At 66.1% G+C, this 57671-nt stretch carries 47 protein-coding genes (1 of these 47 running past the window's edge); 21 read left to right on the top strand and 26 right to left on the bottom strand.

Going from position 1 to position 57671, the window contains the following annotated elements:
• Nucleotides 1-122 precede the first annotated feature (122 nt).
• Nucleotides 123-1088, top strand: coding sequence for a transporter substrate-binding domain-containing protein (locus CH339_RS11410; RefSeq protein WP_184443425.1), 966 nt, complete (start codon nucleotides 123-125; stop codon nucleotides 1086-1088).
• Here the strand turns inward: CH339_RS11410 and CH339_RS11415 are convergent.
• Nucleotides 1075-1848, bottom strand: a complete 774-nt coding sequence (locus tag CH339_RS11415) for a sterol desaturase family protein (RefSeq protein ID WP_244669136.1) — start codon at nucleotides 1846-1848, stop codon at nucleotides 1075-1077. The genes CH339_RS11410 and CH339_RS11415 overlap by 14 nt on opposite strands.
• 187 nt (nucleotides 1849-2035) lie before the next feature.
• Here CH339_RS11415 and CH339_RS11420 point away from each other — a divergent pair, with 187 nt between their 5' ends.
• Entirely contained in the window at nucleotides 2036-2683 is a 648-nt protein-coding gene (locus CH339_RS11420; RefSeq protein ID WP_111434490.1) for an alpha/beta fold hydrolase, read from the top strand.
• A 162-nt stretch (nucleotides 2684-2845) separates the two neighbouring features.
• Here the strand turns inward: CH339_RS11420 and CH339_RS11425 are convergent, their stop codons facing one another.
• The 5 genes from CH339_RS11425 to CH339_RS11445 all read right to left on the bottom strand — a co-directional run bounded on the left by CH339_RS11425 (nucleotide 2846) and on the right by CH339_RS11445 (nucleotide 10946).
• Nucleotides 2846-6376, bottom strand: a complete 3531-nt coding sequence (locus CH339_RS11425; protein ID WP_111434491.1) for an efflux RND transporter permease subunit — start codon at nucleotides 6374-6376, stop codon at nucleotides 2846-2848.
• Nucleotides 6373-7710: an efflux RND transporter periplasmic adaptor subunit gene (locus tag CH339_RS11430; RefSeq protein WP_111434492.1), complete on the bottom strand. Its 1338-nt coding sequence runs from the start codon at nucleotides 7708-7710 to the stop codon at nucleotides 6373-6375. The genes CH339_RS11425 and CH339_RS11430 overlap by 4 nt, the downstream gene beginning before the upstream one ends.
• Nucleotides 7711-7822: 112 nt before the next feature.
• Complete coding sequence (locus CH339_RS11435; RefSeq protein ID WP_111434493.1) at nucleotides 7823-8818, bottom strand: Hsp33 family molecular chaperone; 996 nt, start codon at nucleotides 8816-8818, stop codon at nucleotides 7823-7825.
• Nucleotides 8815-9735 carry an ornithine carbamoyltransferase gene (gene argF, locus CH339_RS11440; RefSeq protein ID WP_111434494.1) on the bottom strand — a complete coding sequence of 307 codons (921 nt, stop codon included), beginning with the start codon at nucleotides 9733-9735 and terminating at the stop codon, nucleotides 8815-8817. The genes CH339_RS11435 and argF overlap by 4 nt, the downstream gene beginning before the upstream one ends.
• 2 nt (nucleotides 9736-9737) lie before the next feature.
• A complete protein-coding gene (locus CH339_RS11445; RefSeq protein WP_111434495.1) occupies nucleotides 9738-10946 on the bottom strand; it encodes an aspartate aminotransferase family protein in 1209 nt (402 codons plus the stop codon).
• A gap of 468 nt (nucleotides 10947-11414) precedes the next feature.
• Between CH339_RS11445 and CH339_RS11450 the strand changes: the two genes are divergently transcribed.
• On the top strand, nucleotides 11415-11933 hold the full coding sequence (locus CH339_RS11450) for a GcrA family cell cycle regulator (protein ID WP_111434496.1): 519 nt from the start codon (nucleotides 11415-11417) through the stop codon (nucleotides 11931-11933).
• Nucleotides 11934-12065: 132 nt separating this feature from the next.
• Here the strand turns inward: CH339_RS11450 and phoB are convergent, their stop codons facing one another.
• From phoB to CH339_RS11485, 7 genes are all read right to left on the bottom strand, one after another.
• Nucleotides 12066-12764, bottom strand: coding sequence for a phosphate regulon transcriptional regulator PhoB (gene phoB / locus CH339_RS11455; RefSeq protein ID WP_111434497.1), 699 nt, complete (start codon nucleotides 12762-12764; stop codon nucleotides 12066-12068).
• Nucleotides 12765-12790: 26 nt separating this feature from the next.
• Entirely contained in the window at nucleotides 12791-13516 is a 726-nt protein-coding gene (phoU, locus tag CH339_RS11460) for a phosphate signaling complex protein PhoU (RefSeq protein ID WP_111434498.1), read from the bottom strand.
• Nucleotides 13517-13541: 25 nt separating this feature from the next.
• Nucleotides 13542-14363: a phosphate ABC transporter ATP-binding protein PstB gene (pstB, locus tag CH339_RS11465; protein ID WP_111434499.1), complete on the bottom strand. Its 822-nt coding sequence runs from the start codon at nucleotides 14361-14363 to the stop codon at nucleotides 13542-13544.
• 18 nt (nucleotides 14364-14381) lie between these two features.
• On the bottom strand, nucleotides 14382-15722 hold the full coding sequence (gene pstA, locus CH339_RS11470; RefSeq protein ID WP_111434500.1) for a phosphate ABC transporter permease PstA: 1341 nt from the start codon (nucleotides 15720-15722) through the stop codon (nucleotides 14382-14384).
• A complete protein-coding gene (gene pstC / locus CH339_RS11475) occupies nucleotides 15719-17188 on the bottom strand; it encodes a phosphate ABC transporter permease subunit PstC (RefSeq protein WP_111434501.1) in 1470 nt (489 codons plus the stop codon). The genes pstA and pstC overlap by 4 nt, the downstream gene beginning before the upstream one ends.
• Nucleotides 17189-17265: 77 nt before the next feature.
• Nucleotides 17266-18306, bottom strand: coding sequence for a substrate-binding domain-containing protein (locus tag CH339_RS11480; RefSeq protein ID WP_245408139.1), 1041 nt, complete (start codon nucleotides 18304-18306; stop codon nucleotides 17266-17268).
• Nucleotides 18307-18470: 164 nt separating this feature from the next.
• Nucleotides 18471-19817, bottom strand: a complete 1347-nt coding sequence (locus CH339_RS11485) for an ATP-binding protein (RefSeq protein WP_201241015.1) — start codon at nucleotides 19815-19817, stop codon at nucleotides 18471-18473.
• Nucleotides 19818-20053: 236 nt separating this feature from the next.
• On the opposite strand from CH339_RS11485, the gene ppk2 reads away from it, so the two are divergent.
• Nucleotides 20054-20929, top strand: coding sequence for a polyphosphate kinase 2 (gene ppk2, locus CH339_RS11490; RefSeq protein ID WP_170138496.1), 876 nt, complete (start codon nucleotides 20054-20056; stop codon nucleotides 20927-20929).
• 148 nt (nucleotides 20930-21077) lie between these two features.
• Nucleotides 21078-21902, top strand: a complete 825-nt coding sequence (locus CH339_RS11495) for a lytic murein transglycosylase (protein WP_111434503.1) — start codon at nucleotides 21078-21080, stop codon at nucleotides 21900-21902.
• Nucleotides 21903-22327: 425 nt separating this feature from the next.
• Here CH339_RS11495 and CH339_RS11500 read toward each other — a convergent pair whose 3' ends face one another.
• The 7 genes from CH339_RS11500 to CH339_RS11530 all read right to left on the bottom strand — a co-directional run bounded on the left by CH339_RS11500 (nucleotide 22328) and on the right by CH339_RS11530 (nucleotide 31508).
• Nucleotides 22328-23965: an NAD(P)-binding protein gene (locus CH339_RS11500; RefSeq protein WP_111434504.1), complete on the bottom strand. Its 1638-nt coding sequence runs from the start codon at nucleotides 23963-23965 to the stop codon at nucleotides 22328-22330.
• Complete coding sequence (locus tag CH339_RS11505) at nucleotides 23965-25020, bottom strand: thiamine pyrophosphate-dependent enzyme (protein WP_111434505.1); 1056 nt, start codon at nucleotides 25018-25020, stop codon at nucleotides 23965-23967. Before CH339_RS11505 ends, CH339_RS11500 begins: the two co-directional genes overlap by 1 nt.
• Nucleotides 25017-26291 (bottom strand): pyruvate ferredoxin oxidoreductase, encoded by a 1275-nt coding sequence (gene porA / locus CH339_RS11510; RefSeq protein WP_111434506.1) that lies wholly within the window; start codon nucleotides 26289-26291, stop codon nucleotides 25017-25019. Before porA ends, CH339_RS11505 begins: the two co-directional genes overlap by 4 nt.
• The gene (locus tag CH339_RS11515; RefSeq protein ID WP_111434507.1) at nucleotides 26284-26865 is read right to left on the bottom strand and encodes a 2-oxoacid:acceptor oxidoreductase family protein; all 582 of its coding nucleotides are present in this window, start codon (nucleotides 26863-26865) and stop codon (nucleotides 26284-26286) included. The genes porA and CH339_RS11515 overlap by 8 nt, the downstream gene beginning before the upstream one ends.
• A 282-nt stretch (nucleotides 26866-27147) precedes the next feature.
• Nucleotides 27148-29460, bottom strand: a complete 2313-nt coding sequence (hypF, locus tag CH339_RS11520) for a carbamoyltransferase HypF (RefSeq protein ID WP_201241016.1) — start codon at nucleotides 29458-29460, stop codon at nucleotides 27148-27150.
• 222 nt (nucleotides 29461-29682) lie between these two features.
• Nucleotides 29683-29877: a DUF2783 domain-containing protein gene (locus tag CH339_RS11525; RefSeq protein ID WP_111434509.1), complete on the bottom strand. Its 195-nt coding sequence runs from the start codon at nucleotides 29875-29877 to the stop codon at nucleotides 29683-29685.
• A gap of 14 nt (nucleotides 29878-29891) precedes the next feature.
• Nucleotides 29892-31508 (bottom strand): FAD-dependent oxidoreductase, encoded by a 1617-nt coding sequence (locus CH339_RS11530; RefSeq protein WP_111434510.1) that lies wholly within the window; start codon nucleotides 31506-31508, stop codon nucleotides 29892-29894.
• A gap of 104 nt (nucleotides 31509-31612) precedes the next feature.
• On the opposite strand from CH339_RS11530, the gene CH339_RS11535 reads away from it, so the two are divergent.
• The 8 genes from CH339_RS11535 to CH339_RS11570 all read left to right on the top strand — a co-directional run bounded on the left by CH339_RS11535 (nucleotide 31613) and on the right by CH339_RS11570 (nucleotide 42433).
• On the top strand, nucleotides 31613-32224 hold the full coding sequence (locus CH339_RS11535; RefSeq protein WP_244669134.1) for a MarR family winged helix-turn-helix transcriptional regulator: 612 nt from the start codon (nucleotides 31613-31615) through the stop codon (nucleotides 32222-32224).
• A gap of 70 nt (nucleotides 32225-32294) precedes the next feature.
• Nucleotides 32295-33497: a lytic murein transglycosylase gene (locus CH339_RS11540; RefSeq protein ID WP_111434512.1), complete on the top strand. Its 1203-nt coding sequence runs from the start codon at nucleotides 32295-32297 to the stop codon at nucleotides 33495-33497.
• Nucleotides 33498-33578: 81 nt separating this feature from the next.
• A complete protein-coding gene (locus CH339_RS11545; RefSeq protein WP_111434513.1) occupies nucleotides 33579-34436 on the top strand; it encodes an alpha/beta hydrolase in 858 nt (285 codons plus the stop codon).
• Between the two features lie 361 nt (nucleotides 34437-34797).
• Nucleotides 34798-35241, top strand: a complete 444-nt coding sequence (locus CH339_RS11550) for a DsrE family protein (protein WP_201241017.1) — start codon at nucleotides 34798-34800, stop codon at nucleotides 35239-35241.
• 91 nt (nucleotides 35242-35332) lie between these two features.
• Nucleotides 35333-37513 carry a caspase family protein gene (locus CH339_RS11555; RefSeq protein WP_170138495.1) on the top strand — a complete coding sequence of 727 codons (2181 nt, stop codon included), beginning with the start codon at nucleotides 35333-35335 and terminating at the stop codon, nucleotides 37511-37513.
• 24 nt (nucleotides 37514-37537) lie between these two features.
• Nucleotides 37538-39490 carry an adenylate/guanylate cyclase domain-containing protein gene (locus CH339_RS11560; protein WP_111434515.1) on the top strand — a complete coding sequence of 651 codons (1953 nt, stop codon included), beginning with the start codon at nucleotides 37538-37540 and terminating at the stop codon, nucleotides 39488-39490.
• Between the two features lie 46 nt (nucleotides 39491-39536).
• A complete protein-coding gene (locus tag CH339_RS11565; RefSeq protein ID WP_111434516.1) occupies nucleotides 39537-40268 on the top strand; it encodes a hypothetical protein in 732 nt (243 codons plus the stop codon).
• Between the two features lie 215 nt (nucleotides 40269-40483).
• Nucleotides 40484-42433 carry a methyl-accepting chemotaxis protein gene (locus tag CH339_RS11570; RefSeq protein WP_306461175.1) on the top strand — a complete coding sequence of 650 codons (1950 nt, stop codon included), beginning with the start codon at nucleotides 40484-40486 and terminating at the stop codon, nucleotides 42431-42433.
• A 64-nt stretch (nucleotides 42434-42497) separates the two neighbouring features.
• Here CH339_RS11570 and CH339_RS11575 read toward each other — a convergent pair whose 3' ends face one another.
• From CH339_RS11575 to CH339_RS11585, 3 genes are read right to left on the bottom strand one after another with little or no spacing between them, the layout of a single operon-like run.
• Nucleotides 42498-42905, bottom strand: coding sequence for a Fur family transcriptional regulator (locus CH339_RS11575; RefSeq protein ID WP_111434518.1), 408 nt, complete (start codon nucleotides 42903-42905; stop codon nucleotides 42498-42500).
• Nucleotides 42902-43726, bottom strand: a complete 825-nt coding sequence (locus CH339_RS11580) for a metal ABC transporter permease (RefSeq protein WP_111434519.1) — start codon at nucleotides 43724-43726, stop codon at nucleotides 42902-42904. The genes CH339_RS11575 and CH339_RS11580 overlap by 4 nt, the downstream gene beginning before the upstream one ends.
• Nucleotides 43719-44564, bottom strand: a complete 846-nt coding sequence (locus CH339_RS11585) for an ATP-binding cassette domain-containing protein (protein ID WP_111434520.1) — start codon at nucleotides 44562-44564, stop codon at nucleotides 43719-43721. The genes CH339_RS11580 and CH339_RS11585 overlap by 8 nt, the downstream gene beginning before the upstream one ends.
• 243 nt (nucleotides 44565-44807) lie before the next feature.
• Between CH339_RS11585 and CH339_RS11590 the strand changes: the two genes are divergently transcribed.
• The 3 genes from CH339_RS11590 to CH339_RS11600 all read left to right on the top strand — a co-directional run bounded on the left by CH339_RS11590 (nucleotide 44808) and on the right by CH339_RS11600 (nucleotide 48721).
• Complete coding sequence (locus CH339_RS11590) at nucleotides 44808-45887, top strand: zinc ABC transporter substrate-binding protein (RefSeq protein WP_111434521.1); 1080 nt, start codon at nucleotides 44808-44810, stop codon at nucleotides 45885-45887.
• Between the two features lie 509 nt (nucleotides 45888-46396).
• Nucleotides 46397-47014: a hypothetical protein gene (locus tag CH339_RS11595; RefSeq protein ID WP_201241018.1), complete on the top strand. Its 618-nt coding sequence runs from the start codon at nucleotides 46397-46399 to the stop codon at nucleotides 47012-47014.
• 21 nt (nucleotides 47015-47035) lie between these two features.
• Nucleotides 47036-48721, top strand: a complete 1686-nt coding sequence (locus tag CH339_RS11600) for a methyl-accepting chemotaxis protein (protein WP_111434522.1) — start codon at nucleotides 47036-47038, stop codon at nucleotides 48719-48721.
• A 74-nt stretch (nucleotides 48722-48795) separates the two neighbouring features.
• On the opposite strand, the gene CH339_RS11605 is transcribed toward CH339_RS11600, so the two are convergent.
• Entirely contained in the window at nucleotides 48796-49557 is a 762-nt protein-coding gene (locus CH339_RS11605; RefSeq protein WP_111434523.1) for an IclR family transcriptional regulator domain-containing protein, read from the bottom strand.
• Between the two features lie 255 nt (nucleotides 49558-49812).
• On the opposite strand from CH339_RS11605, the gene CH339_RS11610 reads away from it, so the two are divergent.
• The 5 genes from CH339_RS11610 (at nucleotide 49813) to CH339_RS11630 (ending at nucleotide 55600) form a co-directional block, all read left to right on the top strand.
• Nucleotides 49813-50826 carry a TRAP transporter substrate-binding protein gene (locus CH339_RS11610; RefSeq protein WP_111434524.1) on the top strand — a complete coding sequence of 338 codons (1014 nt, stop codon included), beginning with the start codon at nucleotides 49813-49815 and terminating at the stop codon, nucleotides 50824-50826.
• 75 nt (nucleotides 50827-50901) lie between these two features.
• Nucleotides 50902-51432 (top strand): TRAP transporter small permease, encoded by a 531-nt coding sequence (locus CH339_RS11615; RefSeq protein WP_111434525.1) that lies wholly within the window; start codon nucleotides 50902-50904, stop codon nucleotides 51430-51432.
• A complete protein-coding gene (locus tag CH339_RS11620) occupies nucleotides 51432-52730 on the top strand; it encodes a TRAP transporter large permease (protein WP_111434526.1) in 1299 nt (432 codons plus the stop codon). The genes CH339_RS11615 and CH339_RS11620 overlap by 1 nt, the downstream gene beginning before the upstream one ends.
• A gap of 58 nt (nucleotides 52731-52788) precedes the next feature.
• On the top strand, nucleotides 52789-54105 hold the full coding sequence (locus tag CH339_RS11625; RefSeq protein ID WP_111434527.1) for a Rieske 2Fe-2S domain-containing protein: 1317 nt from the start codon (nucleotides 52789-52791) through the stop codon (nucleotides 54103-54105).
• Nucleotides 54106-54139: 34 nt separating this feature from the next.
• Complete coding sequence (locus CH339_RS11630) at nucleotides 54140-55600, top strand: glutamine synthetase family protein (protein ID WP_201241019.1); 1461 nt, start codon at nucleotides 54140-54142, stop codon at nucleotides 55598-55600.
• Nucleotides 55601-55807: 207 nt separating this feature from the next.
• Here the strand turns inward: CH339_RS11630 and CH339_RS11635 are convergent, their stop codons facing one another.
• Nucleotides 55808-56686 (bottom strand): transglutaminase family protein, encoded by an 879-nt coding sequence (locus tag CH339_RS11635; RefSeq protein WP_111434529.1) that lies wholly within the window; start codon nucleotides 56684-56686, stop codon nucleotides 55808-55810.
• Between the two features lie 10 nt (nucleotides 56687-56696).
• Nucleotides 56697-57671: the end of a circularly permuted type 2 ATP-grasp protein gene (locus CH339_RS11640; RefSeq protein ID WP_244669135.1), read on the bottom strand. 1431 nt of this gene lie beyond the right edge of the window; 975 of the gene's 2406 nt are visible here — the last part of the coding sequence; its start codon lies beyond the right edge, outside the window; it ends in the stop codon at nucleotides 56697-56699.

Below are 57671 nucleotides of genomic sequence, written 5' to 3' on the forward strand. Positions count from 1 at the left end.
GCCCCTTCCCCCCGACACGGCGCTCCCGTAAAGTCGCGGCAAGGAACACCGATACTGGACAGAAGTAACGGTACCAGAATGCTACAACCCCTGCGACCGGATTTCGTGCATTGCGTGTAAAAATGCGACCCCTGTTCCTGTTTGCCGCGGCGTTTCTTGCGCTCGTTCCGGCCGTTGCGGGCGCCCCGGCCCGGGCGCAAACGCCGGCGGCGGAGACGCCGGCCGCGACCGAGGCGCCGGGGGCGGCGGACGGCGCGACGACGCCCGACGGGCAAAAGCCCGAGGAGCCGAAGCCGCTGGAGCCGCGCCCGCCCTTCGAAGCGACCGGTCCGGTCACGATCCCCAACTACTGGGACCCGCACAGCCGGCCGGAAAAGCCGGACGTGGCGATCCGCACCATCCGGTTCCTCACCAGCGACGGCTTTCCGCCGTTCAATTTCGTCTCCTCGGACGGCCGGCTCTCCGGCTTCAACGTGGAACTGGCCCGCGCCATCTGCGAGGTGCTGGAGGCCGAATGCACGATCCAGATGCGGCCCTTCGAGGAGCTGGAGACGGCGCTTGAGGAAGACCGGGGCGATGCCATCGTCGCCGGGCTCGCGATGACCGCGGAGAACCGCAAGGCGCTCGGCTTTTCCGATGTCTATCTGAGGCTTCCGGCGCGCTTCGTCGCGCGCCGCGACAGCGACCTCGAAGCGACGCCGGAAGGCCTTGCCGACAAGTGGGTGGCGACCGTCGCCAATACCGCCCACGAGGCGTTCCTGCATGCCTTCTTCAGCAACTCCCGGATCATCACCTATCCGGAACCGCAGGTCGCGCGCGATGCCTTGAAGGCCGGGGAGGTCGACGCGTTTTTCGGCAGCGCCCTGTCGCTCTCCTTCTGGCTCGCCGGCGATGCCGCCGACGGCTGCTGCGACTTCCTCGGCGGGGCCTATCTCGACCCGACCTATTTCGGCAGCGGGCTTTCCATCGCCGTTGCCCGCGACAACACGGCCTTGCGGGCCGCGCTCGACTACGCCCTCCACCGGGTGCACGAGGAAGGCCGCTACGGCGAACTCTACCTGCGCTATTTTCCCGTCAGCTTTTATTGAGGTCCGAAGGGTCCTTGCCGTTCGTCCGTCCGGTGTCGAAGGGCAGCATCAGGCACCACCAGAGGCCGCTCGCCGCCTTCGACTGATACTCGGCAAGGCCGATGGTCATGCCGAGATGGCCGGCTTCCGGCTGGGCGCGGTAGGTGCGGAACAGGCGGTCCCAGACGGAGAGATTGAAGCCGTAATTGGAATCCGTCTCGCGATGGATCACCGAATGGTGGACGCGGTGGAAGTCCGGCGTGACGACGATGCGCCTCAGGACCGCATCGACGGGGGCAGGAACGCGGACATTGCCGTGGTTGAACATCGCCATGGCGTTGAGCACCACCTCGAACAGGACGACGGCGCCGACCGGCGCGCCGATCGCCAGCACCACGACCATCTTCCAGAGCATGGACAACAGGATCTCCACGGGGTGGAAGCGCAGGGCCGTGGAGACGTCGATGTCGATGTCGGCGTGGTGCATGCGGTGCATGCGCCAGAGGATCGGGATCTTGTGGGCGGCGACGTGCTGCAGCCAGATGGCGAAGTCGAGGACGACGAAGGCAAGGACGAACTCGACGACGGTCGGCAGGGCGATCCGGTTGAGGAGGCCGTAGCCGTTCTCAGCCGCGTAGGCCGCCGTGCCGACGGCAAGCAGCGGCACGAGCAGGCGCAGCGTGAGGCTATCGATGACGACGACGGCGAGATTGGTGAGCCAGCGGTGCCGGCGGGTGTCGCGGCGCGGCCGGCGCGGCGCGGCGATCTCCCAGAGCGCCATCGCCGCAAAAACGGAGACGAAGGCGCCGATGCGCACGGTCGCCTCGCCGCCCGGGATCTGTTCCAGCACCGATGTCTCCCCTGTTGTCCGCGAGAAAGTATTTTCGAATTTGATGATATACCCTCGGTCGGGCAAAAGGCGACATTCAAAGGCTTTGACATCCATGTGAACAGGAAGGCTGCAAGCCATGCTCTTCGACGCGCCCGAGGGACCCGCAAAGGGCACGCTCGTTCTCGCCCATGGCGCCGGCGCCAATATGGAAACGCCGTTCATGGCGCGGATCGCGGCCGGCTGCGTGGCGCGCGGCATTGCCGTTGTCCGCTTCGAGTTCGGCTACATGGCGCAGCGCCGCGACGGCGGCAAGAAGCGACCGCCGCCGCGGGCCGACAAGTTGATCGGCGAGTTTTCCGACGCCCTTGCCGAAGTGCTCGCCCGCCTCGACCTGCCGGACGGGCCGGTCCTTATCGGCGGCAAATCGATGGGCGGCAGGGTCGCGGCGATGCTTGCCGGCACCGACGACCTGTCGCCACGGGTCAAGGGCGTTGCCTGCCTCGGCTATCCGTTCCATCCGCCCGGCAAGCCGGAGGCGTGGCGGCTGGCGCCCCTTGAGGAAGCGCGGCTGCCGGTGCTGGTCGCCCAGGGCGAGCGCGACACCTTCGGCACAAAGGCCGAGATCGAGGCCCTCGACCTTCCCGCCCATTGCCGGATCGTCTGGCTGTCGGACGGCAACCACGACCTCGCCCCGCGCGGCAAGGCCGAGGCGACGTGGACGGGCAATCTGGGTGAGACGGCCGAAGCGATTTCGGGGTTTGTGGAGGGTCTCGGCGGGGGCTGAGGGGTATTTGCGTTCAAGCGGCGTCGCGCATAACCCTCCGCCGTCATTGCGAGCGAGCGTAGCGAGTGCGGCAATCCAGGGGCGGCACGCTCCGAGCAAATTGCTCTGGATCGCCGCGTCGCCTACGGCTCCTCGCGATGACGACCGTTTGACTTGGGGAACCTACTCGGCCGGCAGGAAGCCGCGGCCGTCGCGGCGGCCGTAGAGGCCGCGGAGGCCCGTGCGCACGTCGCCGCCGATGCCGATCAGCGCCGGTACCAGGAACAGCACAAGCAGCGTCGCAACGGCAAGGCCGAAGACGATGGTGATGGCCATCGGCAAGAGGAACTGGGCCTGGATGTTCTGCTCGGTCATCAGCGGGGCAAGGCCGCCGATGGTGGTCAGCGAGGTCAACAGCACGGCGCGCAGGCGGTCGCGGCTGGCGCCGATGGCGGCGTGTTCCAGGTCGTCGCCGTCGCGGGCGCGCTCGTCGATGCGGCTGACCAGGATGATGGAGTCGTTGACCAAAATGCCGGCAAGGCCGAGCAGGCTGATCAGGCTCATCACCGTCAGCTTGAAGCCCATCAAATAGTGGCCGACGACGGCGCCGACGAGGCCGAACGGAATGATCAGCATGACCGCCAGGGGTCGCCAGTAGCTGGCGAAGATCCAGGCGAGGATGATGTAGATGACGCCGAGGGCGAGCAGGATGCCGATCTTGAGGTCCTCGAAGGCCTTCATGCGCTCCTCGGCGCGGCCGGAGAAGCGGTAGTTGATGCCGTAGCGATTGGTCAGCTCCGGCAGCGGCCCGGCATTCAGCTTGTCGATGATCTCCTGGTTGGAGGTGACGTCGAAATCGACGTCGGCCGTGACCGAGACGCTGGAGCGGCCGTCCTCGCGCTGGATGACCGAAAAGCCCTGGCGCTCGGTCATGTTCACGGCTTCCATCAGGGGCACGAAATCGCCGGCCGGCGTCCTCAGCTCCAGCGAGCGGAGCTGGGCATCGCCCTGTTCGCGCATCTTCTTGACGACGCGGATGATCACCTCCTCGTCGCCGATGCCGATGCGCCGGGCGATGGCGCCCTCAAAGGAATTGCGGATCTGGCGGCCGATATCCTCGATGGTGAAGCCGAGCGCCGCGCCGCGCGGGGTCAGCGTCATCACCAGTTCCGGCTTGCCGTAGGGCAGGTCGTCGGCGACGCCGGAGACGCCCGGGAAGCCGGACAGAAGGGTGATCGCCTCGTGCGCTGCCGCCTTCAGGGTCTCGGGCGGCCCGTCGACGAGCTGGATGTCGATGTCGCGGCCGGGCGGGCCGCCGCGGCGGGCATAGATGGCGAGCCGCTTGACGCCGACGATATCGGGCGCTCCCTCGCGCCAGGCCTTGATGATCTCAGGCGTTCGGATCGAACGGGCCTCGGACGGGGTGAGCTGGACGTCGACCTCGGCGACGTTGTCGCCGCGGGCGCGCCCGGCCTTGCCGAGGGTAACGAAGGAGGCGACGATCAGGTCTTCCTTGCCGCCGGTGAGCTGCTTTTCGGTCTTCAGCAGCGCCGCTTCCAGGTCGCGGATGCCGGCGATAGCCCGGTCCTCGGAGATGCCGGCGTTGAACTCGATGGTGCCGCGGATCACCTCCGCTTCCGGCGAGGGGAAAAAGACGAAGCCGACCCGGCCGCCGAAGACGAAGCCGTAGCCGAAGACGATCAACAGCGAGGCGGCGACGGCGATGGTCATGTAGCGCCAGTGATAGGCGGCCGTGACCATCTTGTTGAACGGGCCGTCGCGGAAGCGGCCGAACCCGGCATCGAAGGCCCGGCGGAAGCCGCGGCTGCCCTGCCCTTCGCGGCGGCGGCGGCGCCGGCCCATGGCCTGGAAGAAGGCCTCGATCAGCCCGGCGATGCCGAAGGCGCCGACGGCGACGAGCGCGGTCACGGCCCAGACCGGCACGGCGGCGCGCAACGCCGCCATGCCATGGCCGATGGCAACAGCAAGCGTGAGGGCGCCGTAGGCGAGCCACAGCAGGGCGAGGCTGACGGCGGAAAAGAACAGCCGGACGGCCTCGCCCATCATCGTCGCAATGCCGCCGGCGCCGTCGGTCAGGGCGGCCACGGCCTCGGCGAAATCCTTGTCGCTGGGACCGCCCGGCAGGGCAAGATCGGCGGGCAGCACGGTGATCGTGACGGCGATGATGAGCGCGATCAGGAACTGGCGCCAGAACGACCAGCGGCTCGACCTGCGGCGACCGAGGGAATGGGCGAGGTGTCCCGGCAGGACGAAGAAGCACTCGATGATGGACGCGATGATGACCGCGATCACCACCAGCGGCAGGGCGCCCATGATCTGGCCGACGGTGTCGCGGACGAGCAGGATCGGGGCGAAGGCGGCGATCGTCGTCAGGCTGGCGCCCATCACCGGCGTGATCATGTGGCCGGCGCCGAGTTCGGCCGCGGTCACCGGATCGTCGCCGAGGCTGGAGCGCGTCGCGGTGTGCTCGCCGACGACGATGGCGTCGTCGACGATGATGCCGAGCGTCATGATCAGCGCGAACAGCGAGATCATGTTGATGGTCTGGCCGCTGACATACATGAAGCCGATGGTCGCCATCATGGCGACGGGAATGCCGGCGGCGACCCAGAAGGCGATGCGGGCGTTGAGGAAGACGAAGAGGATGGCGACGACGACGATGAGGCCCTGGACGCCGTTGCGGAACAACAGTTCGATGCGGCCCTTCAGGCTGGTCGAGCGGTCGTCATAGACGGCGACCTTGAGGGTGCTCGGAAGGGTCGGACGCACCTCCTGAAGGTAGTCGTTGAGGATCCGGGCGGCGGTCAGCGTGTCGGTGGCGATGGAGCGCGACACGGTCAACTCGATCGCCGGCTCGCCGAAGGCAAAGCCGCGCAGGGCATCCTTGTCGAAGCTCTTCTCCACCTTGGCGATATCGCGCAGCAGAACCCGCTCGCCGGTCGGGAAGGTCTTGACGTTGATGCCGCTGAGGCCCTCCACGGTCTCGCCGCCGGTCTCGGCGCGGAGCTGCTTTTCGACGTCGCCCTCGACCTGGCCCGACGGCAGGTCGCGGGTGTTGCCGGAGAGCTTGGTCGCGACGTCGGAGACCGTCAGGCCGAGGCGGCGCAATTCGCGCTCCGGCACCTCGATGCGGAATTCCTCGTCGCGCATGCCGTTGAAGGTCACCTGGTCGACGCCGCGCTCGATGAGGTCGTCGCGCATGCGCTTGGCGAACGCCTTCATCGCCGCCTCGGAAAACGGCCCGGAGATCGACACCCGGGCGACCCGGTCGAACCATCGTCGGAAGCTGACCTTCGGGGTCTCGGAGTCCTCCGGCAGTGTGGTGACCTGGGCGATCGCCGATTCCACGTCCGACAGGGCCTTTTGCATGTCGGTGTGCTGGTCGAATTCCAGGATGATCGATCCCGATCCCTCGCGGGCCGAGGATTCGACATCCGTGACGCCGTCGAGGAAGCGCACCTCGGGCTCGATGGCGCCGAGGACGTTGGCCTCCACGTCCTCGGCGCTGGCGCCCGGCCAGGCAACGGTGATGGTGATGTTCTTGACCTCAAGGGTCGGGAAGAACTGGATCGGGATGCGGCCGAGCGCGAAGACGCCGGCCATCAGCATCAGGACCATCAGGAGGTTGGCGGCGTTGGGGTGCCGCACGAACAGCGACACCACGCCGGAGCGGTCATCGCGCGGCCAGTTCATCGCGCCGCAACGTCTTCATCGGCCGGTTTCGCCGTTCCCGGCTCGCGCACCCTCAGACCCTCGCCGACCTCGGCGATGCGGGTCGTCAGCACCCGTTCGCCGTCCTTGAGGTCGCCGGAGACGATCACCGAGCCGTTGTCATAGGCCTCGACCTTGACGGCGCGCTCGGCGAGACGGCCGTCGACGACGGCAAAGACGTGGTCGTTGCCGTAGACCGTGGTCTCCGGCAGGCGCGCCGTCGCCGGGAAGACGCGGCCGGGGACGGTGATCTCGACAAAGGCGCCGGGGCGCAGGTCGACCCGGGTCGCCTGTTGCGGGATGCGGGCAAAGACCTCGACGCCGCCGCGCTCCGGCGCGATCTCGGCGCCGACGCGGTCGATCACCGCGGTGAAGCGGACCGGCTCGCCGCCGACCTGCCAGACGACGTCGATCTCGCGCCCGACGACGGGCTCCCTGTCGAGGGCGATCTCGCCATATTGCCGGTCGGACAGCACGAAGCGCGCCTCGAGCCGGTCGTCCTCAAACATCGCAACGGCGAGGTCGTTGACGTTCAGGAGCCGGCCGGCCTCGACGTTCTCCGATGTCACGATGCCGTCGAACGGCGCCACCAGCTTCGTGTTGGCGAGGTTGCGCCGGGCCTGGGACAGCTTCCATTCCAGCCGCTTCAGGCTGACGGCCTGCTGCTCGACCTTGGCCTTTTCGATGTCGATGGTGTTGCGGCGCTGGTCGAGGGCCTGACGGCGCTGGGAGACGACCAGTTCGCGCTCGTCGAGGCCGCGCTGGGTGATGTTGCCGGACTTCAACAGGCTGCGGGCGCGCTCCAGATCCTTCTCGGCGAAGTCGAGCTGCTCGGCGTAGCGGGCGATGCTGCTTTCCTCCAGCGCCAGCCGAGCCCGGTTTTCGGCGAGCCGGGCCTTGGCCTCGGCAAGGTTGATGTCCGCTTCCGTGACGGCGCCTTCATATTCGAAACGGTCGATCTCGACGAGGGTCTCGCCCTTCTTGACGGACGCGCCGACGACCAAATTCGGCATCACGGAGACCACTTCGCCGGCGACAAGCGCCCGCAACTCGACGGTGCGGGCGGCGGCGAGCGTGCCGAACACCTGCAGCATCGGCCGGTTGGCGGCAAGCGCGACCGGCTCGGTATCGACGATATAGACCTGCTCGCGGGGCGGGCGCTGCGGCACGTCCGGCTTGGTGGCGACCAGCATGCCGGACAGCAAAATCGAGGCAGCGACGATGAGAACCGGCAGGAGGATCTGCGGGATCAGCCAGAGGCGACTGCGCTTTTTCAGCTCAGCCGTCTGGTGGACGTTGAGGTCTATCGGCTTCAACGTTCGGTCCTCGCCCGATCAAACATGGTTCCCGTCATATAGTGCATCAGCACAGCGACAAGTTAAATTCACGTAATATTAATTTACGCATATGGCCGCAGGGCGGCAAAAATCATGCGTCGCCGCCGACACCTTCAGGGTCGAAATGGTAGCGGGTCGAGCAGAATTCGCAGGTCACGACGATTTCGCCGTCGACCGTCATCTCGTCCCGCTCTTTAGCCGAAAAACCGCGCAGCACGGCCGCGACCTTTTCGCGCGAGCAGCCGCAGCGGTCGTTCAGCGCCAGCGGTTCGAAAACCCGCACGCCGCGTTCGTGGAACAGGCGGAAAAGGAGTTTTTCGGCGCCGATTTCCGGGTCCGTGAGCTCGTGATCCTCGACGGTTGCGACCAGCGACTGGGCCTCGACCCAGGCATCGTCCTCCGCCTCGCCATGCGGCTCGGTGCCCTCCGGCGCATCGCCGGGATCGAGGTCGCGGGCGCGGATGCGGTCTTCCGATTCCGGCAGGAACTGGACCATGACGCCGCCGGCACGCCAGCGGTGGCGGCGGGCGCCGTCCGGATCGCGGTCGACCATTTCGGCAACGGCAAGCCGGATGCGGGTCGGGATCTGTTCGGACTGGGCGAAATAGTCGTGGGCGGCGTCTTCCAGCGAGTTGCCGGCGAGCGCGACGATGCCCTGGTAGCGGTTCTGACCGGCGCCGGGGTCGATGGTCAGCGCCAGGTGCCCGGTGCCGAGAAGATCGGGGGGCGCCGCATGGCCTTCCGTCTCCGCCGCGGCGACGGCGTCGGCATCGAAGCGGGCATAGGCGCGCATGTCGGACGGCGTGGTGAAATCGACGACCAGAAGGCTGACCGGCCCGTCGCTCGACGTCTGCAGGATGAAGCGGCCGCGGAATTTTAGGGCACTGCCGAGCAGCGCCGTCAGCGCGATCGCCTCGCCGAGCAGGCGCGACACGGACGGCGGATAGTCATGGCGGCCGAGGACGGCATCGAGCAACGGCCCGAGCCGCACCACCCGGCCCCGCGCATCGAGCGGCTCGACGGCGTAGGGCAGGACGGTGTCGTCTCCGGCGAGCTGGAAGCCCGGGCCGGGAGCGGGATCGATCATTTTCCGAAGCACCAGGCAAGGACGCCCTTCTGGGCGTGCAGCCGGTTCTCCGCCTCGTCGAACACCACCGACTGGGGGCCGTCGATGACGTCGTCGGTGACCTCCTCGCCGCGGTGGGCCGGCAGGCAGTGCATGAAGATGGCGTTCGGATTGGCCGCATCCATCAGGCGCTGGTTGACCTGATAGGGCTTCAGGAGATTGTGGCGGCGCTCGCCCTCCTCGTCGCCCATCGAAACCCAGGTGTCGGTGACGACGCAATCGACGCCGTCGGCGGCCGTGAAGGGATCGCTGAGGACGTCGATGGAGGCGCCGGCGGCGCGCGTCTTTTCGACCAGCGCCGGGTCGGGTGCCAGCTCTTCCGGCACCGCAATGCGCAGTTCGAAGGCAAAGCGCTCGGCGGCGTGGATCCAGGAATTCAGAACGTTGTTGGCATCGCCCGACCACAGCACCTTCTTGCCGGTGATCGGCCCCAGATGCTCCTCGAAGGTCATGATGTCGGCCATGATCTGGCAGGGATGGGAATTGCGGGTGAGTCCGTTGATGACCGGCACGGTGGCGTATTGCGCGAGCTCGGTGAGGGCCTCGGTCTCCAGCACCCGGATCATGATGGCATCGACATAGCGCGACAGCACGCGGGCCGTATCGGCGATGGTCTCGCCGCGGCCGAGCTGCATCTCCTTGCCGGTCAGCATGATCGTTTCGCCGCCGAGCTGGCGCATGGCAACATCGAAGGAGACTCTGGTGCGGGTGGACTCCCGTTCGAACACCATGGCGAGGAATTTTCCGGCCAGCGGGCGATCGCCGGCGTCGCCGGCCTTCAGGCGATCCTTCATCGCCCTGCAGTCGTCGAGGATGCGGCGCAGCTCGGTCGCCGAAACGGCGTCGAGGTCGAGAAAGTGGCGGGCGTCTCCGTTCATGCTCATTCGGCGGCCCCCTTACGGTTTTCCGCGATCCGGGTCTCGATTTCGGTGGCCGCGGCATCGAGCCGGCCAATCGCTTCGTCGATCTCTTGTTCGGTGACGATGAGCGGCGGCAGCAGGCGCAGCACGTTGTCGCCGGCGCCGACGGTGAGAAGCTGGTGGTCGCGCGCGGCGGCAACGACGTCGGCCGGGGCGACGCGGCACTTGATGCCGAGCATCAGGCCCTCGCCGCGGATCGTCTCGAAGACCTCCGGGTGGCTGTCGACGAGACCGGCCAGTTTCTGTTTCAGGGTCAGACCGAGGCGGCTGACGCGCTCGATAAAGCCCGGCTCCAGGACGACGTCGAGGACGGCGTTGGCGACCGCCATGGCGAGCGGGTTGCCGCCATAGGTGGAGCCGTGGGTGCCGGTGGTCATGCCCTTTGCGGCCTCCTCCGTAGCCATGCAGGCGCCGACCGGAAAGCCGCCGCCGATGCCCTTGGCGGCGGCGAGGATGTCCGGCTCGATGCCGGCCCATTCATGGGCGAACAGGCGGCCGGTACGGCCGATGCCGCACTGGACCTCGTCGAGCACCAGGAGGATGCCGTTGTCGTCGCAGATCTCGCGGATGCGCTTCAGGTCGCCATGGGGAAGCGGGCGGATGCCGCCCTCGCCCTGGATCGGCTCGATGAGGACGCCGGCGGTCTCCGGGCCGATCGCGGCCTTCAGCGCCTCGATGTCGCCGAACGGCACCTGGTCGAAGCCCTCGACGCGCGGGCCGAAGCCTTCCAGATATTTCGCCTGGCCGCCGGCGGCAATCGCGCCGAGCGTGCGGCCGTGGAAGGCGCCCTCGAAGGTGATCAGCCGGTAGCGTTCCGGATTGCCGGTGACGAAGTGATAGCGGCGCGCGGTCTTGATCGCGCCCTCGATCGCCTCGCTGCCGGAATTGGTGAAGAAGACGCGGTCGGCGAAGCTCGCCGCACACAGGCGCTCGGCCAGGCGCTCCTGGTCCGGGATGCGGAAGACGTTGGAGACGTGCCAGAGCTTTTCCGCCTGGCCGGTCAGGGTGGCGACCAGATGCGGATGGGCGTGGCCGAGGCCGTTGACGGCGATGCCGGCGGCAAAATCCAGATAGCGGGTGCCGTCGGAACTTTCCAGCCAGACGCCCTCGCCTCTCTCGAATGTGAGATCGGCCCGCGCATAGGTGGGGTAAAGCGACGTATTCGACATGGGTCCCGTCCCGTGTGCCGAAAGCCTCGGCACCAACGTTTTAGGGCGCCGCGTTTCCGGTTGTCCGGTCGGCGCCCTTCGCGTTTCGGTAGGCGCGCGTATTGTCGCGGGCCGACCGGCTCCTAAAACAAAGAGTGCCGCCCAAATCGGCGGCACGGATTCAGAGTCTTTTAGAGCCGAATTCCGGTGTTGTGTCAATTGTCCGGCGTGTATACGCAATCAGCCGGAGTTGTTGAGCCGGGTTCGAATGATGGGGAAAACTCCTCGAAGGGCGGCGGCCATGGCAGCCGCAGACTTGCCAGAAATACACGCGATATAGTAGCTTTCGGTGAAATCGATACGATATCTCGTGCGGCGGACTTAAGTCTTTGGTTGTAGGGCGTTTCCCTTTCGCAGGCCTTGGGCCAGCGTGAGGCCGGGGAAGGAGTCCAACCGATCCGCCGCCGAAAATGAGACAGGAGAAGGCGGATGTCCTGGACTGACGAACGGGTTGAGTTGCTGAAAAAATTGTGGGCCGAGGGGTTGAGCGCCAGCCAGATCGCCTCGGAACTCGGCGGCATCACCCGAAATGCGGTAATCGGCAAGGTGCATCGCCTCGGGCTGTCCGGGCGCGGCAAGACCACGGCGCAGCAGCCGAAGGCACGCAAGCCCCGCACCACGAACACCGCGACGCCGGCGCGGCCACGGCCGACGCGCAGCGTCGGCAATACCGCGCTGAAGGCCGACTACGAGCCGGCTCCGAGCCCGGTAGTGGTCGCGCGTCCGTCACCGGTGCACGAGCTTGAGATTCCGCCGGAGGAGCGCGCGACGATCCTCAGCCTCAACGAACACCGCTGCAAGTGGCCGATCGGCGATCCGACCCGCGAGGATTTCTATTTCTGCGGCCGGCACAAGGAAGCCGGAAAGCCCTATTGCGACCACCATGCCAGCGTTGCCTACCAGCCGGTCGGCGACCGGCGGCGCGACAGGCGCCCGAACAAGGACTAGGCACCGGGCCCCGTCCTTCGGGTCCAGACCCGATACGAAAAACGCCGCCGGAGATTTCGGCGGCGTTTTTCGTGCGTGTCGTCTGTCCGGTCATGGTCGATTGGCTCAGCGGCCCCGTTCCGCGCGCTTTATTCAGCGGACGGGGGCGAACTGGTCGTTGAAGGCGTAGCCGGCGCCGCGCACGGTGCGGATCGGATCGCGCACCTTGCCGCGGTTGATCGCCTTGCGCAGGCGGCCGACATGGACGTCGACCGTGCGCTCGTCGACATAGACGTCGTGGCCCCAGACCCCGTCGAGGAGCTGTTCGCGGCTGAACACGCGCCCGGGCGACTGCATGAGGAATTCCAGCAGCCGGAATTCCGTCGGCCCGAGATGGATCTCGCGGCCCGACCGGCGCACCCGGTGGGTTTCCCGGTCGAGCTCCAGGTCGCCGGCCTGCAGGATCGTCGACATGATCTCCGGCTTGGTGCGGCGCAGGATCGCCCGCACGCGGGCCATCAGTTCGGGGATCGAGAACGGCTTGACCACATAGTCGTCGGCGCCGGTGGCAAGGCCACGGATGCGCTCGGCCTCCTCGCCGCGCGCCGTCAGCATGATGATCGGCAGTTGCCTTGTGTTTTCGCGGTTGCGCAGGCGCCGGCACAGCTCGATGCCGGAGATGCCCGGCAGCATCCAGTCGAGCAGCAGCAGGTCGGGCTGCGCCTCGCGCAGGCGGATTTCCGCCTCATCTCCGCGCGCACAGGTCTCGACCGAATATCCTTCCGATTCCAGATTGTACCGCAGCAGAAGGTTGAGCGCTTCCTCGTCTTCGACGATCAGAACCTTGGGCATGGCATGTCAGGCGTGTTGCATCTCGCTCAATCGTTGGCTGCCGGACCGAAGTCCATCGACGTCGTGCTCGTCAGGTCGTCCTTGACGCGTTCGTCGGAAAGCTGCTCTCCGGTGACGAGGTAGTGGATCGTCTCGGCGATGTTGGTGGCGTGGTCGCCGATGCGCTCGATGTTCTTGGCGCAGAACAGGAGGTGGGTGCACTGGGAGATGTTGCGCGGATCCTCCATCATGTAGGTGAGGAGTTCGCGGAACAGCGAGGTGTAGAGCGCGTCGACCTCCTGGTCGCGGGCGCGGATCTGCGCCGAGGCGGCGATGTCGCGCGCCGCATAGGCGTCGAGGACGGCCTTGAGCTGGGTCATGGCAAGCTCGGCGATGTGCTCCACGCCATGGGTCAGCGACTTGGAATTGAACTGGCCGTCGATGGCGAGCGCCCGCTTGGCGATGTTCTTGGCGAGATCGCCGACGCGTTCCAGGTCGCCGGAAATGCGAAGGACGGCGACCGCCTGGCGCAGGTCGAGCGCCATCGGCTGGCGGCGGGCGAGCATGATGATCGCCTTTTCCTCCAGGTCGCGCTGCATCTGGTCGAGCCGGATGTCGGTGCGGATGACCTCCTGGGCGAGTTCGCCGTTGTTGCGCGCCAGCGCGGTGACAGAGTCGTCGACCAGGCTCTCGGCAAGGCCGCCCATCTCGGCGATGCCGGCGGCAAGCTCCTGGAGTTCCTCGTCGAACGATTTGACGATGTGTTCGGACATGAGAGTGCTTCCCCTTGGGCGTTGCCTAGCCGAACCGGCCGGTGATGTAATCCTGGGTCCGCTTGTCGTGCGGATTGGTGAAGATATTGTCGGTCGGGCCTTCCTCGACAAGCAGGCCGAGATGGAAGAACGCCGTGCGCTGGGAGACGCGGGCGGCCTGCTGCATGGAGTGGGTGACGATGACGATGGTGTAGTTCTCGCGCAATTCGTCGATCAGCTCCTCGACCTTGGCGGTGGCGATCGGGTCGAGCGCGGAACACGGCTCGTCCATCAGGATCACCTCCGGGCTGACGGCGATCGCGCGGGCGATGCACAGGCGCTGCTGCTGGCCGCCGGAAAGACCGGTGCCCGGTGCGTCGAGGCGATCCTTGACCTCGGCAAAGAGGCCCGCCTTCTGCAGGGCGGTGACGACGATCTCTTCCATGTCGGTCTTGTTGCGGGCAAGGCCGTGGATGCGGGGGCCGTAGGCGACGTTCTCGAAGATCGACTTCGGGAACGGGTTCGGCTTCTGGAACACCATGCCGACCTTGGCGCGGAGCTGCACCGGATCGACCTTGGGATCGTAGATGTCCTCGTGGTCGAGCTCGATCTTGCCCTCGACGCGGCACACGTCGATGGTGTCGTTCATGCGGTTGAGGCACCTGAGGAAGGTCGACTTGCCGCAACCGGACGGGCCGATGAAGGACATCACCGAGTTGGCCGGAATGTCGACGTCGACATCCTTGATCGCGTGGTTGTCGCCGTAGAACACCTGCACCTTGCGGGCGACGATCTTCGGCTCGACGGCGGGCGCGATCTTCGGCTGGCCCGAAACGGCAGCCTCGTCGACATGTGTCAGTTCGTTCATCGGTCTGCCCTTTCGTTACTACCAGCGACGCTCGAACCGGCGACGCAGCACAATGGCGAGAATGTTCATGGCCATGAGGAACACCAACAGGATGATGATGCCGCCCCAGGCGCGTTCGTAAAACGCCGGATCGGCGCGCTTGGCCCATTCGTAGATCTGCGCCGGCATGGCGGAATTGGGCGCCAGGAAGCCGTCGCCGACACCTTCGGGGAAGTTGGAGGCGATGAAGCCGACCATGCCGATGAGCAGGAGCGGCGCGGTCTCGCCGAGCGCCTGGGCAAGGCCGATGATCGTGCCGGTGAGGATGCCGGGCATGGCCAGCGGCAGCACGTGGTGGAAGATCGACTGCATCTTGGAGGCGCCGACCCCGAGCGCGGCATCGCGGATCGACGGCGGCACCGCCTTCAGCGAGGCGCGGGTCGAGATGATGATCGTCGGCAGCGTCATCAGCGTCAGCACCAGGCCGCCGACCAGCGGCGCCGATTGCGGCAGGTGCGCGAACTGGATGAAGACGGCGAGGCCGAGAATGCCGAAGACGATGGAGGGGACGGCGGCGAGGTTGGAGATGTTCACCTCGATGAGATCGGTCAGCCAGTTCTGCGGCGCGAATTCCTCAAGATAGATCGAGGCGGCGACGCCGATCGGCAACGACAGCATGAGAACGACCAGCATCATGAAGAAGGAGCCGACCATGGAGGCGCCCATGCCGGCCTGCTCGGGCCGGGAGTCCGAGGCGTCGGTGCCGAGGACGAACTGCCAGTTGAAGGTCTTGGTGACGATGTCGGCCTTGCGCATCGCATCGATGAGGTCGAGATGGGCGGCGTCGAGGTTCTTGTCGTTGATGAGGTCCTCGCGCTTCACCCGCCCCTTCAGATAGCCGTCGACGCGCGACGAGGCGACGAACTCGAAGGTGACGGTGCGGCCGATCTGGTCGGGGTTGGCGAGGACGAATTCGCGCAAGGTCGCCGCCGCGCCCGAGGACATCATCTTCTGCAGGCCGCGGTCGTCCATGCCGGTGTCAATGCCGGCCCGGCCCAGTTCGGCGCGGAAGCCGGTGTTGATGATCGCACGGTATTTCGAGGTCTTGACGATCGATTTCTCGGCCGCCTCGATCGCGCCCTTGTCGAGCTTCACCGGCACCTGGATGAAGGTCTGGGAAAAGGCGCCGAGGCCGTTGGACAGGATCGCCCAGAGCAGCGCGACCAGGAACAGGAGGCCGATGACGACCGCGGAAACACCATAGGCCTTGAAGCGCGCCTCGGAGGCATTGCGCTTCTTGGTCAGGGCATCGACGGCCAGCAGCGAGGATTTCTTCCTTGCCGGTCCGGCAAGCGGGGAGCCAAGGGTCGCATCGGTCATTCGTACTGCTCCCGGTATTTGCGCACGATGTACAGCGCAGCGATGTTCAGCAAGAGGGTGACGACGAAGAGCGTCATGCCGAGGGCGAAGGCGACGAGCGCCTCCGGCGAGGCGAAGTCCGCGTCGCCGGTGAGCTGACTGACGATCTTGGCGGTGACGGTGGTCATCGCCTCCAGCGGGTTGAGGCTGAGGCGGGCGGCGGCACCGGCGCCGAGCACCACGATCATGGTCTCGCCGATGGCCCGCGAGGCGGCGAGCAGGATGGCGCCGACGATGCCGGGCAGCGCCGCCGGCAGGATCACCTGCTTGACGGTCTCCGAATGGGTGGCGCCGAGGCCGAGCGAGCCGTCGCGCATGGCCTGGGGCACCGCATTGATGATGTCGTCGGAGAGCGATGAGACGAACGGGATCAGCATGATGCCCATGACGAAGCCGGCGGTCAGCACCGAGGACGCGCCCTGCATCCAGTCGACGCCGAACAGGCCTCCGCCGCCGAAGGCATCGACCAGCAGCGGGCCGACGGTCAGGAGCGCAAAGAGGCCGTAGACGATGGTCGGGATGCCGGCGAGCACTTCAAGCATCGGCTTGGCGAAGGAGCGCACATGGGGGCCGGCATATTCGGAGAGATAGATCGCGGCGAACAGGCCGACCGGGACGGCGACGCTGAGCGCGATGAAGGAAATGTAGAGGGTCGCCCAGATCAGCGGCACGATGCCGAGTTCCGATCCGCCGCCGAAGCTCGGGCTCCAGGTCAGGCCGAAGAAGAAGTCGGCGGCCGGATAGACGCGGAAGAACTCGATGGTGTTGAAGATCAGCGACAGCACGATGCCGAGCGTCGTCAGGATGGCGATGGAGGCGGCCGAGAGCAGGATCCAGCGCACCACCCGCTCGACCACGTTGCGGGCGCGGAAGTCGCGGTGGCTGCGCATATAGGCAAAGGCGAGCCCGGCGAGGCCGAAGCCGACGACGACGATGAGGCGCAGCAGCGCGCCGGTCGAGGCGATCTCCCGGTAGCGCTGGGCCGCGCGCAGGGTCTCGGAATTGACGTCGGAGCCGAGCGCGACGCCAACGTCGCCGAGGCGGTCGCGGACGTCGGTGAATTCGGTGCGGATCGAACTCGCCTGATCGGCGGTCATGGCGCCGGCCTCGACGGCCGCGTCGAGCCCGTCGGCGACGCGCTTCACGTCGCTCATGACAAGGTCGAGCGAGCTCTTCTCGATCGAGGCCTCGGAGATCATCGAGGCGACCTGGTTGTGGATCACGATCGGCTGGACGATGAGCCAGACGACGAGGACCAGAAGGGACGGAATCAGCACCATCAGCGCCGCGTTCCATCCGTAATAGCTCGGCAGGGAATGCAGTTTCTGCATGTCGCCGCCGGCGGAGCCGAGAGCCCGGCTTCGGCCGAGGACATAGCCGACCACGGCCAGTGCCAGAAGCACCAAAAGGATAACGGAAAGGGACATGGGGAGGACCACCCTCGGCGGGGAAAGGAACAGGGGAAGGGCGGCGGAAGCCGCCGCCCTTCAAGCCGTGGGCGGGATCAGTTGCCCATGGTGGTTTCGGCGGTCACGGCTTCCTGAGTCTGGGCGAGCTCGGGATCGGCGACCAGGCCGTACTGGGCAAGCGGGCCACTCGGGCCGGCGATCTCGTCGGAGACGAAGAACTCGGCATATTCCTTGAGGCCCGGGATGACGCCGATATGCGCCTTCTTGATGTAGAAGAACAGCGGCCGGGAGACCGGATACTCGCCCGAGGCGATGGTCTCGGTCGACGGCTGGATGCCGGACATGGTGGCAACCTGCAGCTTGTCGGTGTTGTTCTCGTAGAACGCCAGACCGAACACGCCGATGCCGTCCTTGTTGGAGTCGATGCGGGCCAGCGTCTCGGTGTAGTCGCCGTCGATGTCGACCGACAGGCCGTCGGTGCGCAGCGCGATGCAGGCCTTCTCGGCGGCCTTCTTGTCGTCGCCGTTGGCGGCCTTGAAGGCCTCGAAGTCACCGGTCGCCTCGCAGCCGGCGAGGATCACCTTTTCCTCGAAGACTTCGCGGGTGCCGTGCTTGGTGCCCGGAACGAAGGCCATGATCGGCTGGGCCGGGAAGTCGCCGTTGACGTCCTTCCAGGTCTTGTTCGGGTTGTCGACGATCTTGCCGTCGACAACGACCTTGTCGGACAGGGCCTTGTACCAGTCGGTCGGGGTGAAGGCGAAGGAATTGCCGTTGATGTCCGAAGCGAAGACGATGCCGTCATAGCCGATGCGGACTTCGATGATGTCGGACACGCCGTTCTCGGCGCAGGTCTTGACTTCCTTGTCCTTGATCTTGCGCGAGGCGTTGGCGATGTCGATGGTGTTCTCGCCGACGCCGGTGCAGAACTTCTTCAGACCGGCCGACGAACCGCCGGACTCAACAACCGGGGTCGGGAAGTCGGTGTTCTCGCCGAAGGCCTCGGCAACGATGGAGGCGTAGGGCAGAACGGTGGACGAGCCGGCGATCTGGATCTGATCGCGGGCCTCAGCGGCACCGGTGGCGAGCACGCCAGCGATGGCGAACGCGGCGACACTTGCATAAGTGTTGAATTTCACGTGACCTCTCCCTGTGATGTGTAGGTCGTCTGAAGGGGATATTTGATGAATGACAGCGGCCATGGCCGCGTCATCGACCGGCACGCTAAAGGCGCCACGCGAACGTTCTATGACTCTTGAATGACTGTTTGATGACAGTTTAGTCAATTGAATTTCATTGTTATTTATTCGGCTTTGGAGTTTGCGTCCGGGATTTTGGCCCGCGCCATGCGAACCGTAAAGACGGCGCCCTTCCCGGGGGCGTTGTCGACCGTCATATGGGCCCTGTGGCGGTTGAGAATGTGCTTGACGATGGCAAGGCCGAGACCGGTGCCCTTCTTCTCCCGGCTCGAGGCAACGTCGATCCGGTAGAACCGTTCGGTCAGCCGCGGCAGGTGCTCGCGGGCGATGCCGGGCCCCCAGTCGCGCACCGAGACGGTGACGAAGCCGTCGCCGCCGGCGATGTCCTCCGACAGGGCGGAGATACGCACCCGCTCGCCGTCGCTGCCGTATTTGATGGCGTTCTCCACCAGGTTCTCGAACACCTGCACCAGTTCGTCGTGGTCGCCGCGCACGACCAGCGCCGTGCCGGGCAGGTCGGTCTCGATGGCGACCCCGAACTCGTTCGCCGACGGCGTCAGCGCATCGACGACGTGGTCGACGACGTCGGCAAGGTCGATCAGCGTGTCGGGGCGGACATGGGCCCGCATCTCGATCCGCGACAGCGACAACAAGTCGTCGATCAGCCGCGACATGCGCGCGGCCTGGTCGTTCATAATCTGCAGGAAGCGCTCCTGGGCGCCGGGGTCGTCGCGGGCAGCGCCCTGCAGGGTCTCGATGAAGCCGCTGAGCGAAGCGAGCGGCGTGCGCAGTTCGTGGCTGGCATTGGCGACGAAATCGGCGCGCATGCGCTCCAGGCGCCGCTGCTCGGTGAGGTCGCTGACGACGACGAGGATGAAGCCGTCGCGCAGGGAGGACCGGGACGTTTCGGCGGGCGCAAGGCCGACCCGCGTCACGAAGGCTTCCAGCCAGCGCTCGGTCGGCACCTTTTCCGACCAGCGGATGCGCTCAGGCGGCTCACCGGCCGAGACCCGGTCGATGGCCTCCAGCACGGAGGGAATGCGCAGGCGGAAGGACAGCGGGTCGCCGGGCCGCACCGGGCCGAACATCTGCTGCGCCTCCTCGTTGACATAGCGCACGATGCCGCGGCGGTCGACCAGGAAGCCGGCCTGGGGCAGCGCCTCCACGATCACCTTCATGCCGGTGTCGGGCCACAGGCCGCGGGCCCGCTCGCCGCGCATCGCCAGCCGGTTGACCGCCCGCTGGCGCGGCATCACCGTGGCGGCAAAGAGGACGGCGGTGAAGGCGCCGAGCGCATAGACCACCGGCACCTCGTGCAGGAAGACGAGCCAGGCGAGGATGGCAGCGACGACGGCGAGCACCCAGCGATCCTCGACCAGGCGCTGGCGCGCGGCATGGGCCACCGGCATGCTGACCGGCGCCGGCGCGTCGATGCGGTCGCGGTCGCTCATGCCTCGTTCCCGTTGTCGTTACTTAAATTCCGGCGCACTGCCGTTTCCTCCGATGCCGCCGCGCCATGGCATGGCCGCGGCCGATCTGCCTCACGCGCCACGCTTTGGCCGGCTGCTTTTTGCGGGGCCGTCACGGCACCCGTGCTCGCGGTTTCGCCCGGCGCGCCGGGTTGCTACACTTTTCCGACTCACCGCGCCTTTGCGATCGCAGCATGAAGCCAGCGCACGACGACAACATGAAGAACGACAGTCAAAAATCTACGGCATTGTATATGGATTTCGACCTCGACGATCCTGAGCTACCTAAAAAAATCCGCAAGGAGGCGTTCTCGTCCGGCGGCTATCCGCACGACAAGAAGCTCGACAGCGACAGCTACGACGACGCGCTTGAGGCGCTGCAGATCGAGCTGGTGAAGGCACAGGCCCATGCGCGCGAGACCGGCGCCCGCGTGGTGATGCTGTTCGAGGGCCGCGACGCGGCCGGCAAGGGCGGCACCATCAAGCGCTTCGTGGAGAACATGAACCCGCGTTCCGCGCGCGTCGTGGCGCTGCCCAAGCCCACCGAAAAGGAACTGGGCCAGTGGTATTTCCAGCGCTATGCCAACCACTTGCCAACGAGCGGGGAGTTCGTGCTGTTCGACCGGTCCTGGTACAATCGGGCCGTTGTCGAACGGGTGATGGGATTCTGTACCGAGGCCGAGAGCGAATCCTTCCTGCGCGAGGTGCCGCGGTTCGAGGACATGCTGGTGGAGGCCGGCATCCTGTTCATCAAATACTGGCTCAATATCGGCCGGGAGATGCAGCTCGTCCGGTTCCACGAGCGCCGGCACGACCCGCTGAAGATCTGGAAACTGTCGCCGGTCGACCGCAAGTCGCTCGGCATGTGGGACGAATATACCGAGGCGCGCGACCGCATGATCGAAATGTCGCACACCGACCACGCGCCCTGGACCATCATCCGCGCCAACGACAAGCGCCGGGCGCGGATCAACGCCATCCGCCACATGCTGATGCTGTTCGACTATGAGGGCAAGGATCGCAACGCGATCGGAGCCATCGACGAGGAGATCGTCGGTAGCGGCCCGGGTTTTCTTCATCGCGGGTCCGAGTAAACCGACGCTTCCGTCCGGTTAGCATCCGTTTTTGGACGATGTTTACTGCTGGCGATGTTGTGTCGTGACAGCGCCGCGTCGTTTGGGCAAAATCCGGTTCCGCACCGCCGGTTCCCCGGACGGGCCAGCATGATACGGAGGATTTTTCATGCATTGGATGGTTCGCCCCATTGCCGGCGTTATCGCCGCTTTGGCCTTTCTCGCCGCACCCGCCGTGCCGGCACTCGCCGCCAAATGCGGCAACACCTCGGCCGGTTTCCAGCGCTGGGTCGACGACTTCAAGAAGGAGGCGGCGGCCAACGGCATCCGCCAGAGCACCATCCGCGCCACGCTCGACGACGTCACCTATGCCAGGAAGACGATCCGGCTCGACCGCAACCAGCACTCCTTCAAGATGTCGCTCGAGACCTTCATGCAGAGGCGCGGGGCGAACGCCATCGTCGCCAAGGGCAAGCGGATCAAGCGCCAGCAGGCGCGGCTGTTCGACAGCATCGAGCGGCGCTACGGTGTGCCGCCCGGCGTGCTGCTCGCCATCTGGGGCATGGAGACCGGCTTCGGCGGCTATCTCGGAAACCAGGACGCCATCTCGGCGCTGACCACCCTCGCCTATGACTGCCGGCGCTCGGCCTTCTTCAAGAACGAGCTCTATGCGGCGCTGAAGATCGTCCAGAAGGGACACCTGAGCCGGCGCGAGATGCGCGGCGCCGGCCACGGCGAACTCGGCCAGACCCAGTTCCTGCCGTCCAACTACTGGAAATACGCCGTCGATTTCGACGGCAACGGCCGCGCCGACCTGATCCGCTCGCGGCCCGACGCGCTCGCCTCCACGGCGAATTTCCTCAAGGGCCACGGCTGGCGCCCCGGCGCCGGCTACCAGCCGGGCCAGCCGAATTTTCAGGCAATCCAGGGCTGGAACGCGGCCGGGGTGTACCAGAAGGCGATTGCTATTATTGCCGCGCGGATCGACGGGTAGTCGGGGCGGGCGGCAACTGTCGCCGTGGGGACGTTCGGAACCGCCCCATTGCTCAGCCATTCGTAGCTAGCGCACTGCGCCATCCCAACATTCTGCGCCACCACCGGGCTCGACCCGGTGGTCCATGATGCCTTACCACACGACGCACCATAAGCGATTGATCGCAAAGGCCTCATGGATTGCCGGGTCAAGCCCGGCAATGACGCGGAGTGAGGTGGCAAGTGCGAACAAGGACCGCCACGCCCTCGTCATCGCGAGGGTCCGAAGGACGGGGAGCGACGAGTGGCGCGAGCCCGGGAAGGCGACGCGGCGATCCAGGGGCGGCCAGCTCCGAGCGTGCCGCCCTGGATTGCCGCACTCGCTTCGCTCGTTCGCAATGACGACGGAACGAAGATTGCTATCCGCCCGCCGTCACACCTTCCCCGTCACACCTCCTCCGGCACCATCTTGATGGCGCCGCAGGGGCATTCGGTGGCGCACATGCCGCAGCCCTTGCAGTAGTCGTAGTTGAACCGGAAGCGGTTGCCGGGGCCGAGTTTGATGACGGCGTTGTCCGGGCAGATGCCGTAGCAGTTATCGCACTCAAAGCAGTTGCCGCAGGACAGGCAGCGCCGCGCCTCGAACAGCGCCGTTTCCTCGTTGAAGCCCTTCAGGACCTCGTCGAAGCTGGTCTGGCGGCGGACGATGTCGAGCTGACCCTGCACCCGCTGGGGCGCGTCGTCATAGTACCAGGTGTTGATCTTGGAAAAGTCCGCCAGTTCGTGCGGTTCCGGGTGGACATAGCGCTCGCCCTTCAGGAACGCATCGATGTTGCGGGCGGCGTGCTTGCCGTGGCCGATGGCGACGGTCACCGTGCGCTCCGCCGGCACCATGTCGCCGCCGGCAAAGAGGCCCTTTCGCCCGGTCATCATCTGGTCGTCGACCTCGACGATGCCGTCGCTGGCGACATTTACCCCCGGCACCTTGGTGAGGAAGCCGGTGTCGACGTCCTGGCCGAGGGCGAGCACAAGGGTGTCGGCTTCCAGCGTTTCGAACTCGCCGGTCGGAACCGGGCGGCCGTCCGCGTCGATCGTCATCTTCTCCACCTTGAAGGTGGTCTCGTCGATCTCCTTGATGGTGCGCAGCCAGTGGATGAGGACGCCTTCCTCCTCGGCCTCGCGGGCCTCGAACTCATGCGCCGGCATCTGCTCGCGGGTGCGGCGGTAGACGATCATCGCCTCGTTGGCGCCGAGGCGCTTGGCGGTGCGGGCGACGTCCATCGCCGTGTTACCGCCGCCATAGACGATGACGCGGCGGCCGAGCTGCGGCGGCTCGCCGCCGACCTCCATGTCGCGCAGCACCGAGACGGCATCGAGGATCTTGCCGGCGCTGTGGGCCGGAATGTCGATGCGCTTGGCGAGGTGCGCGCCGACGGCGACGAAGACCGCGTCGAACCCTTCCTCGGTGAAGGCGCCCTCGATGTCCTCGACCTTGGTGTTGAGCTCAAGCTCGACGCCGAGGCCGAGGATGCGCTCGATTTCCGCATCGAGGATCTCGCGCGGCAGGCGGTATTTCGGAATGCCGAAGCGCATCATGCCGCCGGCCATCGGGCCGGCCTCGCGGATCGTCACCTTGTGGCCAGCGCGGGTCAGGTGATAGGCGGCGGAAAGCCCGCTCGGGCCGGCGCCGACGACCAGCACCTTCTTGCCGGTGGGTTTCGCCTCGACGCGGGGCACCAGCTTGTTCTTGATCGCGTAGTCGCCGAGAAAGCGTTCCACGCCATGGATGCTGACGGCCTCGTCGAGGTGGCCGCGATTGCAGACGCCTTCGCAGGGGTGGTAGCAGACGCGGCCCATGACGGCCGGCAGCGGGTTGTTGGCGACGAGGCTCTGCCAGGCCTCGGCATAGTCGCCGCTTTCGGCGTGGAACAGCCAGCCCTGGATGTCCTCGCCGGCCGGGCAGGCGTTGTTGCAGGGCGGCAGCCGGTCGATATAGATCGGCCGTTCGGTGCGCCAGGAGCCGGTGTGGTTGGCAAGGCTGGTGCCGGGGTCGAGCGTGATCGCAAAGGGCAGCTTGCCGGACATTACCGATCCTCCCCGTCGAGAAGGCCAAAACGCTTGATGTTGGCGTCGGCCATGCGCTGGATGGCGGCAAGGCGCGCAACGTCGCCCTCGCCCTTGAACAGGTGCGCGAAGCGCTTCTGCGGTTTCAAATAGTCGGCCACCGGGACCTTGCGGCGGATCTTCTGGACGGCCTTGACCTCGCCGTGCTCGGCCTCGAACAGCGGGAAGATGCCCGATTGGACGGCAAGCCGGGCGAGCTTCATGGTGTCGTTCGACGCCGCGCCCCAGCCGAGCGGACAGGGCACCATGATGTGGATGTAGCGGGCGCCGTGGATGCCCATCGCCTTGGTCACCTTGCGCTCCAGGTCGTGCAGGTCGGCGACGCTGGCGGTGGCGACATAGGGGATGTTGTGGGCCATGGCGATCAGCGGCAGGTTCTTGCCGGTGCCGAAGACGTTGCCCGGTTCGTCGCCGAGGGCGGGCGTCGTCGCGGTGCGGGCCGCCGGCGGCGTCGCCGAGGAGCGCTGGACGCCGGTGTTCATGTAGGCCTCGTTGTCGTAGCAGATGTAGAGCACATCGTCGTTGCGCTCGAACATGCCGGACAGGCACCCGAAGCCGATGTCGACCGTGCCGCCGTCGCCGCCTTGCGCGACGACGCGAACATTGTCGCGTCCCTTGACCCGGAGCGCGGCGGCGACCCCGGTGGCGACCGCGGGCGCGTTGCCGAACAGGGAATGCAGCCAGGGGATCTGCCAGGAGGTTTCCGGATAGGGGGTGGTGAAGACCTCAAGGCAGCCGGTGGCGTTGACGGCGATGAGCTGGCCTTCGGTCGCCATCATCGCCGCGTCCAGCGCATAGCGGGCGCCGAGCGCCTCGCCGCAGCCCTGGCAGGCGCGGTGGCCGGAGGTGATCGCGTTGGAGCGGTCCATGGAGGCCTGGACGGTGCGCTGGGCGTCGTCGAGGAGCCGGTTGCCGACGGTGTGGGTGCCGGTCTGGTAGAACCTTACTTTCTGGGGGGCCGTCTGCTGGGCGCCGGCGCCTACGGCGGGTTCGGTCTTTGCCGGGTCGGTGGTCATTCGCCTGCCTCCGCTTCTTCGATTTCCGCGCCTTCTTCGCCGTGCATCGCCTTGAGGATGTTCTCGGCGATCGGGCCGGACTTGCGGACCTCGCGGGCGCGGGCGAGGTGGGCGTTGACGACCTCCCAGTTGAGGTCGAGGAAGGTGACGTCGTCGAGGGCTTCGGCCTCGGCGCGCTCGAACACATCGCGTAAGGACGCGCGGGTGATCGGCCGGCCGCCAAGGCCGGCAACGACCGTGAAGACCTCGCGATAGAGCCGGCGCAGCGACATGCGCACAGCCGAGGCGAGCACGCCGCCGATGCCGATGGCGAGGCTCTTTTCAACGCAGACGATGCGCAGCGCGTCGTGCAGCGCATCGCGCAGGGCCTCCAGGGGGAACGGCCGGAACGAGCAGACGGCGACGCAGCCGATCTTGTGGCCGTCGTCGCGCATGGCGTCGATGACGTCCTTGATGGTGCCGTTGACCGAGCCCAGCGCGACGACGATCGTGTCGGCGCCCTCGGTCCGGTAGGTGTGCAGAAGGCCGCCGGACTTGCGCCCGAAGCGCGCCTCGAAATCCTCGGCGATCTCCGGGATCAGATCGAGCGCGCGGAGCTGCTTGTGGTGGGCGAGGTAGCGCACCTCGGTGAAGGCGTCCGGGCCGACCATCGCGCCGATCGAATAGGGTTCGGCCGGATCGACCACCTGGACCGGCTCGAAGGGCGGCAGGAAGGCATCGACCTCTTCCTGGGTCGGGATGTCGACCCGCTCATAGGCATGGGTGAGGATGAAGCCGTCCATGCAGACCATGACCGGACAGGACAGCATCTCGGCGAGGCGGAAGGCCTGGATGTGCAGGTCGGCGGCTTCCTGGTTGGTTTCCGCATGGAGTTGGATCCAGCCGGAATCCTTCAGCGCCATGGAGTCGGTCTGGTCGTTCCAGATGTTGATCGGTGCGCCGATGGCGCGGTTGCCGACGGTCATGACGATGGGAAGGCCGAGGCCGGCGGCGTTGTAGACCGCCTCCGCCATGAACAGGAGCCCCTGGCTGGCCGTCGCCGTATAGGTGCGCGCGCCGGCGGCCGAGGAGCCGATGGCCACAGAAAGTGCGGCGAACTCCGATTCCACATTGATGAATTCGCAGTTCTTCAGGGTGCCGGCCTTCACCAGCGCGCCGACACCTTCCACGATATGGGTCTGCGGCGTGATCGGATAGGCGCATACCACTTCGGGCCGCGAGAGGGCGACTGCCTCTGCGACGGCCTGCGATCCTTCGGTTTGCTTAAGCATTGACGGGCTCCCCCAGGGCGGCCTTGGCGAGTTCAAAGGCCTCGCGGGCCGCGGCGATGTTGGGCTTGGCAAGGGCGGGCGGGAACTTCTCCGCGATCGCCTTTTCCACCGATTCCAGTTGCAGCCTGCCGGTCATGGCGGCGAGGCCGCCGAGCAGGGCGGCGTTCGGCACCGGACGGCCGATATGCTTGACGGCGATCTCCGTTGCGCCGATGTCGACGACGTGGCGGTCGGGCAGCCTGGCGACGAAATCGGCGATGCCGAGTTCCTCAAAGCTCTTGCTGGAATTGATCAGGATGTAGCCGTCGCGCTTCAGGCCGGAAAAGACGTCGACGGAATGCAGAAGCGTCGGGTCCTGGATGATCAGGGCGTCCGGCTCCAGGATCGGCTCGCGCAGGCGGATCTCCTTGTCGTCGATGCGGCAGTAGGAAATCACCGGCGCGCCCATTCGCTCCGAGCCGAAGCTGGGGAAGGCCTGGGCGTGCATGCCCTCGTCGAAGGCGGCCACGGACAACACTTCCGCGGCGGTGACAACACCCTGCCCGCCGCGGCCATGAATACGAATTTCGAACATTTGGGACCCTTTCTTCGCGGCGCACCTTATGAATTTGGGCGCGTCGGGCCTTGACCCGCATCAATGCGGACCTGCGCCAAGATGTCGTGACAAGCAAGGTTGACGGACCGGGATTCCGTCGAAAATCGGCAGCCGAGCCCGACCAGGGACTCACAAACACCCCTCCTCGACACATGCAATCTTTATAAACTAAAGTCGAAGGCGTCGCCAGTTGCCGGAGCCCCGCAGCGGCGATTCGTCGGAGTCTTTCGCCGGGGCCGGCACTGCCGGCACCGCAACGGCTCAGCGAAGCGCCCGGGCGGCCGCAACCGCGGCCTGGCCGAAGGCGAGGCCGCCATCATTGGCCGGCACCTCGCGCTGGGCCAGCACCGGCAGGCCGCAGCCGTCGAGTTCTTCCGCTACTTGCCGCATCAGCAGCGCGTTCTGGAAGACGCCGCCGGAAAGGGCGATGGCGCCAGCCGATATTTCGTCGGCTAATTTTTTGGCCAGTTGCGCAGTCGCGCGGGCGAGGCCGAGATGGAAGCGGGCGGAGATTTGGCCGGGGGGCATGCCGTCGGCAAGATCCGTTAAAAGCGCGTCCCACATCGGCACCGGGTCGAGGTGTCGAATGTTCCCGGCCTCGACGACCGCGAAGGGATAAGCGCGATCCGGGGATATCCCTGCGCCAAGTGCCTCCAGCTCCATCGCCGCCTCGCCTTCATAGGTCAGCCGATCGAAGGCCAACCCCAAGGCCGCACCGACGGCATCGAACAGACGGCCGGTGGAGGAGGTCAGCGGGCTGTTGAGGCGGCGCTGCATGAGCACCCGAAGGTTGGCGACCGGCTTCTCGGAAAGAAGACCGGCAAGCGCGGATTTTCCGAGACGTTTTTGGGCGACGTCCCAGCCCATGGCGGTATCGAGCTGCGCAACCAGATTGCGCCAGGGCTCCCGGTTGGCGGCGTCGCCGCCGGCAAGCGGCACCGGCCTCAAACAGGCAAGGCGCGTGAAGCCGCTGTAGGTGGCAGCCAGGAATTCCCCGCCCCAGACCGTTCCGTCCGGCCCGTAGCCGAGGCCGTCGAGGGCGACGCCGAGGACCGGGGCACCGTCCGCCGGCCAGCCGTTTTCGGCCATGGCCGAGGCGATGTGGGCGTGGTGGTGCTGGACGCGGGTCAGCGGCACGCCGAGCCGTTCGGCCTCGGCTTCCGCGAACCGCGTGGCGCGATAGTCGGGGTGGAGGTCGGCGGCGACGATCTGCGGGCAGTGGTCGAAGAGGCGGGAATAGTCCTTTGCGGCTTTTTGAAATTCCCCAAAGGAAAGAGCGTCTTCCAGGTCGCCGAGGTGGTGGGAAAGAATCGCCGTTCCGGCGCGGGAAAGGCAGAGCGCGGACTTCAACTCACCTCCGAAGGCCGCGACCGGCGGCGCGGATTTGAAGCCCGGCGGCAGATCGAGGGACGCGGGCGCGTAGCCCCTCGCCCGGCGCAGCAACCGGATATCGCCGGAAACGATGCGCGCGACCGAGTCGTCGAGCCGCCGCGCGATCGGTCGGTCATGCATGAGGAACGCATCAACGAATGGGCCGAGCTTTGTCCCCGCCTCGTCGTTGCCGATGGCCTGGGGCTCGCCGGACCGGTTGCCGCTGGTCATGACGAGCGGACCGTCGACGGCCGCCATCAACAGCGCATGCAGCGGGGAATAGGGCAGCATCCAGCCGAGGACAGAAAGGCCCGGCGCCAGCGCGGGGGCAAGGGACCCAGCGGGGATATCGTCCGCCTTTTCAAGGAGCACGATGGGCGCGGCCGGGTCGTTCAGGAGCGCTTCTTCGGCCGGGGATAGGGCAGCATGACAACGGATCGCATCCATGTCCGGGGCCATCAGGGCAAATGGTTTTTTCGGTCGCCGCTTACGCTCCCTGAGCAACCGGACCGCATCCTCGTTGGCGGCATCGCAGGCCAGATGAAAACCGCCGATACCCTTGATGCCAAGGATTTTCCCGGCACGCAGCAGCTTTGCGGCCGCGGCGATCGCATCGCCCTCGATCTCCACACCGTCTCGTTCCAGCCACAGGCGCGGGCCGCAGTCCGGGCAGGCAATCGGCTGGGCGTGGAAGCGCCGGTCGGCCGGGTCCTCGTATTCGGCACGGCAGGACGGGCACATGTCGAAGGCGCGCATCGTCGTCGACGCCCGGTCATAGGGGATGTTTTCCAGGATCGAAAAGCGCGGCCCGCAATGCGTGCAGTTGGCAAAGGCGTAGCGGTGGCGGCGCTCTTCGGGATCGAGGATTTCCGCATGGCAGGCCGGGCACATCGCGGCATCGGGCGTCGCGCCGGTGCGGGCGCTTGAGCGATCGGTCTCGACGATGGAAAAGCCGGGTTGGACGGCGGTCCCTGCCAGCGGCGCGCGCTCGACGGTATCGATGTGGGCAAGCGGCGGCGGATTTTCTTTGATGGCCCCGACAAAGCCGTCGACATCGCCGGCAAAGGCCCGGATCAGCACCCCCTCGCCGTCATTGCGCACATCCCCGGAAATGCCGAACTCCGCGGCCAGCCGCCAGACGAAGGGCCGAAACCCGACCCCCTGCACCTGTCCGCGCACCCGGATTTTTTCAGCACCTGCCAAACGCCGCGATCCTTCCTCCCGCTCAGAGCGGCGATGCTAGCGGGCGGTGGTTCGGGGTCAAGTGGATCGATGGCTCGGCGGCAAATGCCGTGTAGGCCGCCCTGGATTGCTTCGCTACGCTCGCAATGACGGGTACGCTAGAGCTTTCAGCGTCATTGCGAGGAGGCCGAAAGGCCGACGCGGCAATCCATAAAGCATTTCAACAGGTAAGGCGCAACAGGCCTACTCCCTCGCCTCCCCCGCCGCCAATGTGATCGCCTCCGCAAGCACATCGTTGTCTCCGATGTGGTTGGAGAGGATCAGGATCAGCTTTGCGTTCATGCGGTCGACGGCGTCGTCGGTAAGGTCGCGCTGGGCGTTGATCAAGGTCTCATAAAACCCGTCCGGGTCGGCAATGTTCGGCTTCAGATTAAGCATTTTGTCCCCTCCTCTCAGTGCCTTTGCCCGGTGGCGCGGGCGAGCGCGGCGGCGATGCGGTCGGGGTCGAAGGTACGCCAGCGGCCGGCGACGTACTGGTCGGGGCGGATGAGGTAGACCGCGCCCTTCGCCCCGTCGTAGCGCTCGGTCAGCACACCCTTTTCGTCGACAATGTCCGTGCTGACCTCGATCACCGGCGCCTCGATCTCGCCGACGGCGATGGTCTTGCCGTGCGGCACGTCGCCGAAAACGACGATGGAAAAGCCCTCGCCGAGCGCGCGCAGGAACCAGTCGTCCTTTCCATCCTTATTTACCGGTGCATCGGCGCAGTTGGTGCCCGGTACCATGGCGCCCCTAAAATCGTCCTCATCCGGCGTGTTGAGCGGCGAATTGCAATAGGGCGTCGGCGTCGAGAGGCGGCCGCTGTTCACCAGGGGGCGGGCGAAGTCGTGGGTTTTGGCAAGGTCCAGCACGGCGTCGCGGAAGACGCGGCTCATGCGGTTCTTCGGGGTGATGAAGTCGGTGGAGCGGGCGGACGCCAGAAGGTTCTCGTCGGCAGCGAAGATGCGCTCGTCCTCATAGGAATCGATGAGGGACTCCGGCGCCAGCCCGTCGAGCACCAGCTTCAGCTTCCAGGTCAGGTTGTCGATGTCCTGGACGCCGGTGTTGGCGCCGCGCGCGCCGAAGGGCGAGACCTGGTGGGCGGCGTCACCGGCAAAGAGCACCCTTCCGTGGCGGAACTTCTCCATGCGCCGGCAGGCGAACTGGTAGACCGACACCCATTCCAGCTCGAACTCGGTGTCCTCGCCGAGCATCGCCTTCAGGCGCGGCAGCACGTTCTCCGGCTTCTTTGCGTCCTCCGGGTCGGCGTCGCGGCCGAGCTGGAAGTCGATGCGCCAGACATTGTCGGACTGCTTGTGCAGCAGCACCGACTGGCCGCGGTGGAACGGCGGGTCGAACCAGAACCAGCGCTCGGTCGGGAAATCGGCCTTCATGACGACGTCCGCGATCAGAAACCTGTCCTCGAACACCTTGCCGGCGAAATCGGCGCCGACCATGCCGCGCATGTCGCTCCTGGCGCCGTCGCAGGCGATCACCCAATCCGCCTCCATGGCAAAGACGCCGTCGGGCGTCTCCACCTTCAGGACCGCGCGGTCGTCCGTCTGCTCCAGCCCGACGACCTTGTGCTTCCAGCGCAGATCGACGAGGTCGCTGGCCTCGCACAGGGCCACCAGCTCTTCCTCCAGGTAATATTGCTGGAGGTTGATCATCGCCGGCATGTGGTGGTCGGCCTCCGGCAGGAGGTTGAAGCTATAGGCGAGGTCGTCGCCGAAGAAGACCTTGCCGACCTGCCAGCTCACGCCCTTTGCCACCAGTTTCTCGCCGCAGCCGAGCCGGTCCCAGATTTCCAGGGGCCGCTTGGCATAGCAGACGGCGCGCGAGCCGACCGAGACGGTGTTGTTGTCGTCGAGTAGCACGGCCGGGATGCCGCGGCGGGCGCAGTCCAGCGCGGCGGTGAGCCCGATCGGCCCGCCGCCGACGATCACCACCGGGTGGCGCCGCACGCGGCCGTCGCGCTGTTCGGCCGAGCAGATATAGTCGAATTCCGGGAATTCGTAGGTCTTGAGCATCGCTTCCTCCCGCGACGTCCGCGCTTTCCCGGCGCCGCTTATTATTAGTAACGATTGTTACCAGTTACCTTAGACAAATTCGAATATGCAAGTCAACGCGCGGCTTGAACGTCCCGCACCCCGCAGAATTCAGTTGCTTCCCGCCCCCTTTCCCAGGGCCACGGCCTATCGGCCGCGAATTGCCAATTCCAGCCGATTGTGACTATCCTGACGCCATGCCGACGCAGGACGACGCTCCCGAGACCGCCGAGGCGCCTCCTGAGGCGTTGGGGGCGCTGTCGCTCGAACGCTTCATGCCGTACCGGCTGGCCGTGCTCGCCCACGAGGTCTCCGGCGCCGTCGCCCAACTCTATGGCGAGCGCTTCAACCTCTCGCGCGCCGAATGGCGGGTGCTGGCAGCGCTCGGCGAGCGCGGGGCGATGACGGCGCGCGAAATCTCCGACTACTCCACCCTCGACAAGATGCAGGTGAGCCGCGCCGTGAATCGGATGCTCGCCGAAAAGCTCGTCGCCGGCGGGCTGGACGCCGCCGACCGGCGTCGCAAAATCCTTCGGCTGACGAAGAAAGGCGAGACGCTTTTCGGCCGGATTTCGCCGCTGGCGCTCGCCCGCGAATCGTTCATCCTGTCGGCCTTGACGCCGGAGGAATTGCGAACATTTGACAAGGTTGTCGACAAGCTGATTCAAAAGGCGCGCGAATTGCAGCAATGGGGGTGACCGGCAGGGGCTGGTCGGGGCGCTCCTTCGCGATTGATCGGACAATCCAGATCGGGAGGAACGGGAAACGATGCGGCATATCCTTGTGAGCATGATGATCGGGGCGGTGCTGGCCGCCGCGCCGGCGACGGCGGATGCGGGCAGCCGGAATTGCCGGAACACCGGCAGCTTCGATCGCTGGATGGCGGACTTCAAGCGCGACGCGGCCGCGGCCGGCGTCTCCCAGCGCGCCATCGACAAGGGGCTGCGCGGCGTCGGCTTCAGCGCCAAGGTGGTCAAGCACGACCGCCGGCAGGTGGTTTTCTCGCAGACCTTCTCGAAATTCGCCGGCCGGATGGTCAACAACTACCGCCTCAAGACCGGCCGTAAGCTGATGAAGAAATATGCCGGCACATTCGACAGGATCGAGCAGCAATATGGCGTGCCGGCTCCGGTGATCACCGGCTTCTGGGGCCTTGAGACCGATTTCGGCGCCAATACGGGCGACTTCCCGGTGCTGACGGCGCTGGCGACGCTCGCCTATGACTGCCGGCGGCCGGAGCTGTTCCGCCCGCAACTCATCGATGCGCTGAGGATCGTGGAACGCGGCGACCTGCAGCCGAACCAGATGCTCGGCGCCTGGGCCGGCGAACTCGGCCAGACCCAGTTCCTCCCCTCCGACTACTACCATCGCGGCGTCGACTATGACGGCGACGGCAAGGTCAATCTGATAAAGAGCGTGCCGGACGTGCTGGCCTCGACGGCCAACCTCCTCGTCCACCACGGCTGGCGGCGCGGCCAGCCTTGGATGACCGAGGTGCGCGTGCCGACTAATCTGCCCTGGGATCAGGCCGACGTCACCATCAAGCACCCGCGCTCGCAATGGGCCGCCTGGGGCGTCACCCGCGCCAACGGCAAGCAGCTGCCGTCCGACGGGCTTGCCGCCTCGCTGCAACTGCCCATGGGGCGCAACGGCCCGGCCTTCCTCGTCTATCCGAACTTCGACATCTACCGGCAGTGGAACAAGTCGAACATCTACTCGACGACGGCGGCCTATTTCGCGACCCGGCTTGCCGGCGCCTCCAAGGTGCATCCCGGCAACGGCAGGGTCGCCTCGCTCAGCTACGACCAGATCAAGCAACTGCAGAGGAAGCTGAAGGCGCGCGGCTATGACGTCGGCGGCGTCGACGGCTTCATCGGCCTGAAGACGCGGGCCGCCGTCAAGGACATGCAGTTGAAGCTCGGCCTGCCGGCGGATTCCTTCCCGACGCCGGACCTGTTGAACCGGCTCTAGACGGTGCGGTTCGCAATACGTCCACTTTGGCGGAAGCCCGACCCGGGGGTCGTCCCCGGGCTTTTCGGGCTTGCGGTCGCGTTGCTTGTCGGTGTCGGCGGACCGGCCGCGGCCGAGTACCAGCTAAAGCCGTTCAAGGACAAGCTCTTTGCCTATCCGGGCATTTTGGAGACAAAGGACGACGGGGCGTTCCTGCGCGTCGACTATGACGAGGTGCGCGACCTCGACCAGCGCGACGCCATCAAGGAGCAGCGGGTCAAATCGGATTATGTCTCCCTGAAGCCGCGCTGGTCCGAGCAGACGCTGAAGTTCGAGGCCGGCGGGCGGACGATAAAATTCATCGCCACCGGCAAGACGCGCGATGCCCGCATGGCCGTCATCTACGTCCACGGCCAGGGCGGCAACCGCTTCCAGGGCGCCAACGACTGGCGCTTCGGCGGCAATTTCAACCGCATCAAGAACCTGATGACCCGCAATGACGGGCTCTTCATCTCCACCGACTTCTCCGACTTCGGCACGCGCGGCAAGGACGAGGTCAAGCAGCTCATGAAGCTGGTCGCCGCCAACTCGCCGGGGGCGCCGATCTTCGTTGCCTGCGGCTCCATGGGCGGCGCGATCTGCTGGCGACTGTCGGAGGACCCGGAGGCGGCAAAGCTCCTCGGCGGCCTCCTCTTCCTCGGCTCCATGTGGAACAACGACTTCTTCAAGATGCCGATGCTGACCGACAAGTCGCGCTGGGTGCCGATCTATTTCGGCCATGGCAGCGCCGACAGCGTGTTTCCCTGGGAAAGCCAGAAGGCATTCTTCGAAAAGATCCGCCGCGCGGCGCCCGGCTATCCCGTAAAATTCGTGCTGTTCGAGACCGGCAGCCACGGCACCCCGATCCGCATGACAGACTGGCGGGCGGTGCTGAACTGGATGTTGAGTGTGAACGGGTGAGGGCTCACAGCATTCTTCTGGCCCACTTGCCCTGCGCGCAAGGCTCTTTCGCTAACTTTGCCACCCCTCCGCGTCACCACCGTGCTTGACACGGTGGTCCATGATGAGGAGCGGCAAGTTTCAACCTAATGGATTGAAATCAAGGGCACTATGGATTGCCGGGTCAAGCCCGGCAATGACGCGGGAGATGGTGGAAACGCCGGAGCGACATTGCACGTGCACTCCTTTTCTCGGACAAGAACCTTCGTTTCCCCCTCACGACAAAACGATTTCGATTTTTTCTATATGTCACTAAGCTTCCCCCATGGCGCCCGGAAAAAGAGGCGCCGGAAACGACAGACACCTGGGGAAGAAACGCACCATGACACTCAGCCTGAAGGCGGCGATGGCCGCCGCGATCCTCCTTGCCGCTGCTCAGCCCGGATTTGCCGCCGGCAAAACGCATAAGATCGCCGTCCATGTGGACCAGTCGGACAAGACCGTCCTCAACATGGCGCTCAACAACGTCCAGAACCTGAAGAAATATTACGATGCGCAAGGCGATACCGCGATCATCGAGGTGGTCGCCTACGGGCCGGGCCTGACGATGCTGCGCGAGGACGCCAGTCCGGTGAAGGACCGCATCGAGACCATGAGCCTTGAGATCGATAACCTGACCTTTTCCGCCTGCGCCAACACGCAAGAAGCGATGAGCCGCAAGGCCGGCAAAGAGGTGGCCCTGATCGAGGAGGCGACCATCGTTCCCTCCGGCGTCGCCCGCCTCATCGAGCTGCAGGAACAGGGCTACACCTATGTGAGGCCGTAGCACCCCGCCGCAGAAGCCGTCCCGCCTTGCCCCTATGCCGGGAGCGTGTACCATTGCCGCCCCCGTTCTTGGTCCTTGCAGGGAGATGCCCATGCGGCGCTCGGTTGTCGCGCTTTTCCTGATCGCGTTCGTGATGGTCGCGGGCGGCCCCGTTCGTGCCGCCGAGCGGCTGGCGCTCGTTATCGGCAATGCAGGCTATTCCAGCAGCACGATGACGGCGCTGAAGAACCCGACGAACGACGCGGCGCTGATCTCAGATGCGCTGGAGAAGGCCGGCTTTACGGTCGATACCGTGCTCGATGCGGACCTGCGCACCATGAAGCGGGCGATCGCGTCCTTCGGCAAGAAGCTGACCGGGGCCGGGCCCGACGCGCTCGGCATGTTCTACTATTCCGGCCACGGCTTCCAGGCGAACGGGCTCAACTACCTGGCGCCGTTGAAGGCAAATCTGGAGGACGAGGTCGACGCGGAGTTCGAGGCGCTGTCCGTCGACTGGGTGCTCGGCAAGCTGGAACAGGCGCACAAGGGCGCCAACGTCATCGTGCTCGATGCCTGCCGCAACACCGCGCTGTCGCGCAGCATCAACGCGGCCAATGAGGGGCTCGCCCTCCTGAGGGCCACGCCGCGCGGCTCCTTCATCAGCTTTGCCACGGCGCCGGGATCGACGGCGACCGACGGAGCGAGCCTCAACAGCCCCTATACCGCGGCGATCGCCCGCGAGATCCTGCGGCCTGGCCAGACGGTGGAGACCGCCTTCAAGAATGTGCGCCGCTCCGTCGTCGCCGAGACCGGCGGCAAGCAGGTGCCCTGGGACCATTCCTCGCTGACCGCCGACATCGTTTTCGTGCCCGCTGACTCTGCGGCGGAAGGGGAAGCCGTTGCGGCGCTCACCCAAAAGAGCGGCGACCAGAGCGCCATGCAGATCGAATTGCAGCTCTGGAACGACGTCAAGAATGGCTCTGGCGCCGAATTGCAACTCTACCTCGACAGGTTCCCGGACGGCGCCTTTGCCGGGCTCGCCAAGGCGCGATTGGCCGAAGCCGGCGGCAGCGGCGGCGAGATCACGCCGCAGATGGAGCAGCTTTTCGCCCAGCTCGCCAGCCGCTCGCTCATCGTCGACAACCCGACCGAACCCTACGAATTCTACTCCAACGCGCGGCTCAACGAGATCAAGGGCAATTTCCTGAAGGCCCGGCAGGACTATCTGAAGTTCTTCGCCTTCGGCCTGCCCTACGTCGACCCGCACTACCGGTTCCAGAACTTTTTGAAGGCGCAGGAAGGCCGGGCCGGGGCGCGCGAGACCTATTTCGCGCTCGCCGCCGGCACCCGCGATCCGATCCTCAACTTCGTCACCGTCCTCCTCAACGACGGGGAGCAGCGGGTGGAGGAGCTGGAGGGCGTGATCGCGCGCAATCCGGATTTCGCGCTGGCCTATTACGAACTGAGCCGCGACTTCTCGCTGGCGCGGCTCGGCCGCCAGTCGACCGCCGACAAGCGGCGCGAACTTGAGCTGCTCTCCCGCTTCATGGAGCTGGTCGACGAGGGCCAGTTCCTTAAATATTTCATCGACCAGCAACTTGCCGCCGACCAGGTCGAGGATGCCAGGACACGCCTCGCCGCGCTCTCCTTCCTGAGCCGCAAGGTGCTAAAGAACCCGGTGAGCCTGACCTCCATGCGCAGCAACCAGGGCTGGATGCTGAGCCTGTCCATCGCCGACCAGGTCGAAGAAATTTTCGTTGCCAAGGAGGGCGCGGAGTTCCGCTCCACCGGCTTCATGCAAGGGGCGATCCATCCGACCACGGGCAAGCCGATCCCCTATCCGACCGTGGAACTGCCCGGCCATACGGGGCCGACGACGCTGCAAGTGCGCTACCGGGACATCCGCGGCGAGACGCAAGGCCCCTATGAGATCAATTTCGATCCGGATACGGCGCTCGTCGCCGGCCAGAAGAACATTCTGGAGCAGATGTCGAATTCCTGGGTCAGCTATCGCAAATGGAACGGCAAGATGCTGATCTACTTCACCCACCTGATCAGCTATCGCTGCGCCATCGACAGCGTCGAATACGGCTTCGATATCGACACGCCCGACCGGGAGTACCGGCTCGCCGAGTGCGATCCGAACAATCCCCATGCCGTTGCGACCGCGAGCGGCAATCCGTCCGACATCTACGCAACCGTGCCGCGCGGCACCGGCTTCACCTCGCTGCGGCTCACCTACAAGGACGGCACGACGTCGGAAATCAAGCGCTTCGATGTGGTGCCGCAGTAAGCGAGCGAGGGGGCGGCAGCGAAGATGACCGCATCCCCCGAGCGCCGCCGGCGCCTGCGCTTCGGCGGCTGGCCCGCGGCGGTGCTTGCCGTCATTCTTGCGACCGCCATCGGCTTTGGCGTCGGCCACCGGCTGGAGCCGCGCATCGGCGACATCCTCCTCTCCGTCCTCAATGTCTGGCACGATCCGCCAAAGGACATCGTCGTCGTTGCCGTCGACGAGGAAACGCTTGCCACCCTTGCCTACCGCTCGCCCATCGACCGGGCCTTCCTTGCCGGGTTGATCGCCCGCATCGACCGGGCCGGGCCTGCCGTCATCGGCGTCGACATCCTGATCGACCAGCAAAGTGAGCCGGCAAAAGACCTGGCGCTGCTTTCCGCCGTGCGGACGGCCAGGACACCGATCATCATCGGGTTCGCGACGGGTGCCGACGGCCTGACGGACAAGCAGGCGACATTCCTGCGCGAGGCCCTTGCCGGCCTCGACAAGGGGCTCGTCACGCTGCTTCGCGAGCGCGACGACGGCACGGTGCGAGACCTCACCGCCGGCAGGGTGGTCGACGGCGACTGGCAGGACGGGCTCGCCGCCGCAATGGCGGAGGTCCTCGGCGCGGCGGTGCCGCGGGCCGGCGATCCCGGCCGCATCACCTATTTCAGCGATGCGGGGGGACGGCCGCACCGGTTTCCGGTCTACCCGGCGCATGTGGCCGCCAGCCTTCCCGATGCCTGGTTCGCCGGCAAGGCGGTGCTGATCGGCGCCATGCTGCCGACCGCAGACCTGCACCAGACGCCGTTCACCTCGGCACTCGGAGCGGAGGCCGGGCTGATCCACGGCGTCCTGATCCACGCCCAGATGCTGGCCCAGATGCTGGCGGGCACCCACTACGAGACGCTGGAACTGCCGCAGGAACTCGGCTTCACCGCGCTCTTTGCGGTACTGACGGCCCTTGTCTTTGTCGGGCTTTCCGTGCCGCTTCTTCGAATTGCCGGTCTCGGCGCGCTCATCGTTGCGCTCTGGGCCGTCGGCATCCAGGTCTTTACCCACGCCCATCTGCAACTGCCGCTTATCGCCCCGAGCCTTGCCGGGCTCGTCGTCGGCGCCATGCTCGCCGCCGTGCAGTGGCTGCGCGACCGCGCCCAGCGCGACTATATCGAGCACGCCTTTTCCCACTATGTCAGCCCGGCGCTCGTCAAGCGCATGGTCTCCAGCGAGGAGGCGCTGTCGCTCGGCGGCGAGAAGCGGGTCATCACCTCCGTCTTCACCGACCTTGAAGGCTTCACCCATCTCGCCGAGGGCCTGCCGGCGCAGGAGGTGGCCGAACTCCTCAACGAATATCTCGACAAGGTCTGCGGGCTCTTCCTTGCCCATGAGGCGACCATCGACAAGATCGTCGGCGATGCCGTCGTCGGCTTCTTCGGCGCGCCGGAAAGCCAGGACGACCAGGCGGACCGGGCCGTCGCCCTGGCGCTCGCCATCGATGCGTTTTCCGAAGGCTACCGCAGCGCCCTCAAGAACCGCGGGATTTCGCTCGGCGTCACCCGCATCGGCGTCCACCGCGGCGAGGCGATCGTCGGCAATTTCGGCGGCACGCGGTTCTTCGACTACACGGCCATCGGCGACACGGTGAACACCGCCTCAAGGCTGGAAGCGGCCAACCGCACCATCGGCGGACGCATCTGCGTCAGCGGGACTGTGGCGGAGGCAGCGCCGGACCGCGCCTTCCGGCCGATCGGGACGCTGGTGGTGAAGGGAAAGAGCATCGGCATTTCCTGCCTTGAGCCGCTGGCGGAGAACGGCGCGGCGGCGGAGACCTATCGCAAGAGCTTTGCCGCACTGGAAGCGGGCGATCTCGACGCCGCACGAGGCGGGTTCGAAGAGGTGCTCAGGCTGCTGCCCGGCGATCCCCTCACCGCCTTCTGGCTCGGCCGCATCGCCACCGGCCAGACATCGACCACCATCGTCCTTGCAGCCAAGTGACCGCGACCCCAATTCCATGCTTTGATGGAGGGGAACGGAGGCGGCGATGCTGCGGCTTTTGCTGATGTTGATGTTGCTTGTCGCCACGGCGACCGTTGCCAGTGCGCAAGGGCCACTGGTCGTCATCGCCGCAACCACAGCCGACGGGGGCTACGCCGCGGGGGGCCTCATCGAGGATACGGGAGCGATCGGCCTTGCAGCCGGCGAGACGCTGACGCTGATGGCCGAGGACGGCACCGTCATACGGCTCCAAGGTCCGCGCGAGGGCGCCGCGGCGAGCCCCGCCAGCGACGACGCCCTGCCTCCAGGGCTTTCCCGGATCGCCGGCTTCGTTGCCGGCGCCTCGGGCGAGACCAATGTGCTGGGCGCATCCCGGCGCGCGGACGGCCGCGAGGGCATCGCCCCGCAGCCGGATATCTGGATGATCAATGTGGACAGCTCCGGCGAGCGCTGCGTTCAGGCCGCACCGCTCGTCCTGTGGCGCAAGGACGCGCTCCGGCCGGCCTCCGTCACGGTGCGCGGCGAGCGCGAGAAACTGCCGCAAAAGACCTGGCCGACGGGAAAGGCGACGATGGAGCTGCCGGCGCGTCTTGCCCATGACGGCGACCGGCTGGTGCTCTCCATCGACGGCGACCCGCGCCGCTACACGCTGCATGTGCGCCCGCAGACGATCGCGGCGGACGACTGGGGCGGGATCCTGCGATGGATGATCGACAAGGACTGCAAGCGCCAGGCCGGCCTCGTCATCACAGGCCTGCATTCGGGGCGGCTTCAATAAAACCAGAAGTAAAAAATCCCGGGCGCGGCTCGCGCCCGCCGATTATTACGTATTTAGCGTATACTTGGCTCGGGGGATTGTTATTCTGCCGGAACTTATACCCTTAAGCTCCATTTAATCTTTTTTCAGCACCCTGCAATCAAGAAGCGATTCCGCTTTACTTCGAATCATATCGGTCTGCGGCAATTCAGGGGTCAGTGAAGATGGTCGGCGGCTTGGGAATCCGGATTTTTTCGATCGGCCTTTTGGGCATGGTCGGCGTCCTTGCGGTCGGCGGTGTCTACCTCGCCGGCAACAACAAGGCGTCGCATTTCGAGGCCAAGGCGGAGGATGCCGGCGAGATCGGCCGTCAGGCGCTCGGGCTCGACGCCGCCCTGCTCAATGCGCGCCGCGCCGAAAAGGATTTCCTGCTGCGATCCGATACGCAATATGCGGACCGCCATGCCGAGATCACCCGGACGGTCGAGACCATCCTTGCCAAGATCCGCGCGGATGCCGCGGCCTCGGACTGGCAGCAGATCGCCGAAGAAGCCGACCAGGTGCGGGCCGGCTACGAGACCTATGTGACGAGCTTCAAGACGGTGGTTTCCGCCAGCATCGAGCGCGGGCTGGCCCCGGACAAGGGATTGCAGGGGAGCCTGCGCAACTCGGTCCACGACGTGGAGGACCGGCTGAAGGCCTTCGATGCACCGCGGCTCGCGGCCGACATGCTGATGCTGCGCCGGCACGAGAAGGACTTCATGCTGCGCGGCGACCCGAAATATGTCGAGCGCCTGAAGAAGGGCGTCGAGACCTTCTCAGTGACCCTTGCCGCCTCGGATCTACCGGCGGCCGACAAGGCGCAGATCTCGGACCTGATCGCCGCCTATCAGCGCGATTTCCTCGCCTGGGCCGACGCCGCCGCGATCGTGCGCACCCGCACCGGCGAGATGTCGAACGCCTATGCGGCACTGGAGCCGAAGGTCGGCCAGATCGTCTCCCGGATCGGCACGACGGCCGAACAGGCGCGGATCGCGCGTGACGCCGTCTTCAGCCAGACCCGTTCGATCATCACCTGGTCGATCGTCGCCACCGCCGTCCTCGTCATGTTCGTCGCCTGGCTCATCGGCCGCTCGGTGGTGCGCCCGCTGTCGCGGATGACGGCGACCATGGGCGTCCTTGCCGACGGCGATCTGGCGGTCGAGATCCCGGACACCGGGCGCGGCGACGAGATCGGCCGGATGGCCGCCGCTGTCGAGGTCTTCAAGAGCAACGCCATCGAGCGCAAACGCCTGGAAGACCAGGAAAAGGACGAGGAAGCGCGGCGCGCGGCCGCCCGCAAGGCGGACATGGAACGCCTTGCCGACAGTTTCGAGACCACCGTCGGCGACATCATCCGTACCGTCTCGACTTCGTCGCGGGAACTGGAAAGCTCCGCCGATGTCCTCACCGGCACGGCGCAGCGCACCCGCGAACTCTCGACCAGCGTCGCCGCTGCCTCCGACGAGGCCTCGGCGAACGTCCAGTCGGTGGCATCGGCCAGCGAGGAAATGGCCGCTTCGGTCAACGAGATCGGGAGGCAGGTGCTGGAATCCAGCCAGATGGCGGCCGAAGCCGTCGGACAGGCGGAACGCACCGATGCGCGCATCGCCACCCTTTCGGAGGCGGCAACCCGCATCGGCGACGTCGTCAACCTGATCACCGAGATCGCCCAGCAGACCAACCTGCTCGCCCTCAACGCCACGATCGAGGCGGCGCGGGCGGGCGAAGCCGGCAAGGGCTTTGCCGTGGTCGCCGCCGAGGTCAAGCAACTGGCGGAGCAGACCGCCAAGGCGACGGAGGAGATCGGCGCCCAGATCGGCAATATCCAGACGGCCACGGACGAGTCCGTCGGCGCGATCAAGGAAATCGGCGCGACCATCGGGCGCCTGTCCGACATCTCCGCCGGGATCGCGGCGGCGATCGAGGAGCAGGGCGCGGCGACCCAGGAAATCACCCGCAATGTCACCGAGGCGGCGACCGGCACGGCCGAGGTCGCCTCCAACATCTCCGACGTCAACCACGGCGCGGAAGAAACCGGCGCGGCCTCCTCCCAGGTGCTGTCTTCCGCACGGATGCTGTCCAAGGACAGCGAGCGCCTGCAGACCGAAGTGACGAAGTTCCTCGACAGCGTCCGGGCGGGCTGACGGAAGCGCTTCGGCGCTTTCGGTACAAGCCTTTCCGCTCAATAGGACGGCGGGGTCCGAGCGCTCAGTTGGCGGAGCAGCGGCGGCAGGTGCCGCGCAGCTCGATCACCGATTTCGTCAGGTGGAAGTGCTCCGCATCCGCCCATTTGCGGACGTCGCGGATCATCGCCTTGTCGGCAAACTCCGTCACCGCGCCGCACTGCTCGCAGATGGCGAAGATGATGGAGTCGTGCGGCACGCAGTCCGGATGGCTGCAGACGATGAAGGCGTTGAGGCTCTCCAGCCGGTGGACGAGGCCGTATTCCTGCAGCTTGTCGAGGGCGCGGTAGACCTGGAGCGGCGCCCGGAACCCCTCGCCGCGCAGCCGGTCGAGGATCGAATAGGCACTGAGCGGGGCGCCGGCGTCGGCGAGCGCGTCAAGGACCAGCGCCTGGTTGCGGGTCAGGTCTTGCGCAAGCTCGTTCTCGGTCATTCCCTTGGCTCCGGCGGCACGGCTCCAGCGTAGCGGTTTCGGGCGAGCGACGACAGGCCGACCAGAAAAAACGCAAAGGCGGCGACGACGATCGACGGCCCGGACGGCGTGTTCCACTCCAGCGATGCATAAAGCCCGGCGACGACGGCGGCAACGCCGATGGCCGCGGCCAATAGCGCCATCTGCTCCGGCCCGCGGGAAAACCAGCGCGCGGTCGCGGCCGGAATGATCAAGAGCGCGGTCACCAGCAGCACGCCGACGATCTTCATGGCGATGGCCACGACGAGGGCCATCAACAGCATGAAGACGAGATTGGCGCGGTCCGGGTCGAGGCCCTCGGCGGCGGCAAGGTCGCGGTTGACGGTGGCGGCAAAGAGCGGGCGCCAGATCATCGCAAGGACGGCAAGGATCAGCGCGCCGCCGCCATAGATGACGGCGATGTCGGTCTTCGAGACGGCCAGAATATCGCCGAACAGAAAGCCCATCAGGTCGACCCGCACCCAGGTCATGAAGGCAAGGCAGACGAGGCCGAGCGCGAGAGCCGAATGGGACAAGAGGCCGAGGAGCGCGTCGGAGGACAGACGCTCGCGGCGCTGCAGGACGACGAGGATGAGCGAGATCGCCGCCGACATCAAAAAGACGGCAAGCGTGATGTCGACTTCCAAGAGCAGCGCAAGCGCGATGCCGAGAAGCGCGGAATGGGCCAGCGTGTCGCCGTAATAGGCGATGCGGCGCCAGACGATGAAGCAGCCGAGCGGGCCGGCGACGAGGGCAACGCCGATGCCAGCAACGAGGGCGCGCACGAAGAAGTCGTCAAGCATCGCCCTCTCCCCTTTCCTTCTGCCCGGTCGTTGCGTCCGGCCCGTGATGGTGTCCGTCGTCCGGATGGCAATGGGCGGTCACGGTGCCGTCGGCGTGCAGCACGCGGCCGTCCGGCAGGTGGGTGTGGTCGTGGTGGTGTTCGTAAAGGGCCAGCGTTGCCGCGGCGCGGCCGCCGAACAGGCGCCGGTATTCGGGGCTTTCCAGCACCGATTTCGGCGATCCCTTGCAGCAGACATGGCCGTTGAGGCAGACGACGCTGTCGGTCGCCGCCATCACCACGTGCAGGTCGTGGGAGATCAGCAGGATGCCGCAGCCGAGGCGGCCGCGGATTTCCGAGATGAGCTCGTAAAGGGCGATCTCGCCGGAGAAATCGACACCCTGCACCGGCTCGTCGAGGATCAGGAGATCGGGCTTTCTGGCGATGGCGCGGGCCAGCATCGCACGCTGGAACTCGCCGCCGGAAAGGGTCTGCACGTCGGCCCCGGCAAGGTGGGCGATGCCGACCTCCTTCAGCGCGGCCTCGGCGTCCGCCTTCGACAGCGACACCGTCAACCGCATCAGCCGCGACACGGTCAGCGGCAGGGTCCAGTCGACGGAGAGTTTTTGCGGGACATAGCCGATCCTCAGCGCCGGATCACGGATCACCCGGCCCTCGTCGGGCCTGGCGATGCCGCAGGCCATCTTGGCGGTCGTCGACTTGCCCGAGCCGTTGGGTCCGATCAGCGTGACGATCTCGCCGCGGTCGACGGTGAGGTCGACGCCGCGCACCAGCCATTTGCCGCTGGCGTAGCGCCCGGCATCTTCGAGCCGCAACAGGGTCTGGGCCGGCGACAGCATGTCTTTTGCTAATGTCCGCTCATCTGAAGCGCCAATCGGCCTTGCGCATCGGGTCTGCCGGTCTGACGAACAGCCGGCACGCCGCCCGTTCGGGACCGGCACCGGGCCATTTGCGATTCCGTCAATGACCGGGCTTGATCGCCTATATGGCACGCGTTATAAGGTGACGCAACAAATGTAATGTAATAACGTTTCATCCTGTTCACCCGGCCCGACCCGGGCCGCCCACTGCCGGAGTTTGCCATGCGCCCCACCGCCGCTCTCACCTTCTCGGCCCTGCTTGCCGCGGCAACCGCCGGCCTCATGCCCGCCGGCGCCTTGGCTACCGAGCGCGTCGTCGTTTCCATCAAGCCGCTGCATTCGCTCGTTTCGGGGGTTATGGAGGGCGTCGGGACGCCGGAACTTATCGTCGACGGGGCCGGCTCCCCCCATTCCTACAGCCTGAAACCGTCCCAGGCCCAAGACCTCCAGGATGCCGACATCGTTTTCTGGATCGGACCGGCGCTGGAGCCGTTCCTGGAAAAGGCGATTACGACCCTCGGCAACGACGCCCGGAAGGTGGCGCTGATGGACGCCCCCGGCCTGACCCTGTTGCCGACCCGTTCCGGCGGCGCATTCGAACACCACCATCACCACGACGGTGACGCGGAGCACCACGAAGAGGGGCACGAACACGAGCATGGGGACGAGGCCGATCATAACCACGCCGCGGCGGAGCACGAGGAAGACCACGACCGTCAGCATGCAGATGCCGACGAGCACGAACACGGCGACGCGGAAGAGCATGATCATGATCACGGCCCGATCGATCCCCATCTCTGGCTCGATCCGGAAAACGCCCGCGTCTTCGTCGGCGAGATCGCCCGGGTGCTCTCCGAGGCAGATCCGGAGAATGCAAAGACCTATGCTGCCAACGCGAAATCGCTCGACGACCGGCTCGACGGCCTCGAAGCGACGTTGACGGACGACCTCAAGCCCGTGCGCGGCCGGCCCTTCATCACCTTCCACGACGCCTACCAGTATTTCGAGCACCGGTTCGGGCTCGCCTCGGCCGGCTCGATCAGCGTCAATCCGGAATCCATTCCCGGCGCAGAGCGGGTCGCGGAGATCCACGAACGCATCGCCGAGCTCGGCGCCGCCTGCGTCTTTGCCGAGCCGCAATTTACGCCGCGGCTGATCGCCGTCGTCACCGAGGGCACGGGCGCCACGTCCGCGACGCTCGACCCGCTCGGGGCAGAACTTGATAATGGTTCCGAACTATACTTTTCACTTCTTGAGAATCTCGGCGCTTCCCTTCGCACGTGCCTGGCGGACCGCAGTTAGCCGGAACGTTTCGGCCATCCAGGGAGATATTCGGACAACATGGTCCCGGGTCGGGCCGCGCAAAGCCTCCCGGCGGCGTCCCTCCGCCCTCGGCGCTTTCCCGGACACGCGGCCGCTCTACGACAGGGGTAGGACCGGCCTCTCCGGCGCCCTTGATCGTTGGAGCCGTTTCCGCAACCTATTCTGCGGAAACGGTTTTCCCGGATGGCCTTTGAGGCGAACGGCTCGTCAACCATTGGCCGGTAATGTGCGCAGCCCTTGATCGCGGGGTTCCGCGTCCTGCGGTGATGACGGCGACGACTGCTCGCCGACCTGTCGTGCGGGCCCGGGCGCAGGCACGCATATCGAGAATTTATTTCCGAAATTGCTTCAACTTTAAATATACATCGTACTTCTATGTAGTATCCGGTGTATAATACCCTTTTTGAACCTTTTTGTATTCCGATTCACGCAATTTTAAGCAGCTTCGACTGTAAAATAAGTCAGGCACATTACGAAGAGGATGCCCCATGTCCAGCAGGCTTCTTATCGCTTTCTTCGGCGCGGCGCTGTTCGGCGTGGTTCACGCCAACGCCGCCGAGCAAGGTCCCGCCCCGGATGCCAAGGCACTGATCACACCGGCCATGGTCGCCGATGCCAGGGCCTGGGTCGACACCGAAATCGTCCGGGTGTCCGTCGAAGCCCAGAACGGGCGCTACGGAGCACTGCAGCAGGCCGAGATCGACGCCCTCGACAAGCAATGGCGCGAGGAGCGCGAGGCGGCGGACAAGCCGCTGATCGCCGCAACCCTGTCCAACCCGCTGTCCGTCTACCTGTCGCGCATGCAGGGCCGGTCCGTCGGCCTTTATGTCGAGATCTTCGTCATGGACGACAACGGCCTCAATGTCGGCCAGTCGTCGATCACCGGCGACTTCTGGCAGGGCGACGAGGCGAAGTTCCAGAAGACCTTTCCGGTCGGGCCCGACGCGGTCTTCATCGACGAACCGGAATGGGACGACGATTTCAAGATCTGGCGCGCCCAGCTCAACTACACCCTGACTGCCGAAGACGGGACAACGCCGATCGGGGCGGCCACCGTGGAAGTCAACCTGACGGAAGCCGCTCGCCGTCAGGCCGCCGGCAGCTAAGAAGCGCAAGAAGGCATCGACATGATCAATAATATTTCCGTCACCGCCAAGGGCGTTGCCGCATTCGCGCTGATCGCCGTGGTCGGTATCGTCTCCAGCGTCATCGCCTACACCCAGTCCGTTTCCGCGGTCGACGCCGTGGAGGAAAACGCCCGCCTGAAGACGTTCATCGAGCATGTCAGCGAGACCGACGTGCTGATGACCGACCAGGTGCTCGCCGCCAAGAACTTCCTGCTGACCGGCAATCGCGAATGGGTTCAGAAGGTCGATGACGGCACCCAGAAGGTGGCCGACAGCCTTACCGCCCTGAAAACCCTTGCTGCGACCACCGATGACGTCGAACCGAACCAGATCGCCGAGATCGAGACCGGCTGGCGCGCATGGCTGGACGGCTATGCGCAGCGGCAGATCCAGTTGATGCGCGATCCGATGACCGTCGATCTCGCCAAGGCGATGGAAATCACCCAGACCGGCACCAAGGCCATCGGGGTCGTGGAAGACCAGCTTCACGCCATTCACGAAACGCTGGCGGAGCGCCAGAAGGTGCTCGCCAAGGCGCAGGAAAGCGGCCTCGGCCTCGTCCAGATGATCTCGCTCGCCAGCGCCTTCGTCATCGCCGGCTTCGCCGTGCTGCTCGGTTACCTGAACTACCGGATCATTTCCAAGCCGCTGGCCAGCCTTGCCAATACCACCCAGCGCCTCGCCGACGGCGACCTCACCGCCGAGGTCGAGCATTCGAACCGCAAGGACGAGATCGGCCGCATGGGCGATGCCCTCGGCGTGTTCCGGGGCAACCTCGTGCGCACCAAGGAGCTGGAGGAAAAGGCCGCCGAACAGGCCGCCCTTGCCGAAGCGGAGAAGCGGGCCGAGATGGAGCGGGTCGCCAAGGAGTTCGAGGAGAGCGTGATGTCGATCTCCGACGAGATCCTGCAGGCCTCCGAACAGCTCAACGAGACCGCCTCGACCCTGTTCAACATCGCCGAGGACACCTCGAGCCAGTCGATGACCGTGTCGTCGGCGGCCGAGCAGGCGACGGCCAACGTGCAGACGGTGGCGAGCGCGACGGAAGAGCTCTCCGCCTCGATCAACGAGATCAACGAGCAGATCCACTCTTCCTCGCAGATCGCGGCCCAGGCCGAGGTCGAGGTCGAAAAGACCAATCACGCGGTCGCCAGCCTGCAGGACGTGGTGGTCAAGATCGGCGACGTCACGCAGCTCATCAACGACATCGCCGAGCAGACCAACCTTCTTGCCCTCAACGCCACCATCGAGGCGGCACGGGCCGGCGAGGCGGGGCGCGGCTTTGCGGTCGTCGCCTCGGAGGTCAAGGCGCTGGCCGAACAGACCTCCAAGGCGACCGAGGAGATCGACACGCAGATCACCGAGATGCGCAGCGCCGCCGACCTATCGATCAGCGCCACCGGCGTCATCGCCGAGATGGTCAAGACGATCGCGGAGCGGACCTCGAACATGGCCGCCTCGGCGGAGCAGCAGAACGCTGCCACCAGCGAGATCGCCCGCAACGTCTCGGAAGCCGCGACCGGCACCCAGCAGGTCTCAATGTCGATCGAGCAGGTGAGCGGGTCGGCGACCAAGACCGGCGACCTGTCGGCCAACATGCGCACCGCCATCGGCGATTTGCACAATCGCTCCGAGCAGCTCCGGGTCACCATGGACAGTTTCCTGAAGCGGGTTCGGGCCGCGTAAGCAGTCTCCAAACGCACCGGCGAAACCGGCGGCGGCCTCAAAAGGGCCGCCGCTTTCTTTTGTGCCGATGCGGGTCAGTCCGCCAGCAGCGGCTCCAGGGCGGAGGCGCAGCCGGCGAGCGCGCGGCGCGCCCGCTCGACATGCTCGGGCGCGGAAAACGCCTCGCGCGGCCCGGAAATGCCGACAGCGGCAAGGACATTGCCCGGCCGGCCGACGGGCACGGCAAGGGCGGCAACGCCGGGCTCGAACTCGTTGTCGACCAGGGCAAAACCCTGGCGCCCGCTTGCCGCGACGGCCTCGGCTATCGCTGCGCGGTCGGTGATCGTATCGGCCGTGAATTGCTCCGCCGGCGCCTCTGACAGCGCCCCATCTCTGATGTCATCGGATGCAAAGCCCAACAGCGCCCGGCCGATGGCGGTCGGCAGCAAGGGGATGCGGCTGCCGATGGTGAAGCCGATGCTGACCGGGCGATCCTCCACGTCGCCATGGGCGACATAGACCGCTTCCAGGCCGTCGAGCATGGCCAGCGAGATGGCCTCTTCGAGGTGGCGGGAGTGGGCAGAGAGCGTCGGCTGCACGTTCTTGCCGTAGCCGCGCCCCTGCAGGAAGCCGCCGGCCAGCACCAGCACCCGCGGCGTCAGCGAGAACACCCGGCCGGACTGGCGGACATAGCCGAGATGGACCAGCGTCAGCACCAGGCGGCGGACGATCGCCCGGTCGTAGCCGGTGACGCCGGCGATATCGGCGATGCTGAGATGGGTGCGGGCGGCGTCGAACGCCTTCAGGACCGCCATGCCCTTGGCAAAGGTGAGCGAAATATCCTTGTCGCCGATCATCCGGTCCGCGCTCGTCGCATGCCGGGAGTTCCTCCGCAATTCGTCTTGTGCACCGCCACATTCATCGGCAGCGGACGCCCAGATATGAGGCAGGGGGCCTTTTCAGCCCCCGAATCCCGGGCTTTTTTTAGCTACGCAAAAGTGCATACACGAGAATTGACTCAAATCAATCCACTGATAATAATTCTATTGCTCGAATATCATAAAAATGTGCGTTTATCGCACAAACCGATCCAGCAGAGGGGTTTCCCGACCATGATCCGGCGTCTCGCGCTCTCCGGCATTGCCTCACTTACCCTGCTTTCCGCGGCCCATGCGGACACCAGCCTCCGATACGCACATTTCATGCCGGCGCAGAGCTGGCAGCAGACCGACCTGTTCGAGGCTTGGGCCAAGGCCGTGGAGGACGCCTCCGGCGGCGCGGTCAAGACCACCGTGTTCCCGGCCCAGACCCTCGGCAAGGCGCCGGCCGGCTACGACAATGCCAAGAACGGCATCGCCGACATCGCCTGGACCGTCCAGGGCTATACGGCCGGGCGCTTCCCGCTCAGCCAGATCGTCGAACTGCCGGGCCTGTTCCAGACCGCCGAGGTCGGCTCCTGCGCCTTCCAGAAGCTCTATGATTCCGGCGCGCTCGATGACGAATACAAGGACACCCACGTCCTCTTCGTTCACACCCACGCGCCGGGCCAGCTCCACATGCGCGACACCCCGGTGAAGACACTCTCCGACCTCAAGGGCAAGAAGCTGCGCCGGCCGACCACCGTCATCGGCACGCTCCTTTCCGAACTCGGCGCCGAGCCGGTCGGCCTGCCGGCCCCGCGCATCTACGAGAATGTCGAACGCGGCGTCATCGACGGCTACATGATCACCTGGGAGTCCGTCATCGCCTTCCGGCTCGCCGAACTCACCAAGTACCACACCGACTTCGGCTTTTATTCGCTGGCCTTCGTCACCACCATGAACAAGGCGAAATACGAGGCGCTGTCGCCGGAGGAGAAGAAGGCGATCGACGACAATAGCGGCATGAAGTGGTCGCTGGTCGCCGGCCGCGGCTACGACAAGGGCGATGCTAGAGCCCTGGTGGAATTGAAGAAGACCTCGGAGATCTATGAGATCCCGGCGGCGGAACGGCCGGAATGGGAGGCCGCCGCCAAGCGGGCGACCGAGATCTACCTGAACGAGCTGGACTCCAAGGGCCTTCCCGGCACCGAGACCTACGAAAAGGTCCAGGAATACGTCGCCGCCTGCAAGGCGGACCTGGACTAAGAGGCCACTCACACCGTCCCGGTGCTGGCGCGTCGGGACGGACCTCTTCCGCCCATCCTTGAAGGCTCCCAGCCGATGTCCGGTTCACCGCCCGTCCTTCGCCTTGTTGCGGCTGTTCCGCGCCTTGCTGTCAAGGCGACGGAGCTGATCGCCTTTGCGGCGGTGCTGGGGCTCTTTTTCGTCGTCGCCTTCAACGTCGTCGGGCGGGCCGTCTTCGACCTCACAGACGGCGCCATCAACCCGATGATCCCCGGCGCCATCGAGCTTGCCAGCTACACGCTCCTGATCGCCGTCTTTGCCGCCTTCCCGGTGTCGCTGAAGCACGGCATGGTGCGGGTCGACGTCCTCGTCGGCCGCTTTCCCCTGATCGTCCGCCGCGGCCTCAACCGGTTCTGGTCGCTGATCACGCTTGCCGTGGCCATCGCGCTCGTACGGCTCTTCTTCGACGAGATCGCCACCACCTACGCCCGCGGCGACATCACCCAGGTGCTGCGCCTGCCGCTCTGGCCGGTCTACGTCGCGCTCACCGCCGAATGCGCGGTACTGGCGCTCGCCGCCCTTTCCGAACTCGTCGCGCCGAGCAATATCGACGGGGATCTCGCCTGATGGACATGCAGACCACAGGCATATTGTCGATCCTCGCCCTGTTCGTTGTCGTGCTCCTCGGCTGCCCCGTCGGGCTCGCCATGATCGTCGTCGGCTTCGGCGGCTTTGCCGCCATGATCGGCGTCGATCCGGCGCTCTCGGTCCTCAAGACCGCCGCCTTTGAGACCGCCTCGTCCTATTCCTTCACCCTGGTGCCGCTGTTCATCCTGATGGGCAACCTGGTCTCCCAGTCAGGCATGGCGGGCGATCTCTTTCGCGCCTCCGAGCGGCTGACGCGCGGCTGGTCGGGCGGCCTCGGCGCCGCCGGCATTACCGCGAGCGCGGTGTTTTCCACCGTCTCCGGCTCCTCGCTCGCCACCGCCTCGACGATGACCCGGGTCGCCTATCCGGAAATGGTCAAGAGGGGCTATGACGCGCGCCTCGCTGCCGGCTCGCTCGCCGCCGGCGGCACGCTCGGTATCATGATCCCGCCGTCGATCGCGCTCCTCCTCTATGCCCTCATCACCGAGCAGTCGGTCGGCGAGATGTTCCTGGCCGGCATCCTGCCGGGCATCCTTGCCTATTCGCTCTACGTGATCACCGTCATACTGCTCGCCCGGCTGTGGCCGGCGCGCGAACGCAGCGAACCCGAAACGGCAAACGCCGATACGGTGCTCGACGCCCTAAAACGCTTCCTGCCGGCCTTCGGCCTTTTCGGCCTCGTCATGGGCGGGCTCTATGGCGGCTTCTTCACGCCGACGGAGGCCGGCGGCGCTGGCGCGTTGTTCGCCCTCATCTACGCGCTGTTTCGCGGCCTGACCTGGAAGCAGTTCCGCGAGGCGGTCTATGCGACGGTCTACACGACGGCGACGATCTTCTTCATCCTGATTGGCGCGGAGGTCCTCGGCTTCGTCATCTCCACCTCGCAGCTCTCTTTCGCCATGGTCGATTTCATGCGCGACAACGGGCTGACGGCCTGGCAGATCCTTGGCGCCATCCTCCTCTTCTACATCGTGCTCGGCTGTTTCATGGAAAGCCTGGCGATGATCCTCTTGACCGTTCCGATCTTCTTTCCGGTGATTGTCGCGGCCGGCTTCGATCCGGTCTGGTTCGGCATCATCGCCGTCGTCACCGTGGAACTCGGCCTGATCTCGCCGCCGGTCGGCATGAACCTCTTCATGGTCAAGAGCGCGGCGCCGGAACTCAATATCAAGACGATCATGGCCGGCGTCCTGCCCTTCGTCGTCACCGACCTGGTGCGGCTGGCCATTCTCGTCGCCTTTCCTGCCATCGCGCTGTTCCTTCCGGGGCGGCTGTGATGGCATCCTTTCAGCAACCGTCGCTTCAGACGACAGAGCACCCGAGGAGACCCCTGCCATGATGAGCCAGGAACAGAACGACCAGTTGACCCGCGTCGGCCCCGGCGCGCCGGCCGGCGATGTGCTGCGCCGCTACTGGCAGCCGGCCGCGCTTTCCGACGAACTGGTTTCCGAGCGCCCCGTCGTGCCGGTCAAGCTCCTCGGCGAGGACCTGGTGCTGTTTCGCGACAATTCCGGCAAGCTCGGCCTCATCGACCGGTTCTGCCCGCATCGCGGCGTCGACCTGTGCTTCGGACGGCGCGAGGACGATGGCTTGCGCTGCCCCTTCCATGGCTGGCATTTCGACCGCACCGGCCAGTGCGTGGAACAGCCCGGCGAGCCGGAAAAGAGCCAGATGCACACCCAGATCAAGGTGACGTCCTATCCGGTCGAGGAACGCAACGGCATCGTCTTTGCCTATATGGGCCCCGGCGATCCGCCGCCCTTTCCCGCCCTCGACTGCTTTGCCGCGCCGGACAGCCACGTCTTTGCCTTCAAGGGGCTTTGGGAGTGCAACTGGCTGCAGGCGTTAGAGGTTGGCATTGACCCGGCGCACGCTTCGTTCCTGCACCGCTTCCTGCAGGACGAAGACCCGAACGAGGGCTACGGCAAGCAGTTCCGCGACCGCGCCGCGAATACCGACATCCCGATGACCCAGCTCCTGCGCGAATATCCACGCCCCGAGATCAAGGTGGAGGAAACCGACTACGGTCTTCGGTTGATCGCGCTCCGCCACATGCCGGACGGGCGCAGCCATGTGCGCGTCACCAACCAGGTGTTCCCGGAGGCGATCTGCATCCCGATGTCGAACGAGATGACGATCACCCAGTGGCACGTGCCGATCGATGACGAGACCTGCTACTGGTATTCCATGTTCGTCAGCTTCGGCAAACCCGTCGACAAGACGCTGATGCGCGAGCAGCGGCTGAAGGAGCACCGGTTGCCGGACTACGCGCCGCTGCGCAACAAGCGCAACAATTACGGCTACGATCCGGCCGAGCAGCGCGACCTCACCTATACGGGCATGGGCCTCGACATCAACGTGCACGACCAGTGGGCGGTGGAATCCATGGGGCCGATCCAGGACCGCACCCGCGAGCATCTCGGCCGCACCGATGTCGGCATCTCGCGCTACCGGCGGCTGATGCGCGCTGCCATCGCCAAGGTGGCGGAGGGCTCGACGGAAGGCCTGCCGATGCTCGGCGAGGCCGACCTTGCCGAGGTCAAGGGTCCGGTCGCCATCGACGCCATCGGCCCGAGCGACGACTGGGACAGCCTCTGGCGCGACAGCGACGCCGCCCGCCGCACCGCCTGCTCCTGGGACGCAGCGCTGTGAGCGCCCTTTCCGCCGTTAAAGGATGAACCGAACGATGGCCGATATCGCTTCTGACATTGCCGCCGGGTTCCTCGCCGAGCACGGCCATATGACGCCGGACGACGCGCGGCGTGCCGCAGACGTCATCGCCCGCATCGAGGCCGACGGCATCGAGACCGTGCGGTTTTCCTTCGCCGACCAGCACGGCGTCCTGCGCGGCAAGACAATGGTGGCGGGCGCCGTGGCCTCCGCCTTCAGGAACGGCATCACCGCGCCGTCGACGCTGCTCCTGAAGGACACCTCGCACCGCACGGTGTTCCCGGTCTGGGGCACGGATGCCGGCTTCGGCGCCGGAGCGCTGGTCGGTGCCGGGGATATTCTCCTCGTCCCCGATCCGGCCACCTACCGGGTGCTGCCGTTCTCGCCGCACTCGGCCTCGATCCTGTGTGACGTCGTCCAGAAGGACGGAAGCGCGATCCCGTTTTCCGCCCGCACCGTGCTGAAGACGGCGCTCGACAAGCTGACGGAGCGCGGCCTCAAGCTCATCTGCGGCCTCGAAGTCGAGTTCCACATCTTCCGCATCGAGGAGACCCGGCTCGACCATGGCGATGCCGGGATGCCCGGCCTGCCGCCGGAGACCAGCCTCCTCGCCCACGGCTACCAGCTCCTGACGGAGGGCGTCTACGACATGCTGGAAGGGCTGATGGACGAGTTGCGCCGCGGCTGCGAGACCCTCGGCCTGCCGATCCGCTCCATGGAGGCGGAGTTCGGGCCGAGCCAGTTGGAATTCACCTTCGATCCGGACCACCCGATGGCCCATGCCGACGCGATGATGCTGTTCCGGTCGATGACCAAGCAGTATTGCCGCCAGCGGGGCCTGCACGGCACCTTCATGTGCCGGCCGAAGGTCGACAACGGGGCGGCGAGCGGCTGGCACCTGCACCAGTCGGTCGAGGACCTTCAGACCGGCGACAACCTCTTCATGCCTGAATCCGACGGCACCATCAGCCCGACCGCGTCGGCCTGGATCGCCGGGTTGCTGGAGCACGCCGCGGAGTGCTGCCTCCTGACGACGCCGACGGTCAACGGTTACAAGCGCTACCAGCCCTACCAGCTCGCGCCGGACCGCATCCAGTGGGGCCACGACAACAAGGGCGCGATGATCCGTGCCCTCTTCAGCCCGCACGACCGGGCGAGCCGGATCGAGAACCGGGTGGCGGAGCCGGCCGCCAACCCCTACTACTATTTCGCCTCGCAGATCCTTGCCGGCCTCGACGGGCTGGCACGCGGTCTGGAAGCGCCGGCGCCGGTCGAGACGCCCTATGACAGCGGCGCACCGGAACTGCCCAAGAGCCTGATCTCCGCCGTCGAAGCCTTCGAGGCGGGCACGCTCTTTACCGGCACCATCGGCCCGGAATTCGTCGCCTACCTCTCGCGCATCAAGCGGGCGGAGTGGGACCGCTACCTCACCACGGTCTCCGAATGGGAGCAGCGGGAATATTTCACGCTGTTTTAGGGAATGGTTCCGACCGACCGTGAGAGACGTCGGAACGACTCCGTGCCAAAGAGATAGGCCGGGCTGGATTGCTTCGCTGCGCTCGCAATGACGGTTTTCTCAATATTTTCAACGTCATTGCGAGGAGGCCGGCAGGCCGACGCGGCAATCCATGGGGCGGTGCAGCACGACCGGACAGGCTGAAAGCGCCCGGCGTACCCGCCCCCCTCACCCCTGCGGAATCACGTCCACCGCTTGCTTCGTCGTCTGGGTGCCGGAGCTGCGGGAGACGCCCTTGACGGGCGCGACGTCGAAATAGTCTCGGCCGCGGGCGATGACGATGTGGTCCTGGCCGACCATCATGGCGTTGGTCGGATCGTACTCGATCCAGCCGGTCTCGATGCCGCACCAGGCGCGCACCCAGGCGTGCATGGCATCCGCGCCTTCCAGCCGCGGCTGGCCGGGCGGCGGCTCGGTGCGCAGGAAGCCGCTGACATAGCCGGCCGGCACGCCGAGGCCGCGCAGCCCTGCGATCATGATGTGCGTGAAGTCCTGGCAGACGCCGTGACGGTTGTCGAAGGCCTCGCGCGGCGGCGTCTCCACCGTGGTCGCTTCCGGATCGAAGCGCATGTCGCGGTTGAGGGCGAGGCCGACCGTCCTGACGATGTCGAAGACCGTCATGCCGTCCGAGATCTGCTCCCTGGCATAGGCGGTGATTTCGTCGTCCATCGGCACGCGCGCCGAGGCGCCGAGGAAATGGGAGGGCGCATCGGGTCCGAGCGAGTGCACCGCAGCGATCTCGCGGGAAAGGCCGGCAAGCTCGGGCGTGATGTCGAGCTCAGCCCCGCGGGCAAAGCGCTCGACCCGGCCCTTGACGAGGAACGACTCCTCGGTATGGGGCGAGCGATAGGCGATCTCGACGACCTGGTTGCCGAAAAAGTCGGTGCGGTCGATCCGCTCGTCCGGCGGCGGCTGGATGTCGATGGAGCCAGCGATCAACCGTTGCTCCCCGGCCAGACCGGCGGGCATCAGGTGGAGGATGTGCCGGGCGGCGACCGCGGCGTCCTCGTATTCGTAGGTGATCTGAAGGCGGATATCGAAAAGCACGGGGCGCCGCCTATCTCAGATACGCTTCGGAGAGGCGCTCGGAAACCTCGGCGATGGCGCCCCAGGTGGCGTAGAGCGCAATCGTGTCGAGGGTCTCCGGGCTCTGCACCATCAGATCGGTCTCGGCGCGCAGCACAGACTTCGCCAGCTCGGAAAGCTGACCGTTGACATTGGCCCCCGGCAGGGCGTCGACATGGTCGCGGATATCGGAGAGCTGATAGAGCACGGAGCGCGGGTTCCTGTCGTCGAGGGCCAGGAGGTCGACGACCGTCGGCCGGCTGGTCGCCACCGTATAGCGGCGGCGGTGGGACATGACGCTGTCGCCGATCTCAACGGCAAGGTCGAGGCCGCCGACATGGCTTTCCGGATCGGCGAAGACGGCGAGCGCCGAGGTCGTCGCCAGCGCCCGTTCCAGGGCCAGGCCGATGCGCAGGAAGCGCCAGCCGGAGACCCGGTACATGTTCTCGTGGACGAGGCCGGAAAAGCCCGTGATCTTGCGCAACAGCACGCCCATGGCGGCGGCGCAATCGGTGCCGGGCTGCACTGTCCGCCGCATGCCGTTGACCTCCCGGCGCAACTCCGAAAGCGCGGTCCAGCCGTCGATCGAGAAGCGGTCGCGGATCTGGCTGGCGCTCATCACCGCGGCCTCGACCGCGGCGCACAGGCCCTCCGGCAGGCACTCGTCCGTTTCCACGCCGAAGCCGGCCAGGTGGTCGCGGAGCATCGCCAGCAAAAGGTCGGCTTTCGGGTCCTCGGTCTCGGTAAGGCGGGCGTGATAGGCGCGGGTCAGCCGGAACAGGCCCTCGGAGCGTTCGATGTAGCGGCCGAGCCAGTAGAGATTGTCGGCGGCGCGGCTCGGCAGCATCGGCGGGCGGCGGCGGCGGAACGGGGTTTCCGGCTGGGTCAGCGTCAGGGTCTGGTCGACGGGGCCGTCGGCAGCGATCCACACATCGGCTGCCGAGCCGCCCTTCTGCATGGCGATCGC

This window comes from Rhodobium orientis, assembly GCF_003258835.1.
In the GTDB taxonomy this organism is placed as follows: Bacteria; Pseudomonadota; Alphaproteobacteria; order Rhizobiales; family Rhodobiaceae; genus Rhodobium; species Rhodobium orientis.

Excerpts from the sequence above, each read along its gene's own strand:
- CH339_RS11540 (WP_111434512.1), top strand. The coding sequence starts at position 32,295 with ATGCGGCATATCCTTGTGAGCATGATGATCGGGGCGGTGCTGGCCGCC.
- pstC (WP_111434501.1), bottom strand. The coding sequence starts at position 17,188 with ATGTCCCTTTCCGTTATCCTTTTGGTGCTTCTGGCACTGGCCGTGGTC.
- CH339_RS11530 (WP_111434510.1), bottom strand. The coding sequence starts at position 31,508 with ATGCTCAAGACCTACGAATTCCCGGAATTCGACTATATCTGCTCGGCC.
- CH339_RS11590 (WP_111434521.1), top strand. The coding sequence starts at position 44,808 with ATGCGCCCCACCGCCGCTCTCACCTTCTCGGCCCTGCTTGCCGCGGCA.
- CH339_RS11615 (WP_111434525.1), top strand. The coding sequence starts at position 50,902 with ATGTCCGGTTCACCGCCCGTCCTTCGCCTTGTTGCGGCTGTTCCGCGC.
- CH339_RS11620 (WP_111434526.1), top strand. The coding sequence starts at position 51,432 with ATGGACATGCAGACCACAGGCATATTGTCGATCCTCGCCCTGTTCGTT.
- pstB (WP_111434499.1), bottom strand. The coding sequence starts at position 14,363 with ATGAACGAACTGACACATGTCGACGAGGCTGCCGTTTCGGGCCAGCCG.
- CH339_RS11565 (WP_111434516.1), top strand. The coding sequence starts at position 39,537 with ATGCTGCGGCTTTTGCTGATGTTGATGTTGCTTGTCGCCACGGCGACC.
- CH339_RS11625 (WP_111434527.1), top strand. The coding sequence starts at position 52,789 with ATGATGAGCCAGGAACAGAACGACCAGTTGACCCGCGTCGGCCCCGGC.
- CH339_RS11485 (WP_201241015.1), bottom strand. The coding sequence starts at position 19,817 with ATGAGCGACCGCGACCGCATCGACGCGCCGGCGCCGGTCAGCATGCCG.
- CH339_RS11560 (WP_111434515.1), top strand. The coding sequence starts at position 37,538 with ATGACCGCATCCCCCGAGCGCCGCCGGCGCCTGCGCTTCGGCGGCTGG.
- CH339_RS11515 (WP_111434507.1), bottom strand. The coding sequence starts at position 26,865 with ATGTTCGAAATTCGTATTCATGGCCGCGGCGGGCAGGGTGTTGTCACC.
- CH339_RS11495 (WP_111434503.1), top strand. The coding sequence starts at position 21,078 with ATGCATTGGATGGTTCGCCCCATTGCCGGCGTTATCGCCGCTTTGGCC.
- CH339_RS11605 (WP_111434523.1), bottom strand. The coding sequence starts at position 49,557 with ATGATCGGCGACAAGGATATTTCGCTCACCTTTGCCAAGGGCATGGCG.
- CH339_RS11445 (WP_111434495.1), bottom strand. The coding sequence starts at position 10,946 with ATGTCGAATACGTCGCTTTACCCCACCTATGCGCGGGCCGATCTCACA.
- CH339_RS11580 (WP_111434519.1), bottom strand. The coding sequence starts at position 43,726 with ATGCTTGACGACTTCTTCGTGCGCGCCCTCGTTGCTGGCATCGGCGTT.
- CH339_RS11425 (WP_111434491.1), bottom strand. The coding sequence starts at position 6,376 with ATGAACTGGCCGCGCGATGACCGCTCCGGCGTGGTGTCGCTGTTCGTG.
- pstA (WP_111434500.1), bottom strand. The coding sequence starts at position 15,722 with ATGACCGATGCGACCCTTGGCTCCCCGCTTGCCGGACCGGCAAGGAAG.
- porA (WP_111434506.1), bottom strand. The coding sequence starts at position 26,291 with ATGCTTAAGCAAACCGAAGGATCGCAGGCCGTCGCAGAGGCAGTCGCC.
- CH339_RS11610 (WP_111434524.1), top strand. The coding sequence starts at position 49,813 with ATGATCCGGCGTCTCGCGCTCTCCGGCATTGCCTCACTTACCCTGCTT.
- CH339_RS11410 (WP_184443425.1), top strand. The coding sequence starts at position 123 with ATGCGACCCCTGTTCCTGTTTGCCGCGGCGTTTCTTGCGCTCGTTCCG.
- phoU (WP_111434498.1), bottom strand. The coding sequence starts at position 13,516 with ATGTCCGAACACATCGTCAAATCGTTCGACGAGGAACTCCAGGAGCTT.
- CH339_RS11550 (WP_201241017.1), top strand. The coding sequence starts at position 34,798 with ATGACACTCAGCCTGAAGGCGGCGATGGCCGCCGCGATCCTCCTTGCC.
- CH339_RS11555 (WP_170138495.1), top strand. The coding sequence starts at position 35,333 with ATGCGGCGCTCGGTTGTCGCGCTTTTCCTGATCGCGTTCGTGATGGTC.
- CH339_RS11450 (WP_111434496.1), top strand. The coding sequence starts at position 11,415 with ATGTCCTGGACTGACGAACGGGTTGAGTTGCTGAAAAAATTGTGGGCC.
- ppk2 (WP_170138496.1), top strand. The coding sequence starts at position 20,054 with ATGAAGAACGACAGTCAAAAATCTACGGCATTGTATATGGATTTCGAC.
- CH339_RS11525 (WP_111434509.1), bottom strand. The coding sequence starts at position 29,877 with ATGCTTAATCTGAAGCCGAACATTGCCGACCCGGACGGGTTTTATGAG.
- CH339_RS11600 (WP_111434522.1), top strand. The coding sequence starts at position 47,036 with ATGATCAATAATATTTCCGTCACCGCCAAGGGCGTTGCCGCATTCGCG.
- CH339_RS11500 (WP_111434504.1), bottom strand. The coding sequence starts at position 23,965 with ATGTCCGGCAAGCTGCCCTTTGCGATCACGCTCGACCCCGGCACCAGC.
- argF (WP_111434494.1), bottom strand. The coding sequence starts at position 9,735 with ATGAACGGAGACGCCCGCCACTTTCTCGACCTCGACGCCGTTTCGGCG.
- CH339_RS11630 (WP_201241019.1), top strand. The coding sequence starts at position 54,140 with ATGGCCGATATCGCTTCTGACATTGCCGCCGGGTTCCTCGCCGAGCAC.
- phoB (WP_111434497.1), bottom strand. The coding sequence starts at position 12,764 with ATGCCCAAGGTTCTGATCGTCGAAGACGAGGAAGCGCTCAACCTTCTG.
- CH339_RS11585 (WP_111434520.1), bottom strand. The coding sequence starts at position 44,564 with ATGCTGTCGCCGGCCCAGACCCTGTTGCGGCTCGAAGATGCCGGGCGC.
- CH339_RS11595 (WP_201241018.1), top strand. The coding sequence starts at position 46,397 with ATGTCCAGCAGGCTTCTTATCGCTTTCTTCGGCGCGGCGCTGTTCGGC.
- CH339_RS11435 (WP_111434493.1), bottom strand. The coding sequence starts at position 8,818 with ATGATCGATCCCGCTCCCGGCCCGGGCTTCCAGCTCGCCGGAGACGAC.
- CH339_RS11505 (WP_111434505.1), bottom strand. The coding sequence starts at position 25,020 with ATGACCACCGACCCGGCAAAGACCGAACCCGCCGTAGGCGCCGGCGCC.
- CH339_RS11575 (WP_111434518.1), bottom strand. The coding sequence starts at position 42,905 with ATGACCGAGAACGAGCTTGCGCAAGACCTGACCCGCAACCAGGCGCTG.
- CH339_RS11415 (WP_244669136.1), bottom strand. The coding sequence starts at position 1,848 with ATGGCGCTCTGGGAGATCGCCGCGCCGCGCCGGCCGCGCCGCGACACC.
- CH339_RS11420 (WP_111434490.1), top strand. The coding sequence starts at position 2,036 with ATGCTCTTCGACGCGCCCGAGGGACCCGCAAAGGGCACGCTCGTTCTC.